General features: G+C 65.2%; 59 protein-coding genes (2 of these 59 cut by a window edge). 39 read left to right on the top strand and 20 right to left on the bottom strand.

The genetic code is table 11. From position 1 onward, the window contains the following. Positions 1-701: the 5' portion of an alpha/beta fold hydrolase gene (locus tag BMW75_RS12105; RefSeq protein ID WP_092579532.1), read on the bottom strand. 193 nt of this gene lie to the left of the window's left edge; only the first 701 of its 894 coding nucleotides appear in the window; it begins with the start codon at positions 699-701; the stop codon falls past the left edge of the window. A gap of 159 nt (positions 702-860) precedes the next feature. Between BMW75_RS12105 and BMW75_RS12100 the strand changes: the two genes are divergently transcribed. Further along, positions 861-1,835 (top strand): AraC-like ligand-binding domain-containing protein, encoded by a 975-nt coding sequence (locus tag BMW75_RS12100; protein ID WP_076518333.1) that lies wholly within the window; start codon positions 861-863, stop codon positions 1,833-1,835. Between the two features lie 92 nt (positions 1,836-1,927). On the opposite strand, the gene BMW75_RS12095 is transcribed toward BMW75_RS12100, so the two are convergent. Further along, positions 1,928-3,355: an NAD-dependent succinate-semialdehyde dehydrogenase gene (locus BMW75_RS12095; protein ID WP_076518334.1), complete on the bottom strand. Its 1,428-nt coding sequence runs from the start codon at positions 3,353-3,355 to the stop codon at positions 1,928-1,930. Between the two features lie 185 nt (positions 3,356-3,540). On the opposite strand from BMW75_RS12095, the gene BMW75_RS12090 reads away from it, so the two are divergent. From BMW75_RS12090 to rplQ, 19 genes are all read left to right on the top strand, one after another. After that, entirely contained in the window at positions 3,541-4,329 is a 789-nt protein-coding gene (locus tag BMW75_RS12090) for an aspartyl/asparaginyl beta-hydroxylase domain-containing protein (protein WP_254791995.1), read from the top strand. A 340-nt stretch (positions 4,330-4,669) separates the two neighbouring features. Then, positions 4,670-5,038 (top strand): 50S ribosomal protein L14, encoded by a 369-nt coding sequence (gene rplN / locus BMW75_RS12085; RefSeq protein WP_006216531.1) that lies wholly within the window; start codon positions 4,670-4,672, stop codon positions 5,036-5,038. An 11-nt stretch (positions 5,039-5,049) separates the two neighbouring features. Next, positions 5,050-5,370, top strand: a complete 321-nt coding sequence (rplX, locus tag BMW75_RS12080; protein ID WP_008168975.1) for a 50S ribosomal protein L24 — start codon at positions 5,050-5,052, stop codon at positions 5,368-5,370. 12 nt (positions 5,371-5,382) lie between these two features. Continuing rightward, complete coding sequence (gene rplE, locus BMW75_RS12075; RefSeq protein ID WP_006216529.1) at positions 5,383-5,922, top strand: 50S ribosomal protein L5; 540 nt, start codon at positions 5,383-5,385, stop codon at positions 5,920-5,922. A 12-nt stretch (positions 5,923-5,934) separates the two neighbouring features. Then, positions 5,935-6,240 (top strand): 30S ribosomal protein S14, encoded by a 306-nt coding sequence (gene rpsN, locus BMW75_RS12070; RefSeq protein WP_006216527.1) that lies wholly within the window; start codon positions 5,935-5,937, stop codon positions 6,238-6,240. Positions 6,241-6,250: 10 nt separating this feature from the next. Then, positions 6,251-6,646 carry a 30S ribosomal protein S8 gene (gene rpsH, locus BMW75_RS12065; RefSeq protein ID WP_006216525.1) on the top strand — a complete coding sequence of 132 codons (396 nt, stop codon included), beginning with the start codon at positions 6,251-6,253 and terminating at the stop codon, positions 6,644-6,646. Positions 6,647-6,658: 12 nt separating this feature from the next. Continuing rightward, positions 6,659-7,192, top strand: a complete 534-nt coding sequence (rplF, locus tag BMW75_RS12060) for a 50S ribosomal protein L6 (protein WP_076518335.1) — start codon at positions 6,659-6,661, stop codon at positions 7,190-7,192. A 21-nt stretch (positions 7,193-7,213) separates the two neighbouring features. Beyond that, complete coding sequence (rplR, locus tag BMW75_RS12055; protein ID WP_008168985.1) at positions 7,214-7,579, top strand: 50S ribosomal protein L18; 366 nt, start codon at positions 7,214-7,216, stop codon at positions 7,577-7,579. A gap of 15 nt (positions 7,580-7,594) precedes the next feature. After that, complete coding sequence (gene rpsE / locus BMW75_RS12050) at positions 7,595-8,116, top strand: 30S ribosomal protein S5 (protein ID WP_008168987.1); 522 nt, start codon at positions 7,595-7,597, stop codon at positions 8,114-8,116. A 3-nt stretch (positions 8,117-8,119) separates the two neighbouring features. Then, on the top strand, positions 8,120-8,305 hold the full coding sequence (gene rpmD / locus BMW75_RS12045; RefSeq protein ID WP_006216520.1) for a 50S ribosomal protein L30: 186 nt from the start codon (positions 8,120-8,122) through the stop codon (positions 8,303-8,305). 9 nt (positions 8,306-8,314) lie between these two features. Continuing rightward, a complete protein-coding gene (gene rplO / locus BMW75_RS12040; protein ID WP_056327061.1) occupies positions 8,315-8,755 on the top strand; it encodes a 50S ribosomal protein L15 in 441 nt (146 codons plus the stop codon). A 13-nt stretch (positions 8,756-8,768) separates the two neighbouring features. Next, entirely contained in the window at positions 8,769-10,094 is a 1,326-nt protein-coding gene (gene secY / locus BMW75_RS12035) for a preprotein translocase subunit SecY (protein WP_043519460.1), read from the top strand. Between the two features lie 8 nt (positions 10,095-10,102). Further along, positions 10,103-10,321, top strand: a complete 219-nt coding sequence (infA, locus tag BMW75_RS12030) for a translation initiation factor IF-1 (RefSeq protein ID WP_003806927.1) — start codon at positions 10,103-10,105, stop codon at positions 10,319-10,321. 34 nt (positions 10,322-10,355) lie between these two features. Further along, positions 10,356-10,469, top strand: a complete 114-nt coding sequence (gene rpmJ / locus BMW75_RS12025) for a 50S ribosomal protein L36 (RefSeq protein WP_003806928.1) — start codon at positions 10,356-10,358, stop codon at positions 10,467-10,469. 43 nt (positions 10,470-10,512) lie between these two features. Next, entirely contained in the window at positions 10,513-10,878 is a 366-nt protein-coding gene (rpsM, locus tag BMW75_RS12020) for a 30S ribosomal protein S13 (RefSeq protein WP_008168996.1), read from the top strand. 15 nt (positions 10,879-10,893) lie between these two features. Next, complete coding sequence (gene rpsK, locus BMW75_RS12015; RefSeq protein ID WP_006216516.1) at positions 10,894-11,295, top strand: 30S ribosomal protein S11; 402 nt, start codon at positions 10,894-10,896, stop codon at positions 11,293-11,295. A gap of 11 nt (positions 11,296-11,306) precedes the next feature. After that, positions 11,307-11,930 carry a 30S ribosomal protein S4 gene (rpsD, locus tag BMW75_RS12010; RefSeq protein WP_006389633.1) on the top strand — a complete coding sequence of 208 codons (624 nt, stop codon included), beginning with the start codon at positions 11,307-11,309 and terminating at the stop codon, positions 11,928-11,930. Positions 11,931-12,156: 226 nt separating this feature from the next. Further along, positions 12,157-13,143, top strand: coding sequence for a DNA-directed RNA polymerase subunit alpha (gene rpoA, locus BMW75_RS12005; protein WP_008169002.1), 987 nt, complete (start codon positions 12,157-12,159; stop codon positions 13,141-13,143). A 186-nt stretch (positions 13,144-13,329) separates the two neighbouring features. Further along, positions 13,330-13,722 carry a 50S ribosomal protein L17 gene (rplQ, locus tag BMW75_RS12000; protein ID WP_006389635.1) on the top strand — a complete coding sequence of 131 codons (393 nt, stop codon included), beginning with the start codon at positions 13,330-13,332 and terminating at the stop codon, positions 13,720-13,722. Positions 13,723-13,813: 91 nt separating this feature from the next. Here the strand turns inward: rplQ and BMW75_RS11995 are convergent, their stop codons facing one another. Beyond that, a complete protein-coding gene (locus BMW75_RS11995) occupies positions 13,814-14,266 on the bottom strand; it encodes an HIT family protein (protein WP_092579528.1) in 453 nt (150 codons plus the stop codon). A 121-nt stretch (positions 14,267-14,387) separates the two neighbouring features. On the opposite strand from BMW75_RS11995, the gene cutA reads away from it, so the two are divergent. From cutA to BMW75_RS11980, 3 genes are all read left to right on the top strand, one after another. Further along, on the top strand, positions 14,388-14,735 hold the full coding sequence (gene cutA, locus BMW75_RS11990; RefSeq protein WP_092579526.1) for a divalent-cation tolerance protein CutA: 348 nt from the start codon (positions 14,388-14,390) through the stop codon (positions 14,733-14,735). Beyond that, on the top strand, positions 14,735-16,624 hold the full coding sequence (dsbD, locus tag BMW75_RS11985) for a protein-disulfide reductase DsbD (protein WP_092579524.1): 1,890 nt from the start codon (positions 14,735-14,737) through the stop codon (positions 16,622-16,624). The genes cutA and dsbD overlap by 1 nt, the downstream gene beginning before the upstream one ends. Positions 16,625-16,837: 213 nt before the next feature. Beyond that, complete coding sequence (locus tag BMW75_RS11980) at positions 16,838-17,719, top strand: DMT family transporter (RefSeq protein WP_092579571.1); 882 nt, start codon at positions 16,838-16,840, stop codon at positions 17,717-17,719. Positions 17,720-17,737: 18 nt separating this feature from the next. Here BMW75_RS11980 and hemB read toward each other — a convergent pair whose 3' ends face one another. Together hemB and yihA are read right to left on the bottom strand one after the other, a co-directional pair. Further along, positions 17,738-18,754: a porphobilinogen synthase gene (gene hemB / locus BMW75_RS11975; RefSeq protein WP_076518339.1), complete on the bottom strand. Its 1,017-nt coding sequence runs from the start codon at positions 18,752-18,754 to the stop codon at positions 17,738-17,740. Next, positions 18,751-19,374, bottom strand: a complete 624-nt coding sequence (yihA, locus tag BMW75_RS11970; RefSeq protein ID WP_092579522.1) for a ribosome biogenesis GTP-binding protein YihA/YsxC — start codon at positions 19,372-19,374, stop codon at positions 18,751-18,753. The genes hemB and yihA overlap by 4 nt, the downstream gene beginning before the upstream one ends. A gap of 264 nt (positions 19,375-19,638) precedes the next feature. Between yihA and BMW75_RS11965 the strand changes: the two genes are divergently transcribed. From BMW75_RS11965 to ccsB, 3 genes are all read left to right on the top strand, one after another. After that, positions 19,639-20,340 carry a c-type cytochrome gene (locus tag BMW75_RS11965; protein ID WP_092579569.1) on the top strand — a complete coding sequence of 234 codons (702 nt, stop codon included), beginning with the start codon at positions 19,639-19,641 and terminating at the stop codon, positions 20,338-20,340. Between the two features lie 119 nt (positions 20,341-20,459). Beyond that, positions 20,460-22,541, top strand: coding sequence for a cytochrome c biogenesis protein ResB (locus tag BMW75_RS11960; protein ID WP_175493152.1), 2,082 nt, complete (start codon positions 20,460-20,462; stop codon positions 22,539-22,541). Positions 22,542-22,549: 8 nt separating this feature from the next. Then, positions 22,550-23,896, top strand: a complete 1,347-nt coding sequence (gene ccsB, locus BMW75_RS11955; protein WP_092579518.1) for a c-type cytochrome biogenesis protein CcsB — start codon at positions 22,550-22,552, stop codon at positions 23,894-23,896. Positions 23,897-23,966: 70 nt separating this feature from the next. On the opposite strand, the gene lysA is transcribed toward ccsB, so the two are convergent. After that, complete coding sequence (gene lysA / locus BMW75_RS11950) at positions 23,967-25,259, bottom strand: diaminopimelate decarboxylase (protein ID WP_092579516.1); 1,293 nt, start codon at positions 25,257-25,259, stop codon at positions 23,967-23,969. Then, a complete protein-coding gene (locus BMW75_RS11945; protein WP_256381721.1) occupies positions 25,256-25,420 on the bottom strand; it encodes an LPS translocon maturation chaperone LptM in 165 nt (54 codons plus the stop codon). The genes lysA and BMW75_RS11945 overlap by 4 nt, the downstream gene beginning before the upstream one ends. Before the next feature lie 55 nt (positions 25,421-25,475). Between BMW75_RS11945 and cyaY the strand changes: the two genes are divergently transcribed. Next, complete coding sequence (gene cyaY / locus BMW75_RS11940; RefSeq protein ID WP_076518344.1) at positions 25,476-25,805, top strand: iron donor protein CyaY; 330 nt, start codon at positions 25,476-25,478, stop codon at positions 25,803-25,805. 37 nt (positions 25,806-25,842) lie between these two features. Here the strand turns inward: cyaY and BMW75_RS11935 are convergent, their stop codons facing one another. Further along, entirely contained in the window at positions 25,843-28,290 is a 2,448-nt protein-coding gene (locus tag BMW75_RS11935) for a penicillin-binding protein 1A (RefSeq protein WP_092579513.1), read from the bottom strand. A 114-nt stretch (positions 28,291-28,404) separates the two neighbouring features. Here BMW75_RS11935 and BMW75_RS11930 point away from each other — a divergent pair, with 114 nt between their 5' ends. From BMW75_RS11930 to BMW75_RS11920, 3 genes are read left to right on the top strand one after another with little or no spacing between them, the layout of a single operon-like run. After that, positions 28,405-29,046, top strand: a complete 642-nt coding sequence (locus BMW75_RS11930) for a shikimate kinase (RefSeq protein ID WP_092579512.1) — start codon at positions 28,405-28,407, stop codon at positions 29,044-29,046. Continuing rightward, the gene (aroB, locus tag BMW75_RS11925; protein WP_076518347.1) at positions 29,043-30,119 is read left to right on the top strand and encodes a 3-dehydroquinate synthase; all 1,077 of its coding nucleotides are present in this window, start codon (positions 29,043-29,045) and stop codon (positions 30,117-30,119) included. Before BMW75_RS11930 ends, aroB begins: the two co-directional genes overlap by 4 nt. A 24-nt stretch (positions 30,120-30,143) precedes the next feature. Further along, positions 30,144-31,271, top strand: coding sequence for a deoxyguanosinetriphosphate triphosphohydrolase (locus tag BMW75_RS11920; protein ID WP_076521888.1), 1,128 nt, complete (start codon positions 30,144-30,146; stop codon positions 31,269-31,271). 19 nt (positions 31,272-31,290) lie between these two features. Here the strand turns inward: BMW75_RS11920 and BMW75_RS11915 are convergent, their stop codons facing one another. Then, complete coding sequence (locus BMW75_RS11915) at positions 31,291-31,953, bottom strand: glutathione S-transferase family protein (protein WP_092579511.1); 663 nt, start codon at positions 31,951-31,953, stop codon at positions 31,291-31,293. Between the two features lie 32 nt (positions 31,954-31,985). Beyond that, positions 31,986-34,841, bottom strand: coding sequence for an excinuclease ABC subunit UvrA (gene uvrA, locus BMW75_RS11910; RefSeq protein ID WP_092579509.1), 2,856 nt, complete (start codon positions 34,839-34,841; stop codon positions 31,986-31,988). 241 nt (positions 34,842-35,082) lie between these two features. On the opposite strand from uvrA, the gene BMW75_RS11905 reads away from it, so the two are divergent. After that, positions 35,083-36,267 (top strand): MFS transporter, encoded by a 1,185-nt coding sequence (locus tag BMW75_RS11905; RefSeq protein WP_092579507.1) that lies wholly within the window; start codon positions 35,083-35,085, stop codon positions 36,265-36,267. 291 nt (positions 36,268-36,558) lie between these two features. Continuing rightward, positions 36,559-37,074 (top strand): single-stranded DNA-binding protein, encoded by a 516-nt coding sequence (gene ssb, locus BMW75_RS11900; RefSeq protein WP_076518351.1) that lies wholly within the window; start codon positions 36,559-36,561, stop codon positions 37,072-37,074. A 137-nt stretch (positions 37,075-37,211) separates the two neighbouring features. On the opposite strand, the gene BMW75_RS11895 is transcribed toward ssb, so the two are convergent. Continuing rightward, positions 37,212-38,141: a LysR family transcriptional regulator gene (locus BMW75_RS11895; RefSeq protein WP_092579505.1), complete on the bottom strand. Its 930-nt coding sequence runs from the start codon at positions 38,139-38,141 to the stop codon at positions 37,212-37,214. A gap of 116 nt (positions 38,142-38,257) precedes the next feature. Between BMW75_RS11895 and BMW75_RS11890 the strand changes: the two genes are divergently transcribed. After that, entirely contained in the window at positions 38,258-39,424 is a 1,167-nt protein-coding gene (locus BMW75_RS11890) for a mandelate racemase/muconate lactonizing enzyme family protein (RefSeq protein ID WP_092579502.1), read from the top strand. A 15-nt stretch (positions 39,425-39,439) separates the two neighbouring features. Here BMW75_RS11890 and BMW75_RS11885 read toward each other — a convergent pair whose 3' ends face one another. After that, the gene (locus BMW75_RS11885) at positions 39,440-41,641 is read right to left on the bottom strand and encodes a TonB-dependent siderophore receptor (RefSeq protein WP_092579500.1); all 2,202 of its coding nucleotides are present in this window, start codon (positions 41,639-41,641) and stop codon (positions 39,440-39,442) included. A 142-nt stretch (positions 41,642-41,783) separates the two neighbouring features. Here BMW75_RS11885 and BMW75_RS11880 point away from each other — a divergent pair, with 142 nt between their 5' ends. The 4 genes from BMW75_RS11880 to BMW75_RS11865 all read left to right on the top strand — a co-directional run bounded on the left by BMW75_RS11880 (position 41,784) and on the right by BMW75_RS11865 (position 44,448). Continuing rightward, complete coding sequence (locus BMW75_RS11880; RefSeq protein ID WP_092579498.1) at positions 41,784-42,761, top strand: helix-turn-helix transcriptional regulator; 978 nt, start codon at positions 41,784-41,786, stop codon at positions 42,759-42,761. 243 nt (positions 42,762-43,004) lie between these two features. Next, positions 43,005-43,310, top strand: coding sequence for a DUF4148 domain-containing protein (locus BMW75_RS11875; RefSeq protein WP_076518356.1), 306 nt, complete (start codon positions 43,005-43,007; stop codon positions 43,308-43,310). Positions 43,311-43,394: 84 nt separating this feature from the next. Beyond that, entirely contained in the window at positions 43,395-43,700 is a 306-nt protein-coding gene (locus BMW75_RS11870) for a DUF4148 domain-containing protein (RefSeq protein ID WP_092579496.1), read from the top strand. 151 nt (positions 43,701-43,851) lie between these two features. After that, positions 43,852-44,448, top strand: a complete 597-nt coding sequence (locus tag BMW75_RS11865) for a TetR/AcrR family transcriptional regulator (protein WP_092579494.1) — start codon at positions 43,852-43,854, stop codon at positions 44,446-44,448. Between the two features lie 91 nt (positions 44,449-44,539). Here the strand turns inward: BMW75_RS11865 and BMW75_RS11860 are convergent, their stop codons facing one another. The 3 genes from BMW75_RS11860 to BMW75_RS11850 form a co-directional block, all read right to left on the bottom strand. Continuing rightward, entirely contained in the window at positions 44,540-45,394 is an 855-nt protein-coding gene (locus BMW75_RS11860) for a cysteine hydrolase family protein (RefSeq protein ID WP_092579492.1), read from the bottom strand. A gap of 323 nt (positions 45,395-45,717) precedes the next feature. Next, a complete protein-coding gene (locus BMW75_RS11855; RefSeq protein WP_092579490.1) occupies positions 45,718-46,335 on the bottom strand; it encodes a TetR/AcrR family transcriptional regulator in 618 nt (205 codons plus the stop codon). A gap of 137 nt (positions 46,336-46,472) precedes the next feature. Then, on the bottom strand, positions 46,473-48,647 hold the full coding sequence (locus BMW75_RS11850; protein WP_092579567.1) for a malate synthase G: 2,175 nt from the start codon (positions 48,645-48,647) through the stop codon (positions 46,473-46,475). 237 nt (positions 48,648-48,884) lie between these two features. Between BMW75_RS11850 and glcC the strand changes: the two genes are divergently transcribed. Next, entirely contained in the window at positions 48,885-49,649 is a 765-nt protein-coding gene (gene glcC / locus BMW75_RS11845; protein WP_076518361.1) for a transcriptional regulator GlcC, read from the top strand. Between the two features lie 30 nt (positions 49,650-49,679). On the opposite strand, the gene BMW75_RS11840 is transcribed toward glcC, so the two are convergent. The 5 genes from BMW75_RS11840 to BMW75_RS11820 form a co-directional block, all read right to left on the bottom strand. Next, positions 49,680-50,798: a saccharopine dehydrogenase family protein gene (locus BMW75_RS11840; protein WP_092579488.1), complete on the bottom strand. Its 1,119-nt coding sequence runs from the start codon at positions 50,796-50,798 to the stop codon at positions 49,680-49,682. A 201-nt stretch (positions 50,799-50,999) separates the two neighbouring features. Beyond that, entirely contained in the window at positions 51,000-51,395 is a 396-nt protein-coding gene (locus BMW75_RS11835; protein WP_092579486.1) for a DUF4148 domain-containing protein, read from the bottom strand. Between the two features lie 266 nt (positions 51,396-51,661). After that, the gene (locus BMW75_RS11830; protein ID WP_092579484.1) at positions 51,662-52,066 is read right to left on the bottom strand and encodes a DUF1090 domain-containing protein; all 405 of its coding nucleotides are present in this window, start codon (positions 52,064-52,066) and stop codon (positions 51,662-51,664) included. Between the two features lie 69 nt (positions 52,067-52,135). Continuing rightward, positions 52,136-53,062 (bottom strand): 4-hydroxybenzoate octaprenyltransferase, encoded by a 927-nt coding sequence (gene ubiA, locus BMW75_RS11825; RefSeq protein ID WP_076521890.1) that lies wholly within the window; start codon positions 53,060-53,062, stop codon positions 52,136-52,138. A 114-nt stretch (positions 53,063-53,176) separates the two neighbouring features. Next, on the bottom strand, positions 53,177-54,373 hold the full coding sequence (locus BMW75_RS11820) for an aminotransferase-like domain-containing protein (RefSeq protein WP_092579482.1): 1,197 nt from the start codon (positions 54,371-54,373) through the stop codon (positions 53,177-53,179). A 144-nt stretch (positions 54,374-54,517) separates the two neighbouring features. On the opposite strand from BMW75_RS11820, the gene BMW75_RS11815 reads away from it, so the two are divergent. Continuing rightward, on the top strand, positions 54,518-54,613 hold the start of the coding sequence (locus tag BMW75_RS11815; RefSeq protein WP_092579480.1) for a GAF domain-containing protein. It continues 390 nt past the right edge of the window; the window shows 96 of its 486 coding nt (coding positions 1-96); its start codon is at positions 54,518-54,520; its stop codon lies beyond the right edge, outside the window.

Genomic DNA, 54,613 nt, shown 5'->3' with positions numbered 1-54,613 from the left:
AGCACAGGCATGCGCAGCGAGTCGTATCCCGCCCAACGGTCGTAGTCGCGGGGATGATGGCTGAACTGGCCGACGATGGCGGGGTCGTAATGCGTCGTCACCTGGCCGTCGGGCAACCGGCGCACCGACGTTTCCGCCATCCGGCGCCACTGCTCATCGCTTTGCCAGCCGTAGGGCTTGTAGGCTGCGCGCAACCACGTCTCGAGTTCGGTCACGGTGTCGAAGGCTGGCGGATTGCCGGCATAGGCAAGAATGCGCTCGATGGCCGGTTGCGGCAGCTCCGGTCCGATGTCATTGACCACGAGGTGCGAGATGCGGTCGCGCAGCGTGGTGGCGGCGGCGTGCATGCCGGTCGCCCCGCCCATGGAAGTTCCCACCCAGCGCACGCGCTGGAGCGCCAGGCCGTCCAGGAAAGCCCGCGCGAGCGTGGCGTAGAAGTCCAGCCGGTATTCCGCGACCGGATCGGGGCTCCATTGGGACAGGCCGCGCCCGATCGCATCGGGACAGAGGATGCGGTAGTCGCCCGCCAGGGCCTGCGCCAGCTCGTCGAAGTCGCGGCCGGTGCGAGCCAGGCCATGCCACATGACGATGGGGGGCGCGTCGGCCGGGCCCCACTCGGTGTAGTGCAGCTCGCGCCCCGCGCAGCGCAGGTAGCGCGAGACGGGCGTTGGGCGGGCGGCTGCCGCGCTTGCCTGTGCCATGTGTCTCCTCCCGGGTTGTCCAGGTTGTGTGCTTATCGGGCTGAATATAGACTTGCGGCAGGCGCGCCCACAATGCGCCCGCCACCCCAGAGCAGGGTGAGTCAAGAATATGTAGACGCAAGATCAATTTGCGCACCCCGTGCACCAGGAGACCGTGCGATGCCAGATACGGAATTCGCCATTTCGGCCGGCGCCGGCGCCGACCGGCGCGATCAGTGGCGCGCGGCGCTTTCCGATGCGTTCGGGCCGTTCGAGGTGCATGGCGGAAAGCCCGGCAACTTTGCGGGACACGTGCGTTACGCGCGGCGCGCCAGCCTGCAGTTCAACGACCTGCACTATCAGGGCCAGCGCCTGGAGCGCACCACGGGAAACGTGTCTCGGCTCGACCAGGAGTTCTATACCTTCGGCCTGCCACTGGCCGGTCCGCTGGCGGTGCGCCAGCAGGGCCGGGAATTCCAGGTGGAGCCCGGCTGCGTCTATCTGATGAACCAGAGTCTGCCGTACCAGGCGACGGCGCAGGGGGCATCGGGGTATCGCAGCTTGAGTGTGTCGTTTCCGCGCAGCGCCTTGTCGCAGCGTGATTCGCGCGTCGGCGCCTTCTACAAGCTGCGCATCGATGACGGATCGCCCCGCGGCGCGCTGCTGGCCGGCTACATGGATCACCTCTTCAAGGGGATGGCCACGTGGTCCGACACCGAGGCGGCGGAACTGGGCGAACGTCTCATCGACCTCATCGTCCTGTTCCTGGTGCAGCCGGGGCAGGGGCAGGTGTCGGAAGCGGACAGCAGCGTCACGGTGGCGCACCGGGCGCGCGTGCTCGCCTACATCCGCCAGCATCTCGCCGATCCGGACCTGTCACCCCTGCGGGTGGCGCAGGGCTGCGGCGTGTCGGTGGCTTACCTGCACCGCATTCTGCGCGCGGGCGGTGTGTCGCCGGAGGCGTTCATCTTCGAGCAGCGGCTGGACCGGTGCCGCGAACTGCTGCTGGACGCGCGGCATCATCATCGCAGCATCGCCGAACTGGCCTACCAGGTCGGCTTTGCCCATCCCTCGCATTTCAGCCGGCTGTTCAAGCAGCGCTTCGGCATGACCCCGCGGGATATGCGCGCGGCCGGGGCGGGGCCGCGGGCCTGAGCGGGCGGCCCCGGGCGCGGCCGGAGCGCCAAAGCAGAACGGCCCGCCGTTCAGCGGCTGGAAGCGCGCCTTGAGCGGGCCGGCGGTTCGGGTCAGATGTGCGTGATGAACTTCGTGACCAGATAGCCTTCGAACGTCTCCGTACCGCCTTCGCTGCCGATGCCGCTGTCCTTGATGCCGCCGAACGGCGTCTCGGCCAGGGCGCTGCCGAAGTGGTTGATGTTGACCATGCCGGCCTCCAGGCCGTTGGACACCTTGGTCGCGGTCTTCAGCGAATTCGTGAACACATACGACGAAAGGCCGAACGGCAGGCTGTTGGCCCGGCGCAGCACTTCGTCGGTATCGCTGAAGCGGACCACGGGCGCCACCGGGCCAAACGGCTCCTCGGTCATCAGCATGGCGTTGTCGGGCAGTTCCGTCACGACCGTGGGCGCAAAGAAGAATCCCTTGCGGTCCAGCGGGCCGCCGCCAACCACGACTTTGCCGCCATGCTTCTTGGCGTCGTCGATGAAGGCGCTCATGGCGGGCACGCGGCGTTCATGCGCGAGCGGTCCCATGTCGGTGCCGGCTTCCAGGCCGTCGCCGACCTTGATGTTCTTCAGCACATCCGAGAAGCGCGCCAGGAACTGTTCATATGCGCCGTCCTGCACGTAGAAGCGGGTGGGCGACACGCAGACCTGGCCGGCGTTGCGCACCTTGAACTTGGCCAGCATTTCGGCGGCGCGGTCGATGTCCGCGTCGTCGAACACCAGCACGGGCGAGTGGCCGCCCAATTCCATGGTCACGCGCTTCATGTGCGCGCCGGCCAGCGCGGCAAGCTGCTTGCCGACCGGGACCGAACCCGTGAAGGACACCTTGCGCACGATCGGCGAACGGATCAGGTAATCGGAAATCTTGGCGGGCTCGCCCCAGACGATGTTCAGGCAGCCCTTGGGCAGGCCGGCGTCATGGAACATGCGCGCAATCGCCATGACCGCGCTGGGTGAATCCTCGGGGCCCTTGAGCACGACCGTGCAGCCGGCGCCGATCGCGGCGGCGATCTTGCGGATGGCCTGGTTGTACGGGAAATTCCAGGGCGTGAAGGCGGCGCAGACGCCGATGGGTTCGCGCACCACGATCTGGCGCACGTCCGGGTTGCGCGGCTGGATCACGCGGCCGTAGATGCGGCGGCATTCCTCGGCGTGCCAGTCGGCATGCTCGGCGCAGGACGTCACTTCGCCCACGGCCTCGGCCAGCGGCTTGCCCTGGTCCAGCGTCATGTTGCGGCCGATTTCCTTGGCGCGTTCGCGCGACAGCGTGGCGACCTTGCGCAGGATGGCGGAGCGATCCATGGGCGAGGATTTCTTCCACGATTCGAAGGCGCGCTGGGCGGCGGCCAGGGCGCGGTCCAGGTCTGCTTCCGTGGCGTGGGGCAGCTGGCCGAGCACTTCGAGGGTGGCCGGGTTGATGACGTCCTGGGTGCGCCTGCCCTCGCCAGCGACGAATTCGCCGTCGATATACAGCGCCAACTGTTCATACATGCCTGTCGTTCCTTCGAAATGGGAGGGGTAGCGACCGCTGTCGCCACGGCAGTCTAAACCAGCTTCCTCCCAGCGGAGGGAGCCAATCCCGGTGGCGGGCTTGGGGCCATTCGCGTGCGGGGCGCGTGCACGGCGTTTGTATGGCGCTTGCATGGCGCTTGCGCGCGCGCGCCGCCGTCGACAAAATGAGGGATCTTCGGCTGTCCCCCCATCTATCTATCGTGCAACCTGTCGATGCGCGCCCGGCCGCCAAGCCCAGTCTCTATTCCCGGGTTTTCTTCCGCTTCATCGACTGGCTCCGCCAGCGCATCGCCCAGGCGTCGCTCGTGGGAGACAAGCCCATCTTTCAAAACAGCCAGTTTCCGTGGCTCGCCACGCTGGAAGCGCAGGCGCCCGCCATCCGCGCCGAACTGACCGGCCTGCTGGCCGAGCGCAGCAAACTGCCCGCTTTCCACGAGATATCCCCCGATGTGGGCATGATCACGTCAGACGACCAATGGAAGACCTTCGTCTTCATGGGCTACGGCCTGCGCTCCGACCGTAACCTCGCGCGCTGTCCGGCCACCGCTCAGGCGTTGCAGGGCATTCCCGGGATACGCACCGCGTTCTTTTCCATCCTGGAAGCCGGCAAGCGCATTCCGCTGCACACGGGTCCCTACAACGGCGTGCTGCGTCTGCACCTGGGCCTGGTCATCCCCGATCCGCCCGAGCGATGCTGGATCGAAGTGGGCGGCGAACGCTACAGCTGGCGGGAAGGAAAGGCGGTGGTGTTCGATGACCTCTATCCCCACCAGGTGCACAACGACACCGACGGGCTGCGCGCGGTGCTGTTCGTCGATTTCGAGCGACCCTGCCGCGCTCCTGTAAAATGGCTGAATCGCCTGGTGCTCATGGCCGCGCCGTTCACGGACGAAATCCGTCGCGGCAAGGTCAATCACGATGCCTGGGAGAAGGGCTACTACCGCCAAAAATAGGGGGCAGAGCCCGCCAAACCACTCCCTTGACAGGGGGGCGTGGTCTTTTGTGCGCGATCCCAACAAAGTGCTTGCGCTCAAATTTTAACCACGTTAGAATGATCAGCTTTCCCAGATTGTCGATTCATCTAACCGAACGTTGGATGAGCGCGTCGGGGGGAATACCCGCAGGATTTCAACCCAGGGTCGTTGCGTTGCCAACCGGTTGCTGGTCCAGAAGTTATGGACTTGCCGACACCAAAGCAGGGCGGCTGACCTGACGGGACCAAAACTGGCAGGAATTGCAGTGTTCCCTTGTTGGGAAAACCGTATTTCCAGTTAAGTTGGAACAGGAAAAATCATGATCCAAATGCAGACCACGCTGGACGTGGCCGATAACACTGGTGCGCGTCATGTCATGTGCATTAAGGTGCTCGGTGGCTCCAAGCGCCGTTATGCCGGTATCGGCGACATCATCAAGGTGAGCGTCAAAGATGCGGCTCCGCGCGGACGCGTCAAGAAAGGCGAAATTTACAATGCCGTGGTGGTTCGTACCGCCAAGGGCGTGCGCCGTAAAGACGGTTCGCTGATTCGTTTCGGTGGCAATGCCGCCGTATTGCTCAACGCCAAGCTGGAGCCCATCGGCACCCGCATCTTCGGACCCGTTACGCGTGAACTGCGTACCGAGAAGTTCATGAAGATCGTGTCGCTGGCCCCGGAAGTGCTGTAAGGAGCCCTACGATGAACAACATTCGTAAAGGCGACGAAGTCATCGTCCTGACCGGCCGCGACAAGAAGCGTCGCGGCACCGTGCTGGCTCGCGTTGGCGCCGACCACGTCCTGGTCGAAGGCGTCAATGTTGCCAAGAAGCACGTGAAAGCCAACCCGATGGCTAACAACCCGGGCGGGATTGTCGAAAAGACCATGCCGATCCACATCTCGAATGTGGCGCTCTTCAACCCCGCAACCGGTCGTGGCGACCGCGTGGGCGTTCAAGAAGTCGAAGGTCGCAAGGTCCGCGTGTTCCGTTCCAATGGTGCCGTTGTCGGCGCCAAGGCGTAAGGGGCGATAGACATGTCTCGTTTGCAAGATTTCTACAAGAGCAAGGTCGCTGGCGACCTGCAGGCCAAGTTTGGCTACAAGAGCGTAATGGAAGTGCCGCGCATCACCAAGATCACCCTGAACATGGGTGTCTCGGAAGCGGTCTCCGACAAGAAAGTCATCGAACACGCTGTGTCGGATCTGACCAAGATCGCCGGCCAAAAGCCTGTCGTGACGAAGACCAAGAAGGCTATCGCCGGTTTCAAGATCCGCGAAAACTACCCGATTGGTTGCATGGTCACGCTGCGTGGTCAACGCATGTACGAATTCCTGGATCGCCTGGTGGCGGTTGCGCTGCCTCGCGTGCGCGACTTCCGCGGCATCTCGGGTCGTGCGTTCGACGGCCGTGGCAACTACAACATCGGGGTGAAAGAGCAGATCATTTTCCCCGAAATCGAGTACGACAAGATCGACGCGCTGCGTGGGCTGAACATCAGCATCACCACCTCCGCGAAGACCGACGAAGAAGCCAAGGCGCTGTTGACGGCCTTCAGCTTCCCGTTCCGTAACTAAGGGGCTGATGACGTGGCTAAACTTTCCCTCATCAATCGCGACATCAAGCGCGCCAAGCTGGCTGACAAGTTCGCCGCCAAGCGCGCCGAATTGAAGGCGATCATCGACGACCAGTCGAAGACCGACGAAGAACGTTACCAAGCTCGGCTCAAGCTGCAACAGCTGCCGCGCAATGCCAACCCGACGCGTCAACGCAATCGTTGCGTGGTCACCGGTCGTCCTCGCGGCGTGTTCCGCAAGTTCGGCCTGACGCGCCACAAACTGCGTGAAATGGCGATGAAGGGTGAAATCCCCGGCATCACCAAGGCCAGCTGGTAGGAGAAACAATATGAGCATGAGCGATCCCATCGCCGATATGCTGACCCGCATTCGCAATGCGCAGCAAGTGGACAAAGTTACGGTGAGCATGCCCTCCTCGAAGCTGAAGGCGGCCATTGCCGCTGTGCTGAAGGACGAAGGCTACATCGACAGCTTTGAAATCAAGGGCACCCAGGCCAAGCCTGAGCTCGAGATCACCCTGAAGTACTACGCTGGTCGTCCGGTCATCGAGCGCATCGAACGCGTCTCGCGCCCTGGTCTGCGTATCTACAAGGGCCGTACCAGCATTCCTCAGGTCATGAACGGCCTGGGCGTGGCTATCGTTTCGACCTCGCGCGGCGTCATGACCGACCGTAAGGCTCGCGCCAACGGCGTCGGCGGCGAAGTGCTGTGCTACGTGGCCTAAGGAGAAATTCGAATGTCACGTATCGCTAAGTATCCGGTCGAACTGCCCAAGGGTGTCGAAGCTGACATCAAGCAGGATCAGATCACCGTCAAGGGCCCGCTGGGCTCCCTGACTCAAGCCCTGACTGGCGACGTCACGATTTCGCTGGACGGCAGCAAGCTCACGTTTGTCGCCGCCAACGATTCGCGTCACGCGAACGCCATGTCGGGTACCGTGCGCGCGCTGGTGGCCAACATGGTCAACGGTGTGAGCAAGGGATTCGAGCGCAAGCTGAATCTGGTTGGCGTGGGTTACCGCGCCTCGATTCAAGGCGACGCCGTTAAGCTGCAGCTCGGTTTCTCGCACGACGTTTTGCATCAGTTGCCGGCCGGTATCAAGGCCGAATGCCCCACCCAGACGGAAATCGTCATCAAGGGCTCCAACAAGCAAGTCGTCGGCCAGGTGGCCGCTGAAATCCGCGCGTACCGCGAACCCGAACCCTATAAGGGCAAGGGTGTGCGTTACTCGGACGAACGCGTCGTCATCAAAGAAACCAAGAAGAAATAACGGCGCACGCAAGGACGAATCATGGACAAAAAAGTTTCCCGTTTGCGTCGTGCGGTTCCGACCCGCCGGAAGATCAACGAGCTGCGCGTTCATCGCCTCTCGATTTTCCGCTCGAACCAGCACATCTACGCCAACATCATTTCGCCGGAAGGCGATCGCGTTCTGGTCAGCGCCTCGACGGTGGAAGCCGAAGTGCGTGCGCAACTGGCCGGCCAAACCGGCCAGGGCGGCAACAAAGCCGCTGCTACGCTGGTCGGCAAGCGCGTGGCCGAAAAGGCCAAGGCTGCCGGTATCGAACTGGTCGCTTTCGATCGCTCGGGCTTTCGTTACCATGGCCGCGTGAAAGCGCTGGCCGATGCCGCGCGTGAAGCCGGCCTGAAGTTCTAAGCGAGGATCTGTCAAATGGCTAAAGTACAAGGCAAGAACGCCGCGGAAAAAGAGAACGATGACGGCCTCCGCGAAAAGATGATCGCGGTCAACCGCGTGAGCAAAGTGGTCAAGGGTGGTCGCACCATGAGCTTTGCCGCGCTGACCGTGGTTGGCGATGGCGATGGCCGCATCGGCATGGGCAAGGGCAAGGCGCGTGAAGTGCCGGTGTCCGTTCAGAAGGCCATGGAACAAGCCCGTCGCGGCATGTTCAAGGTCGCGCTGAAGAACGGCACGCTGCACCACACCGTGGTTGGCAAGCATGGCGCCGCTACCGTGCTGATCTCGCCCGCTGCTGAAGGTACCGGCGTCATCGCCGGCGGCCCGATGCGCGCAATTTTCGAAGTGATGGGTGTGCGTAACGTGGTTGCCAAGAGCCTGGGCTCGAGCAACCCCTACAACATGGTTCGCGCCACGTTGAATGGCCTGCGCGCCTCCCTGACCCCGGCCGATGTTGCTGCCAAGCGCGGCAAGACGGTCGAAGAAATCCTGGGGTAAATCATGGCTCAGAAGCAGATCAAAGTGACCCTCGTGCGCTCGGTGATCGGTACCAAGCAATCGCACCGTGATACGGTTCGCGGTTTGGGCTTGGGTCGCATCAACAGCAGCCGCGTGCTGGTCGATACGCCCGAGGTGCGTGGGATGATCCGTAAGGTGGATTATCTCGTTTCCGTCTCGGAAGCCTAAGGAATCACCATGTCGGATATGCAACTTAATACGCTGAAGCCCGCCGAGGGCAGCAAGCACGCCAAGCGCCGCGTCGGCCGTGGCATCGGTTCGGGTCTGGGTAAGACCGCCGGCCGTGGTCACAAGGGTCAGAAGTCGCGCTCGGGCGGTTTCCACAAGGTTGGCTTCGAAGGCGGTCAAATGCCGCTGCAACGTCGCCTGCCCAAGCGTGGTTTCACCCCGCTGGGTCAACACCTGTATGCCCAAGTTCTGTTGTCGGACCTCGAAGCCCTGCCCATCGACGAAATCGATGTGCAAGCGCTGAAGGCGGCCGGCGTGATTGGCCAGGCGGTTCGTTACGCCAAGGTCATCAAGTCTGGTGAACTCTCGCGCAAGGTCGTGCTCAAGGGCATTACCGCGACGGCTGGCGCTCGCGCCGCCATCGAAGCCGCGGGCGGCTCGCTTGCTTGATCAGAGGTGACGAGTGGCTAACGCGCAGGCATTGGGCAAATCCGGAGCACGATACGGCGATCTGAAGCGCCGTCTGGTGTTCCTGGTGCTCGCCCTGGTGGTTTACCGTTTGGGTACACACATCCCGGTTCCGGGTATCAACCCGGACGCGCTGGCGGACTTGTTCCGTCAGAACCAGGGCGGGATCCTGGGCCTGTTCAACATGTTCTCGGGCGGGGCGCTCTCGCGTTTCTCGATTTTTGCCCTGGGGATCATGCCGTACATTTCGGCATCCATCATCATGCAGTTGATGTCGGTGGTGGTGCCGTCGCTGGAAGCGCTCAAGAAAGAGGGCGAGGCCGGCCGTCGGAAGATTACCCAATACACCCGCTACGGCACGGTCGTGCTGGCGCTGGTGCAGGCTGTGGGCATTTCGGTGGCGCTGGAGTCCCAGCAGGGACTGGTGATCGATCCGGGCATGCTGTTCCGCTTCACGACCGTCGTGACCTTGGTCACCGGCACCATGTTCGTCATGTGGCTGGGTGAGCAGATCACGGAGCGCGGTCTGGGCAACGGGATTTCCATCCTGATCTTCGCAGGTATCGTTGCGGGTCTGCCCGCGGCGCTGGCTGCACTGCTGGACCTGGTCCGCACCAACGCGATGTCTGTGCTTTCGGCGCTGTTCATCGTGGCTCTGGTGGTGCTGGTGACCGCTTTTGTGGTGTTCGTGGAACGCGGACAGCGCAAGATCACGGTCAACTACGCCAAGCGTCAGGTCGGCAACAAGGTCTACGGTGGTCAAAGCTCGCATTTGCCGCTGAAGCTGAACATGGCAGGGGTGATTCCGCCGATCTTCGCATCGTCGATCATTCTGTTCCCGGCCACGATCACGAGCTGGTTCTCCAGCAGCGAGAACATGCGCTGGCTTAGCGACCTGGCTGCGGCCCTGTCGCCTCGTCAACCGCTCTACATCACGCTGTACTCGGTCGCGATTATTTTCTTCTGCTTTTTCTACACGGCTCTGGTTTTCAACAGCCGCGAAACGGCGGACAACCTGAAGAAGAGTGGTGCGTTTGTTCCGGGCATCCGTCCGGGCGAACAAACGGCGCGCTACATCGACAAGATCCTGATGCGTCTGACGCTCGCAGGTGCCATCTACATCACGTTGGTGTGCCTGTTGCCGGAATTCTTGGTGATGCGCTGGAACGTTCCCTTCTACTTCGGTGGTACGTCTCTGTTGATCATTGTGGTGGTGACGATGGATTTCATGGCGCAGGTTCAGGCCTACATGATGTCTCACCAGTACGACTCGTTGCTCAAGAAGGCGAACTTCAAGGGCGCGGGTTTGCCGATGCGGTAAGCAAAAGAATGTCCAAGGACGACGTCATTCAGATGCAAGGTGAGGTTCTTGAGAACCTCCCGAACGCGACATTTCGCGTCAAGCTCGAAAACGGCCACGTGGTGTTGGGCCATATTTCCGGCAAGATGCGTATGCATTACATCCGGATCCTGCCGGGTGACAAGGTCACAGTGGAGCTCACGCCCTATGATCTGACGCGAGCCAGGATAGTTTTCCGCTCCAAATGAGCGGAACCGGATTACGGAAAATTAGGAGTCAACCATGAAAGTAATGGCATCGGTTAAGCGGATCTGCCGCAACTGCAAAGTTATCAAACGTCACGGCGTGGTGCGCGTTATCTGCACCGACCCGCGTCACAAGCAGCGTCAAGGCTAACTCGGGTTAGCGACTACGCAACGGATTTATTCAAGGAACAGTCATGGCCCGTATTGCTGGCATTAACATTCCGCCGCAACAGCACGCCGAGATCGGCCTGACCGCCATTTTTGGCATCGGTCGTACGCGCGCTCGCAAGATTTGCGAAGCGGCAAACGTACCCTTTGACAAAAAGGTCAAGGATCTGAGCGACGCTGAATTGGAACGCGTCCGCGAACATGTTGGTTTGTTCACGGTTGAAGGCGACCTGCGTCGTGAAGTACAGCTCTCGATCAAGCGTTTGATCGACCTGGGAACCTACCGCGGTATGCGTCACAAGCGCGGTTTGCCCGTGCGCGGCCAGCGCACTCGCACCAACGCCCGGACCCGCAAGGGCCCGCGTCGTGCTGCTGCGTCCCTGAAGAAATAATCGAGGAACAGGATTATGGCGAAAGCTTCCACCAGCGGCGCTTCGCGCGTGCGCAAAAAGGTCAAGAAGAACGTCTCGGACGGCATCGCGCACGTTCACGCTTCGTTCAACAACACCATCATCACCATCACCGACCGTCAGGGCAACGCACTGTCGTGGGCCACGTCGGGCGGTGCTGGCTTCAAGGGTTCGCGCAAGTCGACCCCGTTTGCCGCGCAGGTTGCCGCTGAAACGGCTGGCCGCGTTGCGCTCGAGTACGGCATCAAGACGCTGGAAGTCCGCATCAAGGGCCCCGGTCCTGGCCGCGAGTCGTCGGTTCGCGCCTTGAACGCGCTGGGCATCAAGATCTCGTCCATCGCCGACATCACGCCCGTTCCGCACAACGGCTGCCGTCCGCCGAAGCGTCGTCGTATCTAAAGGGAATCCACATGGCACGTTATATTGGACCCAAATGCAAGCTCTCGCGCCGCGAGGGTACTGACCTGTTCCTGAAGAGCGCCCGTCGCTCGCTGGATTCCAAGTGCAAGCTGGATTCCAAGCCTGGCCAACACGGCCGCACTTCGGGTGCCCGCACTTCCGACTACGGCCTGCAGCTGCGCGAAAAGCAAAAGCTCAAGCGCATGTACGGCGTGCTGGAAAAGCAATTCCGCAAGTACTTCGCTGAAGCCGAGCGTCGCCGTGGCAACACCGGCGAAACGCTGATCCAGCTGCTGGAATCGCGCCTGGACAACGTCGTCTACCGCATGGGCTTCGGCTCGACGCGCGCCGAAGCTCGCCAGCTGGTGAGCCACCGCGCCATCGAACTGAACGGCCACACGGCTGACATCGCTTCGATGCTGGTCAAGGCTGGCGACGTCATCTCGATCCGCGAAAAGGCCAAGAAGCAAGGCCGCATCAAGGAATCGCTCGACCTGGCCACCAGCATCGGCATCCCCCAGTGGGTGGAAGTCGACACGACCAAGCTGACCGGTACGTTCAAGTCGGCCCCCGATCGCGCTGACGTCGCTCGCGACATCAACGAATCGATGGTCGTCGAACTGTACTCGCGTTAATCACGCCTGCCGGCGCGTCTCCTTCGCGGAAGCGCTGGCAAGCTGGTCCCGCGATCCGTTTGCACGTCCCGCAGCAGCCCGCTTTCCGCCGTTTGGTGGAGCGGGCTTTGCGGTAAGTATCGGGCGGCGTTTTTTCGCGCTGTCCGTGCATCAAGCATCAAGTTTCAACCTGTCCATCAGCCTTATCGGTGTAACGAGCCGAGGGTATTGAAAAGGAACACAGTAAATGTCCACTCAAGGTTTCCTGAAGCCGCGCTCCATTGAAGTCGAACCGGTCGGCACGCACCATGCCAAGATCGTGATGGAGCCGTTCGAGCGTGGCTACGGTCACACGCTGGGCAACGCCCTGCGCCGCATCCTGCTGTCTTCGATGACCGGCTACGCGCCGACCGAAGTGCAAATGACGGGCGTGGTGCACGAATACTCGACCATCCCCGGCGTTCGCGAAGATGTCGTCGACATCCTGCTGAACCTGAAGGGCGTGGTCTTCAAGCTGCACAACCGTGACGAAGTCACCCTGGTCCTGCGCAAGTCCGGCGCCGGCACCGTGCTGGCCAGCGACATCGAGCTGCCGCACGACGTCGAGATCATCAACCCCGGCCACGCCATCTGCAACCTGACGGAAGCGGGCAAGCTGGAAATGCAGATCAAGGTCGAAAAGGGCCGTGGCTACGTGCCGGGCAACGTGCGCGCGCTGTCGGAAGACCGCACCCACACCATCGGCCGCATCGTCCTGGACGCCTCGTTCAGCCCGGTCCGCCGCGTGAGCTACGCCGTTGAAAGCGCCCGTGTGGAACAACGTACCGACCTGGACAAGCTGGTCCTGGACATCGAAACCAACGGCGTCATCTCGCCCGAGGAAGCGGTGCGCCAGTCGGCCCGCATCCTGATGGACCAGATCTCGGTGTTCGCCGCCCTGGAAGGCGCTGGCGATTCGTACGAAGCCCCGGTCCGCGGCACGCCGCAGATCGATCCGGTGCTGCTGCGCCCGGTCGACGACCTGGAGCTGACGGTGCGTTCGGCCAACTGCCTGAAGGCCGAAAACATCTACTACATTGGCGACCTGATCCAGCGTACCGAAAACGAGCTGCTCAAGACCCCGAACCTGGGTCGCAAGTCGCTCAACGAGATCAAGGAAGTGCTGGCTGCACGTGGCCTGACCCTCGGTATGAAGCTCGAGAACTGGCCGCCCCTGGGCCTGGAGCGTCCCTAAGTCTTGAAAGGGTGCCGCCCCGGATCAGGGGCGTCTCCCGCAGCGCCCGGCTTCACCGCCGGGCGATTTGCGAAACCGTCGTAAAATGCCCCGTTTTCTACCGGACCGCGGCCTGATTGCAGGTCGATAGAAGAGCCGGCAACCCGATGGCGGAAACGCCGTCTTTAGATTCAAAGGAAACTTATCATGCGTCACGGTAATGGCTTGCGTAAGCTCAACCGCACCAGCAGTCACCGTCTTGCCATGTTCCGCAACATGGCTGTTTCGCTGATCACTCACGAAGCAATCAAGACCACGCTGCCGAAGGCGAAAGAATTGCGCCGCGTCATCGAACCCCTGATCACGCTGGGCAAGGAGCCCACGCTCGCGAACAAGCGTCTGGCTTTCGCCCGTCTGCGCGATCGCGATGCGGTCGTGAAGCTGTTTGCCGAAATCGGCCCGCGCTACGCGGCCCGTAACGGCGGCTACACCCGCGTGCTGAAGATGGGCTTCCGTCAAGGCGACAACGCTCCCATGGCTTTCATGGAACTGGTTGACCGTCCGGAAGTCGATGAAGCCGCTGAGGACAGCGCCGAGTAAATTCGGCAGCTCGATAAGCGACAAGGGCGGGTCTTCGGACCCGCCCTTGTTTTTTTTGGGGCGCGCCGCCGGTGGCCTCGCGGCCGCCCGCTCAGGCTGCGCGCTCGGGCCCCCCCCGCAACTGCGCGCGCAACTCGGACGCGGTGGTCGCCAGCGCTTCCTGCGCCGGCTGGGCGGGCATTTTGAAGGTCAGGTCCTGCTGCTCGATGTACTGCGTGGACGTCAGGTCCTGCGGGTGGTGCATCGGGATGACATGGGCGTGCGCATGGGTCACGTGGATGCCGGTGAACGCAAAACCCACGCGCTCGACGCCGTACAGACGCTTCATGTGGCGGCCCAGCCGCTGGCCGAGATTGACGATGCTCGCCGCCAGGTCGGCGGGCATGTCTTCGTAGTAGGGGTAGTGCTGCTTGGGAATGATGAGCGTGTGCCCGGGGCGCACCGGCTGGATGTCCAGGAAGGCCAGCAGGCGGTCATCTTCGTGGATGACGTGCGCGGGGATCTCGTGACGGGCGATGCGGCAGAACAGGCAGTTGTCGGACATGCTTGCCTCGGCGTAGAAGATGACGGCGCGGCGGCGGGCGCCCGGCTGTTCCGGGGAGTTGGCCGCAATACCGATAAAATACCCCGAGTTACATCCCACGCGGGTATCCCAAGGAGCTTCCATGTTGCGCGATGACGACGTCGTGCTGGTCATCAGCAATGCACCGGACCTGTTGCTGGCCAAGCGCATTGCGCACGTGCTGGTCGAGGACGGGTTGGCCGCGTGCGTGAACCTCGGCGCTCCCGGACTGTCCATCTATATGTGGAACGGCGAGGTCGAAGGCGCGGAAGAAATCCCCATCCACATCAAGACCACCCACGCCCGGCACGCCGACGTCGTGCAGGTCCTGGCGCAGATGCATCCCTACGACGTTCCCGAGATCATCGTGCTGCCGGTCATTGGCGGCGCGGCGCCCTACCTGGACTGGGTGCGAGAGCAGACGGCCCCTACGCAGAACAAGAGAAACTGATGTTGCAACTTGCCGGTACGGTTGGCGCGCCCGCGCGCGCCGAGAGCGCGATCTCCCGCCTTTTCAGGCACTGCCTGATGCTGCTGGCGATGGCTGTCCTGCTGCTGGGATGGCAGGCGGCGCGCGCCGAGACCGAGTTCCTCGAGCCTGAAAAGGCCTTCCTATTCAGCGCCCAGATGGCGTCCGCGGACACGCTGGAGCTGCACTACAAGGTCGCGCCCGGCTACTACATGTACCGCGAGCGCTTCGCGATCGCCGTCAGCCCGCCCGACGCCACTACGCTCGGCGAGCCCGTCTATCCCAAGGGCGAGGTCAAGTACGACCCGACCTTCGAAAAGGACATGGAGGTCTTCCACAAGGACGTGACGATCCGCGTGCCGGTGGGCGCGGGCGGACAGCCATTCACGCTGACGTTGACAGGTCAGGGCTGTGCGGACGCCGGGCTGTGCTATCCGCCGATGGACAGCATCGTGAAGCTCACGCCCGTGGCAGACGGCTATTCAGTGGCCGGCACGGGGCTCGGGTCCGGCTCTCCGACGCAAGCAGCTTCCGGCGGGTTGTCTGCCTTGGTCAACGCCGGCGACACAGGCCTGGCGGATGCCCTGGGCGGCCTCGGATGGGCCAAGACGGCGGGTGTTTTCCTGGTGTTGGGACTGCTGCTGGCCTTCACGCCGTGCGTCCTGCCGATGATCCCCATCCTGTCGTCCATCGTACTGGGCGGGGCGCAGCAGCAGCGGCCCAGCCGGGGGCGCGGACTGGCGCTGGCGGCCACCTATGTGCTGGGCATGTCGGTGGTGTATACCGCCCTGGGCGTGGCCGCGGGCCTGAGCGGCGCGGGCCTTGCCGCCTGGCTGCAGACGCCGTGGATCCTGACCCTCTTCGCCATTCTGCTGGCCGTGCTGGCGCTGGCCATGTTCGACGTGTTCACGTTCCAGATGCCCTCGGGCGTCCAGGCCATGCTGTCCGAGCGCTCGTCGCGCGTGCCGGGCGGGCGCTATACCGGCGCGCTGGTGATGGGCGCGCTGTCGGCCCTGATCGTCGGTCCCTGCGTGGCCGCGCCGCTGGCCGGCGCCTTGCTGTATATCTCGCAGACCGGCGACGTGTTGCTGGGCGGGGCGGCGTTGTTCGCAATGGCCTGGGGCATGGGCGTGCCGCTGCTGATCGTTGGCGCGTCGTCCTCGGCCCTGCTGCCCAAGGCCGGACCCTGGATGGACGGCATGAAGCGGTTGTTCGGCATGCTCTTGCTTGCCACCGCCTGGTGGATGCTGATCCCCGTGGTGCCCACGTGGGTCCAGATGACGGGCTGGGCGTTCCTGGCCGTCGTCTCGGCCGTGATGCTGCGGGCCTTCGACGCCTTGCCACCGGGCGCCGGCGCCGGTCGCATGTTCGGCAAGGGCCTGGGATTGCTGCTCGCGCTGGCGGCCGCGGCGTGGCTCGTGGGCGCCGCCAGCGGCGGGCGCGATGTCCTGCAGCCGCTGTCGCACCTGGCCGCGCGTGGCGAGACGCCGGTCGCTGGGACAGCCGAGGGCGAGATCAAATTCACCCGCGTGCGCACCAACGCCGAGCTGGACGCGGTGCTGGCGCAGAGCACCCGGCCGGTGATGCTGGATTTCTATGCGGACTGGTGCGTGTCGTGCCGCGAGATGGAGCGCTTCACGTTCACGGATGCCGGCGTCGCGCAGCGGATGGCGGGGATGGTGCTGGTGCAGGCGGACGTGACCGCGAACAATGCCGACGACCGCGCGCTGCTCAAGCGTTTTCGCCTGTTCGGCCCGCCCGGCATCATGTTCTTCGAACCCGGCGGCAAGGAAATCGCCGACGCGCGCGTCGTGGGCTTTCAGGATGCGAAGCGCTTTGCCGCGTCGCTGGATCGCGTCCTGATGCGCTGAGCGCGACGTGGGGGCCTAGACGGGCGGCGAGGCGCACGCCATCGTCTGATGCGCGCAACGCGGCCTCACGCAGATTGAATCGAGGGAAGGGGCGATATACCATGGTCGCTTCGCCGCCCGCGCGGCGCATCCCACTCCCTCCAGGCCGACGCCGTGACGTCCCCCCCAATTGATGCAAGCCAGGACCGGCACGGTCTGATCTATCTTCAATTGATGTTCGTCATGGCCACGTGGGGCCTGAACATCGTCTCCATCAAGTACCTGACGCAGCACATGGACATCCAGGCGCTGGCCGCCGTGCGGATCCTGATTGCGTTCATCACGGTCACTCTCATCATCAAGGCGCGCGGCGGACGCATTCCCAAACTGGGCGGCGCGCAGTTGGGCTGGGTGGCGCTGGCGGGGTTCCTGGTGGTGTATGCGCATCAGGTGGCGCTGGTGTCGGGCCTGCGATTCTCGTCGGCGGCCAACGGCACGCTCATCATGGCCACCAGTCCCTTGCTGTCCGCCTTCCTGGCCGCCATTTTCTACCGAGAAAGGCTCACCACGACCCGTATCGCGGGCGCGCTGCTCGGCCTCGTGGGCGTGGGCATGGTGGTGGTGGGCGGCGGCGCGCAGCTCGGGCTGACCGGCTGGGGCGACGCGGTGGTGTTCGTGGCGGTGCTCGTGTTCGTGTTCGGCGGCCTGGTCATCCAGCGGATGTCGCGAATGATGGATCCGCTGGGGATGCTCTGGTACATGTACCTGGCCGGCGGGTTGATGCTGGTGGGCCACGCCGCGCTGACGCCGAGTTCCTACCAGGCCGGCACGTGGCAGATGGCGTGGTGGCCATGGGCCGTGCTGATGTTCTCGGCGGTCATCGCGTCGGGCGTCAGCAACATCGTGTGGAATGCGGGCATCGCCCGCCTGGGCATCAGCCGCGCGGCGCTCTTCGTGAACTGGCTGCCGATCTTCGGCCTGCTGTTCGCGGCCCTGTTCCTGGACGAGCACGTCACGCTGACGCACGTGGTCGGCCTGGGCTGCGTGCTGGGCGGCACGTGGCTGGGCCTGCGTCGCGGCGCGCAGCCGGGGCGTGCCGCGGCCGCGAAGGCGTGACCGGTCCGGGCGGGGAGCCTAGCGCTGGTTCTTGAGCAGCTTGGCCGCTTCGATGGCGAAGTACGTCAGGATGCCGTCGGCGCCGGCCCGCTTGAAGGCCAGCAGCGCCTCCATCATGACCTTGTCGTGGTCGAGCCAGCCATTGGCGGCGGCGGCCTTGATCATGGCGTATTCGCCGCTCACCTGGTAGGCGAAGGTCGGCACGCGGAAGGTGTCCTTGACCCGGCGCAGCACGTCCAGATACGGCATGCCCGGCTTGACCATGACCATGTCGGCGCCTTCCTGCAGGTCGCCGGCCACTTCGCGCAGGGCCTCGTCGAGGTTGCCCGGGTCCATCTGGTAGGCCATTTTGTTGGACTTGCCCAGATTGGTGGCCGAGCCCACGGCGTCGCGGAACGGGCCGTAGAAGGCGCTGGCGTACTTGGCCGAGTACGCCATGATCCGCGTGTGGATGTGGCCATTGGCCTCCAGCGCGCGGCGCACGGCGCCGATGCGGCCGTCCATCATGTCGCTGGGCGCGACCATGTCGACGCCGGCTTCGGCCTGCGTCAGCGCCTGCTTGACCAGGATTTCGACCGTGGGTTCGTTGACCACGTAGCCGTCTGCGTCGATGACGCCGTCCTGGCCGTGGCTGGTGTAAGGGTCCAGCGCCACATCGCACAGCACACCCAGTTCCGGGAAGCGCGACTTCAGTTCGCGCACCACGCGCGGAATCAGGCCGTCGGGATTGGTGGCTTCGATGCCGTCCGGCGTCTTGAGGGCCGGGTCGATGGCCGGGAAGAGGGACAGCACCGGGATGCCCAGCGCCACGCATTCCTCTGCCACGGGCAGCAGGGTATCCAGGGAATAGCGCACAACGCCGGGCAGGGACGCCACGGCTTGACGCAGGCCGGAACCCTCGGCCACAAAGACCGGGTAGATCAGGTCGTTGACCGTCAGGGCGTTCTCACGCACCAGGCGGCGGGTAAAGTCGTCGCGGCGCAGGCGGCGGGGGCGGGAAACCGGAAACTCAGGGGTGATGATCTGCGGGTTCATGGTACGACCTTGGGGGAAATCCAATTTTCAATGTGGGCGCCGGCCTCTTCCAGGCCGATGCGCTCGGGCGCCGAGAAGGGAATCGTGTGCAGCGCGCCGATGTCGGCCAGGTCCTTGCGGACCGAGAAGACGGTGCGCATGCGCTGGCCGTAGGGCAGCTTGTCGGCCTTGGTCAGCAGCGCCAGCACCGGGCGTCCGGTGGGGGCGATGAAGTTGGCCAGGCGCCGGTCCAGTTCGGTGACGCCGCGTCGGATGTCGATGAGCAGCACGATGCCGGCCAGCGATTCACGGTCGCGCAGGTAGCCGCCCAGGATGTCCGCCCATTTTTCTTTTTCGTTGCGGGCCACCGAGGCATAGCCGTAGCCGGGCAGGTCGACCAGATAGCCGATGTGCGCTTCCGGATCCAGCGGGTCCGGCAGTCCGAACATGTTGATCAGGCGTGTGCGGCCCGGCGTCTTGCTGGAGAACGCAAGACGGCGCTGGTTGCACAGCACGTTGATGGCCGTGGATTTGCCGGCGTTGGAGCGGCCGACAAAGCAAACCTCGGGAGCGCCGGCGGCCGGCAACTGGTCGAGGCGAGCCGCGGAGGTGAGGAAAGAGGCGCGATGTAGGAGGGACACGGATGGCTTTGGATACGGTTGGTTTCGAGCCCTATTGTATAATCCGGCGTTTGCTACAGTGGTCCCCGTGCGCGGAGCCGTCTTTTTTGCTTACTGTTTAGTTGCCGTCCAGCCGTTTTGAGCCCCCCTCTTGGGCAGGTTGCCGCAGCGTCGCAGCAAGATCGCAAGCAGGACAAGCAAAACAGGTTCGTTACGGTTTACTGCGAGTGCGGGCAGGCGTGGGCGCCTTTTTGCGCCTTGATCGATGTGATCGTCGAGGTCTTCATGAAGCGTGTGCTGTCCCGGATGTTGGTCGCGAGCGGGCTGTTGCTCGGCGCCTCCGCCTTCTCTGCTACGAGTTTCGCCGCCGACGGCGCTGCGGGCCCGGCCAAACCAGATGCCGCGAAGGGCGGCCAGCTGTTTGACCAGGGCGACGCGTCCCGAGGCATCATTGCCTGTGCCTCCTGTCACGGCGCGGCGGGTAACAGCACCATTCCGGTGAACCCGAACCTGGCCGCGCAACCGCACGAATACCTGGCCAAGCAGCTTGCCGACTTCAAGGTGAAGGAAGGCGCCAAAACGCCCGTGCGCAATGGCCCGGAGGGCAACCCCAGTCCCATGACGGCGATGGTGCAGAACCTGACGCCGGCCGACATGCAGAACATCGCGCTGTACCTGGCGACCCAGCCGCTCAAGGAGCCTGCCACGGCCGGCCATGAGAATCTGGTTGAGCTGGGTCAAAAGATCTGGCGCGGCGGTTTGCCCGAACGCAACGTGCCCGCGTGCGCGGCGTGCCATTCTGCCAATGGCGCCGGGATTCCCGGCCAGTACCCCCGCCTGTCGGGGCAGTTCCCCGTGTACATCGAAGAGCAGCTGAAGCTTTTCCGCAGCGGCGACCGCAAGAATGACGTCATGCACGCCATTGCGGACCGCATGTCGGATGCCGACATCAAGGCGGTGTCGGATTACGCGGCTGGACTACGGTAAGCGATTGGCCGCAACGTGCGCGGCTGGTCCGCGTTGACGCAACTTGAGCGCGATGGAACCTCGTTCCGCCGCGCACTGTCTATGAGGGGGGTAGCCGATCGCGCGGCCCCCCTTTTTTCATGAATTCGACCCGAACCCACTCCCGCCCCTCTCTGCGCAGCCTGCCAGGCGATCTCTTTGAACTTCTGGGTTCGATGCGTTTTGCCGTCAGCCTGCTGATGTTCATCTGCGTGGCCAGCCTGGTGGGGACGGTGCTCCAGCAGAACCGCTCGTCCAACAATTACATCGACCAGTTCGGTCCGTTCTGGTTCGAGGTGTTCGACAAGTTTTCCATCTGGCACGTCTACAACAGCTGGTGGTTCCTGCTGATCATGGGCTTTCTGGTCGTGTCCACGTCCGTCTGCCTGATCCGCAATGCGCCCAAGATGCTGCGCGACGCGCGGTCATTCCGCGAGCACGTGCGCGAAGGCAGCCTGCGCGCGTTCCCGCACCGCGTCGAAACCGAAGCGACCACCGACGTGCCGCAGACCGCGGCCGGCCTGAAGGCCTTGCTCGGACGGCTCGGGTATGCGGTGCGCGTGCGTCAGGACCAGGACGGGGTTTTGCTGGCGGCCAAGAAGGGCAGCGCGAACCGCCTGGGCTATGTGTTCGCCCACGCGGCCATGGTCATCATCTGCATCGGCGGCCTGCTGGACAGCGAGCTGCCGGTGCGCCTGCAGGTCATGTTCGGCGGCAAGCAGCCCATCGTGGATAACATGCTGATCTCCGAGGTGCCCGAGAGCGGCCGCCTGTCGGTCAACAACCCGAGCTTTCGCGCCAGCGTGCTCGTGCCCGAGGGCGGCCAGGCCAGCACCGCCGTCGTGATGGTTGGAGACGGCGCGCTCGTGCAGCCCATGCCGTTCACGCTGAAGCTGAAGAAGTTCGTCGTCGATTACTACTCCACCGGCATGCCCAGCCGCTTCGCCAGCGAAGTCGAGGTGACGGACCCGGACACGGGCAAGACCTTCGATTCGACCATCGAGGTGAACGAGCCGCTGCGCTTCAAGGGCATGACGGTCTACCAATCCAGCTTCGACGATGGCGGCAGCACGGTCGTGCTCAAAGGCTATCCGCTGGTGGGCGCCAACGATGCCACGTTCTCCGTCGATGGCACGGTGGGCAAGACCAGCGAGCTCACCGCCCAGACCGCCAAGGGCCCGCGCAGCATGGGGATCGAGATCACGGCGATGCGGCCGATCAACGTCGAGGACCTGACGCGCGGCGATCCCAAAGGCGCGGACCAGAGCTTTGCCGAGCACGTCGCTTCGGTCGCCGGCAGCGCGGCGGGCAAGAAGAACGAAAACCTGCGCAACGTGGGGCCCAGCGTCGAATACAAGCTGATCGACGACGCCGGCCAGGCGCATGAATTCCAGAACTACATGCTGCCCGTCGAACTGGATGGCGCGGCCGTGTTCCTGGCCGGCGTGCGCAACAACGCCGCCGAGCCCTTCCGCTATCTGCGCATCCCGGCCGATGACGACAGCTCGATCGCCGAGTTCATGCGTCTGCGCGCCACCCTGGCCGACCCGGCCGCGCGCAAGGAAGCCGCGCGGCGCTTCGCCGAACGCAACAGCCCCTCCGGCGCTGACCGCCAGCCGCTGCAGACCGCGGCCGAACGTGCATTGGACACCTTCGCTTCCGGCGGGCTGCAAGCCGTTGCCGCGTTCCTGCAGGCCAATACCCCCGCCGCGGACCTGGAGCGCGCGGCCGACGTCGTGATCCGCCTGATCGGCGCCAGCATGAATGAACTGCGCGCCATCGCCCGCGAACGCGCCGGGCAGGCTCCCGTCGCGATCGAGGGCCCCGAAGGCGAGCGCGCGGCGGTGTGGTCGCGCCTGGCGGTGGCGGCGCTGTCCGACCTGACCGTCTATCCGGCGCCCGTTTTCCTGTCGCTGGCCGACTTCAAGCATGTGCAGGCGAGCGTGTTCCAGGTCAGCCGCACGCCCGGCAAGAACACCGTCTACCTGGGCAGCCTGCTGCTGGTGCTGGGCGTGTTTTCCATGTTCTACATCCGTGATCGCCGCATCTGGATCTGGGTCAAGCCGCAGGGCGGCGGCAGCAGCATCCTGGCGGCCATGACGTCACAGAAGCGTACACTTGACTTCAACCAAGAGTTCGAACGCTTCAAGCAGGCGCTGCTGCGCCAGAAAAAAGGGTCCTAAGGTTTTTTATGTCCACTACGACCACCACGCAACCCCCGTCGCCTGAATCGCTCTGGCAGGATGCCCTGTCCGAAACGGGCGACAGCCGCGCGCAACGCGGCAAGCCGGATTGGACCGATGTCGTCTTCTTTCTGTTGCTGGCGGTGGGGGCGGGATTCGCGCTGACCCGCTACGGTCACGCAATGGATTCCTACGAAAAGATCATCCTGTGCGGCACGGTGCCCGCGCTGGCCTGGCTGGGCTGGCTGTGGCGCCCGTTGCGACGCCTGATGATTGCCTGTGCGATCTCCTCGGGCCTGGCGCTGATGCTCTACGGCACCGACCTGGCCCGCGCCGAGCAGGTGTTCTTCCTGAAGTATCTCTTTTCCTCGCAGTCCGCGATTCTGTGGATGAGCGCGATGTTTGCGCTGGCGATGGTGTGCTACTGGATCGGCGTTTTCAGCCCGACGGCCGCATGGCTGGGCACGGCGCTGACCTGGGGCGCGGTGTTCGCCGGCGTCACCGGCCTGCTCGTGCGTTGGCGCGAGGGCCATCTGATGGGGCCTGACCTGGGCCATATCCCGGTCAGCAACCTGTATGAAGTCTTCGTCCTGTTTTGCCTGATCACGGCGCTTTTCTACCTTTACTACGAGCGCAAGTACGCCACGCGCGCGCTGGGCGGCTTCGTGCTGCTGGTGGTGACCTCGGCCGTCGTGTTCCTGCTGTGGTATTCGTTCACGCGCGACGCGGGGCAGATCCAGCCGCTGGTGCCCGCGCTCAAGAGCTGGTGGATGAAACTGCACGTGCCCGCCAACTTCATCGGCTACGGCACGTTCTCGCTGGCGGCGATGGTGGGCTTTGCGTATCTGATCAAGCAGCACGGGCAGACGACCTCCTGGGCCAAGCTTGCGCCGCTGTTCATCCTGGGCGTGCTGCTGTGCGCCGAGCCGATGGTGTTCCGCACCGATGGCCTGTCGGCGACGTGGATGCTGTACTTCGGCGTGGGGGCGGTGATCGTCGGCGCCATCCTGCTGGGCCGGCGCCGCATCGCCGACGCGCTGCCGTCGCTGGAAGTGCTGGACGACATCATGTATCGCGCCATCGCGATCGGCTTCGCCTTCTTCACGGTGGCCACCATCCTGGGGGCCTTGTGGGCGGCGGACGCCTGGGGCGCGTACTGGCAGTGGGATCCCAAGGAGACCTGGGCGCTGATCGTCTGGCTGAACTACGCGGCCTGGCTGCACATGCGCCTCATCAAGGGCCTGCGCGGCGCGATGGCGGCCTATTGGGCGCTGATGGGGCTGTTGATCACCGGCTTTGCCTTCCTGGGCGTGAACATGTTCCTGTCGGGCTTGCACTCGTACGGCCAGCTCTGAGCCGTCGCGACCCGCCAGATGGACGAAGGCCCCTGCATGCAGGGGCCTTTGCTTTTTGCGGCGCGCCGGTTCAAGGCAGCAGCGACTCGCCCCGTATCTGGTCCGCGAAGGTTTCGCGCTGACGCACCACGTAGTACTTATCGCCGTCGACCATGACCTCGGCCGGACGCGGGCGCGAGTTGTAGTTGCTGGCCATGGTCATGCCGTAGGCGCCGGCCGATTCCACGGCGAGCACGTCGCCCTGGCGGATGGCCAGCGCGCGCTGCCGGGCCAGCCAGTCGGCGCTTTCGCACACCGGGCCGACGATGTCGTATTCGGCGGCGTCGCCCGCCCGCGGGCGCAGGGGCTGCACGCCGTGAAAGGCGTCATAGAGCGCCGGGCGCAGCAGGTCGTTCATGGCCGCGTCGACGATGGCGAAGTTGCGGGCTTCGGAATGCTTGATGTATTGGACGGTCGTGAGCAGGACGCCGGCATTGCCCACGAGCGAGCGACCGGGCTCGAGCACGAGCTGCAGGTGGCCCTGTCCGCGCGCGTCCAGGCGCTCGAAGACGCGGTCCAGCAAGGTGCGGGGCGACGGGGGCGTCTCGTCCGCGTAGCGGATGCCCAGGCCGCCGCCCAGGTCCAGGTGCTCGATGCGGATGCCAGCCCGGTCCAGGCCTTCGATGAGGTTCAGCAGTTTTTCCAGCGCGTCGAAATAAGGGCTGATGTCGGTGAGCTGCGAGCCGATGTGGCAATCGACGCCCACGATCCGGATGCCGGGCAGCGACTGGGCGGTGCGGTAGGCATCCAGCGCGTCGCCGATGGCGATGCCGAACTTGTTTTCCTTCAGGCCCGTCGAGATGTAGGGGTGCGTGCGGGCGTCGACGTCGGGATTCACGCGCAGCGACACGGGGGCGCGCAGGCCCACGGCGTCGGCGACGTCCGACAGGCGGTGCAGTTCGTCCAGAGACTCGACGTTGAAGCACTTCACGCCGGCCTGCAGCGCGTCGCGCATTTCCCATTCCTGCTTGCCGACGCCCGAGAACACGATCCGGGAAGGATCTGCGCCCGCCACGAGCGCGCGCTTGAGTTCGCCGCCGGACACGATGTCGAACCCCGCGCCCAGCCGCGCGAATTCCGCGAGGACGGCGAGATTCGAATTGGCCTTCATGCCGTAGCAGACCAGCACGGGACGCGGCCCGATGGCGCTGGCGTAGGATTGCCACGCGGCCTTGAGGGCCGCGCGGGAGTAGACGTAAAGCGGAGTTCCCAACCGTTCGGCCAGATGGTCAAGCGGCACGTCTTCGGCGTACAACGCATTATTGCGGTACTGGAAGTACGGGTGGCCGGCCAGCGCTGGGGGCGTCGGGAACGCGGGCGTCATGGGATGGCCGGCGCGGGGGGGATCACCGGCTTCGGCTGGCTTTGCGGCGTGCGGGCCGGCGCCTGGCCTTCAGGGGGCGGAGGCATGTACAAAGGCCCCTTGTACCCGCAGGCCGCCATCATGCCGGTCGCCATCAGCGTGGCTACAATGCGAAGAGCCATGCGGCTGTATGCCAATTGGAACACTGGGAACTCCGTAATTCTTGCAGGCTCGATTATGACCGAAACCGAATTTCTTGCGTTGATCGACCAGGTGCTGGAGAGCATCGAAAGCCAGGCCGATGACTGGGCGGCTTCGCTCGACGTCGACGTCGAAACCAGCCGCAGCGGCAATGTGCTGACCCTGGTTTTCGAGGACGACACCCACGTCGTGGTGAACAGCCAGGCCGCCATGCAGGAGCTGTGGGTGGCTGCGCGCAGCGGCGGCTTTCACTACCGCTACGATGGCCAGCACTGGAACGATACCCGAGGCGGACCGCAGTTGCCGGATGCCTTGTCCCAGATCTGCTCCGCCGCGGCCGGCGTCCCCGTGACGATCAGGCTGTAAACAAAATGGCCGGCCTGTCAGGCCGGCCATTTTTTCGTCAGAAGGGAATCTTCTGCGACCAGGGCGTGTTGGTCTGCGTTCCCACGCCTGGCGCGACCTTGATCCGGGTGTCCTCGCCCGAACTGCTGGTCAGGCCATTCAGGAACTCACCCAGCGTGTCGGCCTCTGGCAGCCCAAGGCGGGCCACGGCCTGTCCGGGCGGGAATTCCGAGAAATAGAACTCGCCGCCTTCGACGAGCAGGCCCTCGGGACGCGGACGCGGCTTTTCTTCCGGCACGCCCTTCAAGACTTCCTGCATGTAGTCCACCCAGATCGGCATGGCCACGCCGCCGCCGGTCTCGCGCGAGCCCAGCGACTTGGGCTGGTCAAAGCCCAGCCAGGCGGTGGCCACGAGGCTGGGGGTGTAGCCGGAGAACCACGCATCCACGGATTCGTTGGTCGTGCCGGTCTTGCCGGCGATGTCGCTGCGCTTGAGCAGGACCCGGGCGCGCGCCGCCGTGCCGTAGGTGGCCACGCCGCGCAGGATGTCATCCATGACCCAGGCGGTGCGCGGGTCGATGGCGCGGGCGGCCGCGTCGCCGGCGACGACCGGCTTGGACTGCATGATGACCTTGCCGCTGCTGTCGGTGACGCGATCGATCAGGAAGGGCGTGACGCGGTAGCCGCCATTGGCGAACACCGAGAACGCGCCGGCCAGTTGCAGCGGCGTGACCGAGCCCGCGCCGAGCGCCAGCGGCAGCACCGCGGGCTGGCGGGCCTTGTCGAAGCCGAAGCGGGTGAGGTAGTCCTGCGCATACTGCGGGCCGATGGCCTGCAGGATGCGGATCGACACCATGTTCTTGGACTTGTACAGGCCCTGGCGCAGCGTCAGCATGGGCTCGTACTGGTTGCCGTAGTTCTTCGGGTTCCAGGCCTTGGAGCCGGTCTGCGCGGCGGTCAGTTCGAACGGCTGGTCCGAAATCTGCGTGCCCGGCGTAAGCCCGCGTTCAAGCGAGGCGGCGTAGATGAAGGGCTTGATGTTCGAGCCCGGCTGGCGCCATGCCTGCGTCACGCGGTTGAAGTTGCCCCGATAGAAATCGAACCCGCCCACCATGGCGCGGATGGCGCCGTCCTGCGGCGACAGCGACACGAAGGCCGCCTGCACCGAAGGCAGGTTGATGATTTCCCAGTTGTCGCCGAACTTGCGGATGTAGACGACCGAGCCGCGCTTGATGCGCTGCTCCGGCTTGGCCTTGTCGTTGAGCGCGCGGGCCACCACGCCCAGCACCTTCTTGTCGGTGACGGTGATGATCTCGCGCGAGCTGCGCGCCAGCTTCACTTCCGTGGGGCTGGCCGACAGCACCACGGCGGTCAGGAGGTCGCCGCTGTCGGAAAACTTGTCGAACACGCCGTCCAGGAACTCGTCCAGCGCGGCGGGGTTGTTCTCGGTGCCCGGGGGCAGGTCGAGCTGTTCTTCCGGACCGGGGTAGGGCGCGCGGCGCGTGTATTCCAGCACGCCTTCGCGCACGGCGCGGTAGGCCGCTTCCTGGTCCTTGGACTGCACGGTCGTGTAGATGTTCAGGCCGCGCGAATACACGTTGTCCTGGTACACGTTGTAGAGGAGCTGGCGCGCCAGCTCGGCCACGTATTCGCCATGGATGGAGTAGCCGCCGGCCGGCGTGCCTTCGGCGGACTTCATGACGATCGGCTGCGCCATCGCCTGCTTGTATTCCGGCTCGGTCAGGTAGCCCAGCGAGTGCATGCGGCCCAGCACGTATCGCTGGCGCAGTTCGGCGCGGGGACGGTTGGCGATGGGGTTGAAGCGCGAAGGGGCCTTGGGAATGCCGGCCAGCATGGCGGCTTCGGCCGGCGTGACTTCCGCGAGCGGCTTGCCGAAGTACGTGCGCGAGGCGGCCGCGAAACCGTAGGCGCGATGGCCCAGGTAGATCTGGTTCATGTAGAGCTCAAGGATCTGGTCCTTGGTGAGCTCGGATTCAATCTTGAAGGTCAGCAGCAGTTCATAGAACTTGCGCGAGTAGGTCTTTTCGGAGGACAGGTAGAAGTTGCGCGCGACCTGCATCGTGATCGTGCTGGCGCCCTGCGTCTTGGACATGCTGACCAGGTTGGCCAGGCCCGCGCGCACCACGCCCATCCAGTCGATGCCGCCGTGCTGGTAGAAGCGGTCGTCTTCGGCGGCCAGCACCGCGGACTTCATGACGTCCGGGATTTCGTTGAAGCGCAGCACGTTGCGGCGTTCTTCGCCGAATTCGCCGATGAGGACGCGGTCCGCCGTGTAAACACGCAGCGGGACCCGCGGCCGATAGTCCGTCATGGCGTTCAGATCGGGCAGATTGGGCCAGGCAAGCGCCAGCGCCATTCCCGCGAGCAGTACGCCGCACAGGAACAGGCCGGCGAAAAGGATGCCGGTTTTAATGAAGAACCGCAGTATCGGGGAGCCGCTGCTGGCGGGCTTGTCTTTTTTGGAGGAATTCTGGGGCTTGCTCATCGCGGCGATTTTACGGGTATCTCCGGGCCCGCCTTATCGCGGGGGATCGGTTTCTGTAACAAAATAGTTCAGTGTGGTGCGCGGGCAACTGGCGGCAAATGTGATAATGCCGGCATGAACTTTGCCGCTAACTCATGTCCGGAGGCTGCCCCGGACCCGGCGCGCGCCGACGCAGCGCCCGAAAGCCCGCCTTGCGCCGTCGAGTGCGCAGGCAAGACCGTGTCGTTGCCGCACGACCTGCCGGTATTTTTGGTCGGGATGATGGGGGCCGGCAAGACGACCATAGGCCGTAGCCTGGCGCGGGCGCTGGGGCGCGACTTTATGGATCTGGATCATGAGCTCGAGGCGCGTTGCGGCGTGCGGGTGCCGGTAATCTTCGAAATCGAGGGCGAAGCCGGTTTTCGTCGCCGAGAGTCCGCCGCCTTGGAAGAGTGTACCCAACGGCGCAACATAATTCTTGCCACCGGCGGCGGCGCCATCCTGGCCGCCGAAAACCGGCAGCTTCTGCGCGAACGCGGCATTGTGGTCTATTTAAGGGCCAGCGTGGACGAATTGTTCCGCCGGACCTGCCGCGACCGCAATCGGCCCCTGCTGGCCACCGCCGATCCCCGCGGCACCCTGCGCGACCTGATGACCCAGCGCGAACCGCTCTACAAGGAAGTGGCCGATCTGGTGGTGGAAACGGGGTCGATGCCCATCCACACCCTGGTCAAGGCGCTGCTGCCGCAATTACAAGCTTTCGAGAAGCACCTATGAACGTTGTCGACGTCGAAACCCCGGGCGGAAGCTATCCGATCCACATCGGTCCCGGCCGCCTGGACGCCCTGGATCAATGCATCCCCGCGGACGCGACCGCGATCGCGGTGGTGACCAACCCGACGGTGGCCGCGCTGTACGCCGAGCGCGCCGAAGCCGCGCTGGCGCGCACGGGCAAGCGCGTGCTGCGTATCGAACTGCCTGACGGCGAAGCCTACAAGGACTGGCAGTCGCTGAACCTGATCTTCGATGCGCTGCTGGGCAACCGGCTGGACCGCCGCTGCGTCCTGGTCGCGTTGGGCGGGGGCGTCATCGGCGATATGACGGGTTTTGCCGCGGCGGTGTACATGCGCGGCGTGCGCTTTCTGCAGGTGCCCACGACGCTGCTGGCGCAGGTGGACTCCTCGGTGGGCGGCAAGACCGCCGTGAACCATCCGCTCGGCAAGAACATGATCGGCGCGTTCTACCAGCCGATCGCGGTCGAGATCGACACCGACGTGCTGGGCACCCTGCCAGCGCGCGAAGTGTCGGCGGGCCTGGCCGAAGTCATCAAGTACGGCCTCATCCTGGACCCCGAGTTCTGGCGCTGGTGCGAGGACAACGCGCAGAAGCTGCGCGCCCTGGACCGCGAGGCCGTCGCGTATGCGATCCGCCGCTCCTGCGAGCTGAAGGCGCAGGTGGTGGGCAAGGACGAACGCGAGTCCGGCCTGCGCGCCATCCTGAATCTGGGGCACACGTTCGGCCACGCGATCGAATCGGGCCTGGGCTATGGCGCCTGGCTGCATGGCGAGGCGGTGGGCTGCGGCATGGTGCAGGCGGCCGAGCTGTCGGCGGACGTGGCCGGATTTGATCGCGGCGACGTGGAGCGCGTGCGCGCGCTGGTGCAGGCTATCGGCTGCCCGGCCGTGGCGCCCGACCTGGGCGCCGACCGCTGGCTCGATCTGATGCAGGTGGACAAGAAGACCGAAGGCGGCTCGATCCGCTACGTGCTCATGACGCGCATCGGCGAGGCCGTGACCCGGCCGGCGCCCGACGACGCGGTGCGCGCCGTGCTGGCGCGAACCACCCGGTAAACGCAGTGACGGACGGTGTTGCAGATGAATGAACTGGCTTCCTATGCTTCCCACCCGTCCCGATCGCGCGGCCGGGCCCACGCCGAGCCGCCGCCGGAAAACCGCACCGAATTCCAGCGCGACCGTGATCGCATCGTCCACTCGGGCGCGTTCCGGCGGCTGGAGTACAAGACGCAGGTCTTCGTCAACCACGAAGGCGACCTCTTTCGCACGCGTCTGACGCACAGTCTGGAAGTGGCGCAGATCGCGCGCACGCTGGCGCGCAGCATGGGGCTGTCCGAAGACCTGACCGAAGCCATTTCGCTTGCGCACGACCTGGGCCATACGCCCTTCGGCCACGCCGGCCAGGACGAACTGAACGCCTGCATGCGCGAGCTGGCGCCCGAGGCCGGGGGCTTCGAGCACAATCTGCAGAGCCTGCGCGTGGTGGATGAGCTGGAAGAGCGTTACGCGGACTTCAACGGCCTGAACCTGTGCTTCGAGACGCGCGAGGGCATACTCAAGCATTGCTCCGTCGCCCATGCCCGGATGCTGGGGGACGTGGGCGAACGGTTCCTGAACCGCACGCAGCCGTCACTGGAGGCGCAGCTGGCCAACCTGGCCGATGAAATCGCCTACAACAACCACGACGTCGACGACGGCCTGCGCTCGGGGCTCATCACGCTGGAACAGTTGAAGGACGTGTCGATCTTCGAGCGCCATCACGCCTATGTGCTGGATCGCTATCCCGGCCTGGCGCCGCGCCGCGCGGTGTCCGAGACGATACGCCGCATGATCAATACGCTGATCGTCGATCTCACGCGGACGTCGCTTGCGCGCATCCGCGATGCGGCGCCGGCCAGCGCGGACGATGTGCGGCGCTCGCCGCCGCTTGCTGGGTTCTCCGACGAGATCCGCCGCGAAGCCGACACGCTGAAGAAATTCCTGTTCGACAACCTGTACCGGCACTATCGCGTGCTGCGCATGACCCGCAAGGCCCGGCGCATCGTGCGCGATCTGTTTGCGGCGTTCCTGGACGATCCGCGGCTGCTGCCGCCCGATTACCGACGCGCCCACTTCAATGAACAGGCCCGGGCCATCGCCGACTACATCGCGGGCATGACCGACCGCTACGCCATCCGCGAACACAAGCGTCTGTTCGACATGGCGTAGCAGGCGCGCTGGCTGGCGTTCAGCGGTGCTTGCGGTAGGGCTCGTCCGCCTCGACGAAGGTGGCCTCGGCGAGCGCGTCGCGCGTCCATTCCTGCATCGCCGGCAGCGCCAGCACGGCATCCATGTATTCGCGCACCGGCCCCGACGCGGCGATGCCGTAGGTGGTAAAGCGCGAGACCACCGGCGCGAAGAAAGCATCGGCAATCGAGAACGCGCCAAACAGGAACGGGCCGCCCTGGCCGAACTGCGCACGCGTTTCCTGCCAGATGGCCTGTACCCGCGCGACGTCGGCAAGCGCCGCCTCGGGGAAATCGATGCCGGGCAGGCTGGCCTCGACATTCATGGGCATGGCCTGGCGCAGGGCGCCGAAACCGCTGTGCATCTGCGCGGCAAGCGACCGCGCCCGCGCACGGGCTTTTGCATCCTTGGGCCACAAGCCCACCTCGGGATGGCGCTCGGCGGCGTATTCGCAGATGGCCAGCGTATCCCAGACCGCGAAATCGCCGTCCAGCAGCACGGGCACCAGGCCGGCGGGCGACACCGCGCCCACGCGTTGCGAGAACTCGTCGGTGAAGAGTCCCACCTTCTGCTCCGTGAACGGGATGCCCGCCTGGCGCAACGCGATCCAGGGACGCATGGACCAGGAAGAGTAGTTCTTGTTGCCGATGATCAAGGTGTACATGCTGGTGCTTTCCAAGAAGGGAAGGTTGGTGATCAGTCGCCCGGCTTGCGGCGCAGGAGCTTGCCCAGGTACTGGCCGGTGTGGCTGGCCGTTGCGGCCGCGACCGTCTCCGGCGTGCCTTGCGCCACGACGCGGCCGCCGCCGTCGCCGCCCTCGGGACCCATGTCGACCACCCAGTCGGCCGTCTTGATGACGTCCAGGTTGTGCTCGATGATGAGCACGGTGTTGCCGGCGTCGACCAGTTGGTTGAGAACCTGCAGCAGCAGTTCGATATCGCGGAAATGCAGGCCGGTGGTGGGCTCGTCCAGGATGTACAGCGTGCGGCCGGTGCTGCGGCGCGACAGCTCCTGCGACAGCTTCACGCGCTGCGCCTCGCCGCCCGACAGCGTGGTCGCGCTCTGGCCCAGGCGGATGTACGACAGACCCACGTCGATAAGCGTGTGCAGCTTGCGCGAGATGGCCGGCACCGATTCGAAATATTCGAGCGCCTGCTCCACGGTCAGGTCCAGCACTTCGCTGATGTTGCGGCCGCGGTAGCGGATCTCGAGCGTTTCGCGGTTGTAGCGCTTGCCATGGCAGACGTCGCAGGGCACGTACATGTCGGGCAGGAAGTGCATCTCGACCTTGACCACGCCATCGCCCTGGCAGGCTTCGCAGCGACCGCCCTTGACGTTGAAGCTGAACCGGCCGGGATCGTAGCCGCGCGTGCGCGCTTCCGGCACGCCGGCGAAAAGCTCGCGGATCGGCGTGAACAGGCCCGTATAAGTGGCCGGGTTGCTGCGCGGCGTGCGGCCGATGGGGCTTTGGTCGACGCTGATGATCTTGTCGAAATGCTCCAGGCCCTGCATCGACACATAAGGCGCGGGCTCGCTTTGCGCGTGATGGAGCTGGCGCGACACGGCCACCGCCAGCGTATCGTTGATGAGCGTGGATTTGCCCGAACCGGACACGCCCGTCACGCAGACCAGGCGCCCCGCGGGCACGCGCAGCTCCACGTCCTTCAGGTTGTTGCCGCTGGCGCCGGTGAGCGTCAGCCAGGGCAGTTCGTCATCGACCGGCCGGCGCTTCGGGATGGCGATGGCGCGGGCGCCGCTCAGGTACTGGCCCGTCAGCGAATTGGGATCGCGCTGCACGGTGTCGGGGTCGCCCTGGGCGACGACCTCGCCGCCGTGTTCGCCGGCGCCGGGGCCCATGTCCACGACCCAGTCCGCCATGCGGATCATGTCTTCGTCGTGCTCGACGACGATGACGCTGTTGCCGAGGTCGCGCAGGTGCTGCAGGGTGCCGATCAGGCGGTCGTTGTCGCGCTGGTGCAGGCCGATGGAGGGCTCGTCCAGCACGTACATCACGCCGGTCAGGCCCGAGCCGATCTGGCTGGCCAGCCGGATGCGCTGCGCCTCGCCGCCGGAGATCGTGTCCGCGCTGCGGTCCAGCGACAGGTAGTTCAGGCCGACGTTGTTCAGGAAGCTCAGGCGCGCCTCGATCTCGCGCACGATGCGTTGCGCGATCTCCTGCTTGGCGCCGGTCAGGCTCAGGTTGCGGAACCAGTCCAGGCAGCTCGACAACGGCATGGCCTCGACTTCGTAGATGGCCTGGCCGTGGCGCTCGCCGCCGCGCGGGTCATGGCCGATCAGCACGTTGCGCGCTTCGGGACGCAGGCGCGAGCCGGCGCAGTCCGGGCAGGTCTTGATGTTGCGGTATTTGCCCAGTTCTTCGCGCACGGTCGCCGAGTCCGTTTCGCGCCAGCGGCGCTCCAGGTTCGGGATCACGCCTTCGAAGGTGTGGCGCTTGACCGTGCTGCGGCCTTTCTCGTTCAGGTAGAGGAACGAAATCTCTTCATCGCCGGAACCGTACAGCACCTTGTCGCGCAGCGCTTCGGGCAGGTCCTCGAAGGGCGCCTCGATGTCGAATTCGTAGTGGGCCGCAAGACTGGTCAGCAGCGAGTGCGTGAACGCGTTGCGACGGTCCCAACCGCGGATCGCGCCGGCCGCCAGGCTCAGTTCCGGAAAGGCGACGACCCGCTTGGGATCGAAGAAGCCGACCTGGCCGATGCCGTCGCAACTGGGGCAGGCGCCCATGGGATTGTTGAAGCTGAAGAGGCGCGGCTCCAGCTCGGGCAGGCTGTGGCTGCACACCGGGCAGGCATAGCGGCTGGAGAAGACCTGTTCGCGTTCGCTGTCCATGTCCAGCGCCAGCGCGCGGCCTTCGGCAAGCTGTAGCGCGGTCTCGAAGCTTTCGGCCAGGCGCTGCTTGCCTTCGGGCCGGATGCGCAGCCGGTCGATCACGACGTCGATGTCGTGCTTCTCGGTCTTCTTGAGCGGCGCCATGCCGTCGATTTCCATCATCTGGCCGTCGACGCGCAGGCGCACGTAGCCTTGCGCCTGCAGGCTGGCGCATTCGTCCTCGAAGCTGCCTTTCTTGCCGCGCGCGATGGGGGCCAGCACGGCCAGCCGCGTCTCGGGCGTCCAGCCCAGCACCGCGTCCACCATCTGGCTGACGCTCTGGGCCTGCAGCGGCAGGCCGTGGTCGGGGCAGTAGGGCGTGCCGACCCGGGCGTAAAGGAGGCGCAGGTAATCGTGGATTTCCGTGATGGTGCCGACGGTGGAGCGGGGATTGTGCCCCGCGGCCTTCTGCTCGATCGAGATGGCCGGGGACAGGCCTTCGATGAGATCCACGTCCGGTTTGTCCATCAGTTGCAGGAACTGGCGGGCGTAGGCGGAAAGGCTTTCCACGTAGCGCCGCTGGCCCTCCGCATACAGCGTGTCGAACGCCAGCGAGGATTTGCCCGACCCGGACAGGCCCGTGACGACCACCAGCTTGTGGCGCGGCAGGTCCAGGGAGACGTTCTTGAGATTGTGGGTGCGGGCACCCCGGATGCGTATGGTCACGTCGGTATTGGTTAACGTCCAGTTGCGTCGTCGATGGCGCCTTTGAGCCCGTGCGCCTTTTGGGCGGATTTCAGCGGATTCAAAGGCCAACTTGGTACTATAGCGCGCCGAATCCTCTGGCGTTCAAGGTCGTCCGCATGGTTGGACTGAGCCGAGGCCGGCGCCGCACCGCAAGAATCAGACCGTGAGCGTATGACATGAGACGCATGCGCGCCGCCCTAGTCATTGTTGAAATTTCCGCATGCCGGCAGATAAAAAACTGAAATTGACCCCTTCCGAGCGCCGCGCCAGCGTGGCCCTGGCCGGCCTGTTCGCCGCGCGGATGCTGGGACTGTTCCTGTTGCTGCCCGTGTTCGCCGTTGCCGCAAGCGGCATGCCGGGCGGCGATGATCCGGCCCGGGTCGGCCTGGCGCTGGGCATGTACGGCCTGACCCAGGCCTTCATGCAGATCCCCTTCGGCCTTGCGTCCGACCGCTGGGGGCGCCGCCCCGTCGTGCTGTTCGGCCTGCTGCTCTTCGTGGCGGGCAGCGTCGTCTGTGCGCAGGCCACGGACGTCTTCTGGATCACGATAGGCCGCGCCATCCAGGGCGCCGGCGCCATATCGGCCGCCGTCACCGCCTGGCTGGCCGACGCCACCCGCGACGAGGTGCGCACGCGCGCGATGGCCATGGTGGGCGCGTCGATCGGCCTGTCTTTTGCCGTATCGCTGGTGCTCTCGCCTGTGCTGGTGGGGTGGTGGGGGCTGTCGGGCCTGTTCTGGACCATCGCCTGCCTGGGCGTCATCTGCCTGGCCGTGGCGCGCTGGGTGGTGCCGGTGGTGCCCCGCACGCAGGCCCGCACCATGCAGGCCGCCAAGCCCCGGGAAGTCCTGACCCATCGCGACCTGCTGCGCCTGAATTTCGGTGTCTTCGTGCTGCACCTGATCCAGGTGTCGCTGTTCGTCGTGGTGCCCGCGCTGCTGGCGAAAGTGGGCGGGCTGGACGCGCGCGACCTGTGGAAGGTCTACTTGCCGGTCATCCTGGTGTCCTTCGTGCTGATGGTGCCCGTGGTGTTTGTCGCGGAAAAGCGCCGGGCGCATCGCGGCGCCTTGCGCGCGTCGGTAGCCGGCCTGGTGCTGGTATGCGCGCTGCTGCCGGCTGCCAGCCACGGTTTTTACTCACTGGCCGTGGCGCTGACGGGCTTTTTCGTGGCCTTCAACGTGCTGGAGGCCCTGCAGCCCTCGTTGGTCTCGCGCGTGGCGCCGCAGGCCTACAAGGGGCTGGCGCTGGGCTTCTACAACACCGCGCAGGCCGCGGGCCTGTTCACGGGCGGCGCCCTGGGCGGTTGGCTGGCGGCGAACTCGGGTTCCAGCGCGGTGTTCGTCGCCGCGGCGGTCCTGTCGGCGATCTGGCTGGCGGTCACCTGGGCGCTGCGGCCGCTGGCCTGATGGCTGGGGCTTTCCCGCGGTCAGGGAAAGTCGCCGATCTGGCCGCGAACGGCGTCCAACAGCGGCGAATTCGTTTGCCAGGGGTGAGCGTTTTGTCACGGATCCCGTTTGGCGCGGGGCGCGCTTTCGTCGATAATACGGATCAACACGGGCTTCACCTGGCATCGCCGGTCATCGCTATGATGACCGGCGAGTTTCATGAAGCCGTCTTCAACATCGCTTTTTATGTTGTTGCCGGCGCGCTCGCGGCAACGCACAGGCGCAGGCTGTCAACAACAGAGGGACATCGGCATGGCATCGGTTAACAAAGTCATACTCGTGGGCAATCTGGGTCGCGACCCGGAAGTCCGCTACAGCCCCGACGGGGCGGCAATCTGCAATATGTCGATCGCCACGACCTCCTCCTGGAAGGACAAGGCCAGCGGCGAGAAGCGCGAAGAAACCGAATGGCACCGCGTCGTCATGTACAACCGCCTGGCGGAAATCGCCGGCGAATACCTGAAGAAGGGCCGCTCGGTGTACATCGAAGGCCGTCTCAAGACGCGCAAGTGGCAAGACAAGGACACCGGCGCTGACCGCTACAGCACCGAAATCGTCGCCGACCAGATGCAGATGCTGGGCGGCCGCGAAGACGGCGGCGGCGGTGGTGGCGGCAGCTACGGCGGTGGCGGCTACGACGACGCGCCGCGCCAGCAGCGCGCCGCCCCGGCGCAGCGTCCTGCGCCCCAGCAGCGTCCGGCACCCGCGGCGGCCCCGGCCAGCAGCGGCGCCAATCTTGCGGATATGGACGACGACATTCCGTTCTGACCGTCTAATCGTCTCACCGTCCTGCCTTCGCGCCGCGAAGCAGGGCATGCGACCCCCGGCTTTCCTCCTGGAAATACCGGGGGTTTTCATTTGGCGGTTCGGATCGTGCCGGGGGCGGTTCGGCGCTCCCGGGTCTGTTACGGCCCCGGCCTGCCCGCCACGGCGCCCGTTGCGCCCGGCTGGAACGCCTCGACCAGAAAATCGATGAACGCGCGCGTCCTCGCCGTCTGGTTGCGGCGTTGCGGGTAGTAGACGAACAGGTCGGCCGAGGGCAGCGTGAAGTCCGGCAGCACCACCCGCAGCCTGCCGCTTTCCAGGTACTTGGCCAGATCCCATTCCGATCGGATGAGGATGCCGTGTCCATCCAGCGCCCAGCCCAGCACGATGTCGCCGTCGTTGCTGGACAGGCCGCCTTCGACTTTCACCACTTCGACGCGGCCCTTGTGCGTGAAGCGCCAGACGCCGTGCGCCTCGTCGTTCTGCCGGTGGAGGATGCAGTGGTGATGCGCTAGGTCGGCCAAGGCGGCCGGCGTGCCGTGGGTTTGAAGGTAGCGCGGCGAGGCGCACAGGAAGCGGCGGTTGGTCATGATGCGCCGGGCGGCGAGGCGTTTGTCGGGCAGCGTTCCGAAGCGGATGGCCAGGTCGAAGCCGCCTTCCACCAGGTCGACGGGCCTGTCCGTCACGTCCAGCTCGACCTGGACCTGCGGAAAGCGTTTCGCGAACTCGGACACCAGCGGCGCGATGGTCGTGCGGCCAAAGCCCAGCGTGGCATTGACGCGGATGAGGCCGCGCGGTTGGGCGCTGCTGCGGGAAACCACGTCTTCCATTTCGCGCAGGTCGGCCAGGATCCGCGTGGCGTAGGCGAGATAGGTCTCGCCTTCGTTGGTCAGGCTGATGCTGCGCGTGGTCCGGTTGACCAGCCGCACGCCCAGGCGCTTTTCCATCAGCGCCAGTCGCTTGGTGGCTGCAGGCGGCGTCAGGTCCAACTGCCGCGCCGCGGCCGACAGACTGCCCTGCCGGGCGATCAGCACGAAGAACTGCAGCTCGGAGGCCAGGTCGGCTTTCACTGAAAGTTAATAATCAAATGAATATGAGTGAATTCTAGGCCAGGCTGGCGCCTCTAACCTATCGATTCCCCCGGCCGCCCCTGACGGAGGCCAGCCCTGAGAATCGGAGACAAGCCATGAGAATCGTCGACATCCGCGAGCAGACCCTGCCCATCAGTTCGCCCATCCGCAACGCCTATATCGACTTCAGCAAGATGACGCTGAGCCTGGTGGCCGTGATCACCGACGTGATCCGCGACGGCAAGCCGGTGGTCGGCTACGGCTTCAATTCGAACGGCCGCTACGGGCAGGGCAAGCTGATGCGCGAGCGGTTCATTCCGCGCGTGCTGGAGGCAGACCCGGATTCGCTGGTCGACGCCACCGGACGCAACCTGGATCCGCACAAGGTCTGGGACGCCATGTTCAAGAACGAGAAGCCCGGCGGCCACGGCGAGCGTTCGGTCGCGATCGGCACCATCGACATGGCGGTGTGGGACGCGGTCGCGAAGATCGAAGGCAAGCCGCTGTTCCAGTTGCTGGCCGAGCGCTATGGCAATGGCCAGCCGGATCGCCGGGTGTTTGTGTACGCCGCGGGCGGGTATTACCACCCGGGGCAGGACCACGCCAAGCTCAAGGACGAGATGCGCAGCTACCTTGATCGCGGCTATACGGTGGTGAAAAAGAAGATCGGCGGCGCGTCGCTGGACGAGGACCTGCGCCGCATCGATTCGGTGCTGAGCGTGTTGCAGGATGGGCAGAAACTGGCCGTCGACGCGAATGGCCGCTTCGACCTGGACACCGCCATCGCCTACGCCAAGGCGCTGTCGCAGTACGACCTCTTCTGGTATGAAGAGGCGGGCGATCCGCTGGATTTCGAGCTGCAGGCGACGCTGCGCAATTACTACGACAAGCCGATGGCCACGGGCGAAAACCTGTTCTCGATGCAGGACGCGCGCAACCTGATCCGTTATGGCGGCATGCGCCCCGACCGCGATTACCTCCAGTTCGACTGCGCGCTCAGCTATGGCCTGGTGGAGTACCTGCGCACGCTGGCGATGCTGCGCCAGCATGGCTGGTCGGCCAGCCGGTGCGTGCCGCATGGCGGGCACCAGATGTCGCTGAACATCGCGGCGGGCCTGGGCCTGGGCGGCAACGAGAGCTATCCCGACCTGTTCCAGCCGTTCGGCGGCTTCCCGGATGGCGTCAAGGTGGAAGGCGGCTACGTGACGATGCCCGATCTGCCGGGCATCGGCTTCGAGGGCAAGGCGGATCTCTATGCCGTCATGCGGGAGCTCTCGTCGTGAGTCCGGGCCCGGGCATCACCAGCGATACCGCAAGGTCGCCATGACCGTGCGTTCCGCGCCCCAGTAGCAGCTCACGGCCGTACCCAGGCAGTTGGCGACGTAGCGTTTGTCGAACAGATTGGAGACGTTCAAGGCCACCTGCGCGCCAGCGAGCGCAGGGCTGGCGCGGCCCAGGTCGTAGCGGATGGCGGCATCGACCAGGGTGACGGCCGGAATGGCGTAGTTGTTGTTCAGGTCGCCGTAAAAGCCGCCCCGGTACGTCACGCCCGCGCCCAGGCCGACCCCCTGCAACGGACCGTCGCGCAGGGTGTAGTCGGCCCATAGCGCCGCCTGGTGGCGCGGCACGAAGTTCAGTTGATTGCCGCGTTGCGCGGCAACGTTGCTCTGGGTGATCTCGCTGTCGCTGAGCGCATAGGACAGGGTCAGGTCCAGGCCGTTGTCGAAACTGGCCTTGCCTTCCAGCTCGATGCCTTGCACCTGAACCTGGCCGGTCTGCACGACAAAGCTGGTGTTGACCGGGTCCGGCGTGCTGACGTTGTTCTGGTTGATCTGAAACGCCGACAGCGTCACGAAGCTGGCGTAGCCGTTGGGCTGGAATTTCACGCCGGCCTCATATTGTTCGCCGGTCGTGGGCTTGAGGGGCGAGCCGTCGCGCATGACGCCCGTCACGGGCTGGAACGACGTGGAGTAGCTCAGGTAGGGCGCCAGGCCGTTGTCAAAGCGATACGTGACGCCGAGACGGCCGGTGAAACGGTTGGCATCGGCATCCCGGGAGGACCAGTTCCATTGGCCGGCGCTGCCGCGCGCGCCGGTGTCGGTCGTGCCGTCGGTCCAGTCGTAGCGGCCGGCGAGCGTAAGCAGCAGCCGGTCGAGTTCGATCTGGTCTTGCGCGTAGACGCCGATCTGGCTGCGTGTCATGTTGATCTTGGTGGCCGTGGGTGGGCGCGTCACCGACGCTCCGTAGACGGGGTCGAAGACGTCGAACAGCGGATAGGCCGGGGGCATCATCAGGCCCAGGCTGCTTTCGTTGTAGCGCGATTTTTCCCGCAGATAATCCAGGCCCATCGTGAGGTCGTGGCGCGTCGGGCCGGCCGTGAATTTGGCATTCACCTGGTTGTCGATCTGGAACGCATGCGACGTCTCGGGGAAGGCCCAGGCGTAGCGGATGGCCTGCGTCTCCGACACCATGGCGCCGATCTGCACCCGGCGCGTGTTGGTGTCGACGTTGGTGTAGCGCGCGCTTTGCCGCAGGCTCCATGTGTCGTTCACGCGGTGGTCCAGCGTATAGCCGACCATGGTCTGTTCATTGGTGAAAATGTCGTAGCCAGGTTCGCCGACGAAGCGGTCGCGGGGAATGTAGCCGGCGCTGCTTTTCTCCAGTGTCCCGATGACCGGCAGCACGGGCGCGCCGCCGCCGCCGTGGCTGGTGATCTTCTGGTATTGCGCACTGATGTTCAGGCTGGTGTCGGACGATGGGCGCCAGGTGAAGCTGGGGGCGATGAATTGGCGGTCGTCGTCGACGTGCTGGTACTGCGTGTCGCTGTCGCGCAATGTGCCGGTCAGGCGGTACAGCAACTGGCCCGCCTCGTCGGCCGGGCCCGAGAAATCGAACGACCCTTGATACCGGTTGAAGCTGCCGGCCTGCAGGACCACTTCATTGAACGGTTCGGCGGTGGGGCGTTTGCTGGTCATGTTCACCAGGCCGCCCGGAGCGCTTTGGCCATACAGGCCGGACGAAGGCCCCTTCAGGATCTCTATCCGTTCCAGTCCATAGGTGTCGATGCGCGGCTGGGCATAGCCGCGTGCGCCGAAAGGCAGCAGCAGGCCGTCCAGATAGCGCGACGGGGTGAACCCGCGGATCGTCAGCCAGTCGTAGCGCACGTCGTTGTCGCCGTACTGGGCGAAAACCCCTGGCGTGTAGCGGACGGCCTGCGCGAGGGAAGTAACGCCGCGCTGGTCCATTTCCGTCCGGGTGATGACATTGATGGTCTGGGGCGTGTCGATCAACGCGGCATCCGACTTGGTGCCGGATCGGCTGCGCGTGGCGACGTAATCGCCGCCGGACGTCGCCGAGGCGTCGGTCGTGCCCTGCACCAGGACCGGGGCCAGCGTGGAGACGCCCGCCGAGGCAGAGGGAGCCGTTTGCGCGGCAACCGGCGCGGACGCGACCAGGGCTGCGAGCAATGCCAACGGGGGCGGCTTGACGGTAAAGGACACGTTGATACCTCTTGATCAATTTATAATTAACAAGAATCATTCCTGTGCGACGGCATGATTCCAGAAGAGCCGCCGCGTGTCTGACGATTTCCCGGCGCCGATTGACGGTTTTGCTGCACTTGGCGCGAAGCGCCTGTAATCCATGCCCGCCCGCGTCCCTGCGTCCTTGCCCGTCGTGCCTCTGCTCGATCCGTACACCGCGCCTGCCAAGCCCCACGAGTGGTGGCGCGGCACACTCCCGACGGTGCCTCAGACCGACGACTGGGAAAACGTCATCCAGTGCGTGCATCGCGTCGAGGAAGGCGTCAGCGTCGTGGTGCTGGATGGCTGCCCCTCGGGGGCGCTGACCCTGCCGGCGCCCGGCGCGCCGGTGTTCGGCATGCAGGTGTGGTTGGAGGGCGGCGCGATCCTGGCGCTGGACGGAGGCAAGCCGTTGAACCTGTCGGGCGGCGCGGCCTTGCTGTTCAACCACGAGCAGGCGGTGGGCTGGACCACGCATCTGTTTGCGAAGCAGCGGGTGCGAATGGTGGATATCCGCTTTACTCCAGACGCGTTGGCGCGGGCGGGCGATACGGCGCCCATCGCCCTGTTGCGGCAGCGGTTTTCCCACGATGTGAGTGTGCCGGCGCACGGTTCGCTGGTGGCCACGCTGGACGCGCCCGCCAGCCTGCTGGCGTTGGCTGGCGCAGTCTCCCGCGATGCGCCGTCGGCGCCCGAAGCACGTCGGCTCTGGTATCGCGCCAAGTCATTGGAAATGCTGGCGGCCTTCGTGCAACTGTTGTCCGTGCCCGAATTGCCGAAGAGCCTGGCCGGGCTGGAACATCGGCGGTTGCATGAAGCTTGTCTGCTGTTGCGCGAACGCTGTACGGAGCAATGGCCGCCTGGCCGCCTGGCGCGGATGGTGGGGTTGTCGGAAAAGCGCCTGCAGCAATTGATGCGGGAAACCGTGGGCCGATCGGTGCACGCTTACCTGAGCGACGTGCGGCTGGCGAGAGCCGCCGAATTGCTGCGCGGCGGCATGAGCGTGACGCAGGCGGCCGGGGATCTGGGGTATTCGAGCCTCAGCCACTTCAGCAAGATCTTCAAGGCGCGGTACGGCGCTTCTCCGCGGTCTTGGTGAGGGGACGGCAAGGTCCGATCCGTGGCATTTCCGAATCAGACATAAATTGTTTCACTTTACCGGCTTGTGCTGTCTATCTAGTAGTAGGTAAGATTCATCCATCGACGCAGCGCACCCAACCAAAACCGCCCGGCGCCGAAACCAGAAATACAGTAGGACCGCTTTTTTATTTCTCTTTTCATCTACCTACAAGTAGATAGCTAACTGAAACGCACACTGCAACTTTCAACTCGGAGATTGACCATGAAGACCCTCGTATCCGCCCTGATTCTTTCCGCTTCCTTCATCGGCGCCGCCCAAGCCGGCGAACTGGACTATCCGCCCGCCCTGGACACGCACAGCACGGTCACCCGTGCCCAAGTGCAGCAGGAACTGGCTGAAGCCCGCGCCAACGGTGAACTGGTGTTCGGTGAAGAAGGCTACGCCGCCGCCCCGATCGCTCAGGCTGGCGACAAGACCCGCGCCCAGATCAAGCAAGAACTGGCCGCCGCGCGCGCCCAGGGCCTGACCGAAGGTGGCGAACTGGACTACCCGCCCGTCCAAGGCTGATTTTCTTCGACCTCGTATCTATCTATATATAGATAGCTTTAATCCGACCACGACGCATCACCCCACACTTTCTGGAGAATCCTCATGAAGACCCTCGTTTCCGCCCTGATCCTTTCCGCTTCCTTCATCGGCGCCGCCCAGGCTGGCGAGCTGGACTATCCGCCCGCCGTGAACACCCAAAGCACGGTCACCCGCGCCCAGGTGCAGCAGGAACTGGCTGAGGCCCGCGCCAACGGCGAACTGGTGTTCGGCGAAGAAGGTTATGCCGCGACCGCGTTTGCCTACGCCGGCGACAAGACCCGTGCCCAGGTCAAGCAGGAACTGGCCGCTGCCCGCGCCCAAGGCCTGACCGACGCCGGCGAACTGGACTACCCGCCCGTGCAAGGCTGAGCCAGATGGCAATCGATGCGGACCCCGGGGGCGGGCTCGATCCCGGCCGGGGTCCGCAGGCAGTGTCGGGCGCCTTGAGCGGCCCTCTCGGCCAGGCCGATAAGGGACCGTCCCAATGACGAACCGATCTATTAGTAGGTAATATGCAGCCATGGATACCCCGACTTCCAACACCACTCGCGAACTGCTTCTGGCGCACGCCGAGAAGCTGATCCGCATGCGCGGATGCAACGGCTTCAGCTATCGCGACCTGGCTGAACATGTGGGCGTCAAGACGTCCAGCATCCACTACTATTTTCCCGGCAAGGACGACCTGCTGTATGAAGCGGTCGAGGCCTACAGCACGCGCGCGCTCGGCGCGGTGCGCGCCATCGATACGTCATTGCCGGCGCAGGCGCAGCTTGATAAATATCTGTCGATGATGGAATCGGCCGCGTGCGGTTCCGGTGAACTCTGTCTGGGCGGCATGCTGGCTGCCGACGTGATGAGCCTGTCCGAACGGGTCCGCGGCGCGCTGCAGGGGTTCTTTCGCGCGCACGAAGCCTGGCTGGCCCGCGTATTGGCCGAAGGCGCCGCGCAAGGCACCTTGAAGTTTTCTGGCACGCCCGACGCTGCGGGGCGGGCCGTGTTCGCGACGATCCAGGGCTGCCTGCTGGTGTCGCGCCTGTTCCAGCAGCCGCCCGCGTTGTGCGAGGCGATCGGCGCGCTTTACGTCGAATGCGACGGCAAGGCCGGGCACGAGGCCTGAACGCCAACCGCTGCATTTCGCACGCTCCTTCACGGCCGCCTTGCCCACGCAGGCGGCCGTTGTCATTGGGCGCGCGCCGCGCGGGACGGCGTTACGCCAGCGCGCGCGCCATGTCGGTGCTGGTGCGCTCCTGCACGCCCAGGTCCCGCATGCGTTGCAGGAACGTCGCCTGCGCCTGGGCAAAGCCCGCGACGGGACTCATGCAGTCGGTCAGCAACACGATGCGCGACAGGTTGCCGCCGGGCAGGTGCTCGGCCAGGTGCTCGACCGTGGCCTTGACGCAGTGGCTGCCCGCTTCTCCCGCGACCAGGATCAGGTCGGCGCGGTCCAGCGAATCGAGCAGGCCGCGATTGAGCTGGCTGCGCGGGTCGTCGGCGTCGGGCACTTCGGCCATGAGCGCGCTGTAGTGTTCGGTCCAGGGATTGGCGCCCTTGGGCACCTTGCGCACGATGAACTGGCGCGCTTCTTCCCAGCGGCCGTAGGCGGCGCGCACGTCGGCATGCACGTTGTGCCCCCATGTGCCGATCTCGCAGTGGACCGGCCACGCCATCAGCGTGTAGCGCCCGCGGGCCTCGAGTTCGTCCAGGTACGCAAGCGTGCGCGGCAGATCGTCGTCGTGGCGCGGCACGAATTCGCCGGCGCGCAACTGGGCGGCCGTGATGGGGGTAAACGGCGCGACCGGGTCGCCATTGCCCGCGCGCCAGAAGGTCGGGTGCGCGATGTCCAGCCGATGGTGCGAATCCAGCGTGACCGTGATCGAGGTGAGCGCGTGCGCCGTCGCATCGATAAAGCGCGCCAGCCGTTGCATGTCGGCGTGCGCGCCCGCGACCGGAAGCGCGGGCCGGTGGGCAAGGCCGGTGAGCGGATCCGTGGGCAGATACGTTTCGGGCAGGTCGCAGAAATCGTTCTGCGGGTCGACGATCAGCAGGTGTATGGAGCGCGGCATGGCATGACGGGAGGGTGAAGACCGGACTATAGAACGAGATCCCCGACCTTAGAACACTTGGAACAGTTCGTCAGAACCGCAGGTCAGCACATCAGGTCAGAACATCAGGTCAGAACATCAGGTCAGAACAGCACGAGATGCTCTGCGCGGTCGGGAAGCTGGCGCAGCAGGGAGCGCCAGCGGCGCCAGATGACGGCGGCAACGCCGATTGCGCCCAGGGGAATAAGAATCCACATGCCTTGCTCCTGTCAAGATTCGCACGATCGTGCGAAATTAAGGGAAAGAAAGGCCGGCGACCTGCCGGCGCCGGCGGGGACCAGGGGCTACTCGATGATCTTGAAGCTGCGATACGTGGAAATCAGCCGCTCGTAGGCGGCCTTGACGCGCTCCGGCGCCTTGGGGTCCCGGAGGAAGCGGGCGTCATGCATCAATCCGATCATCAGGCTGTAGATCTCGAATACGAGCTGCTGCGGATCGGTGTCCGGGCGCAGATGCCCGGCCTCCAGCGCCTGGTCCACGGTGCGCACCATCGCCACGCGCCAGCGCCTCAGGTTGTGTTCCAGCACCGAGCGCAGCGGGGAGTCGACGTCGTCGTACTCGAAGGCGCCGGCGACATAGATGCAGCCCGTCAGCGTCTCGACGTTGCTGGCGCGTTCGATCCACAGCGACACCAGGGCATTGAGGCGAGGCAGGCCGCGCGGATAGGCCATGGCGGGCGTGAAGACCGCCGCGACGAAACGCCGGTCGTATTCGTCCAGGACTGCCTGTTGCAAGGCCTCAAGGGAGCCGACGCGGGAGAACACGCCGCTCTTGCTGATGCCCAGCCGCTTGGCGACCTGGCCCAGCGAAAGGCTTTCCATGCCTTGCGCGGCCGCCATGTCCAGGGCCGTGTCCACGATGGCCGCGAAGGTCAGTTCGCTTTTTTCGGTTTTCGCTGTCATGCGGGGAATTTAGCACGACCGTGCGAAAATGCCCGGGTTTTTAAATCGGGCCGCAACATCGGGCCGCAACATCGGGCCAAAGAAAAAGCCGGACAGCATCGCTGTCCGGCTTGGCAGATCCCAATACGGGAGGGAAATCAGGCGCGCGCGGCCTTGTATTCCAGGCGGTACTTGTGCAGGAGGGGCTCGGTGTAGCCGTTGGGCTGCGTCAGCCCTTCAAAGACCAGCGCGCATGCGGCCTTGAATGCCAGCGACGTATCGAAGTTGCCCGCCATCGGCTGGTAGAGCGGGTCGCCCGCGTTCTGGCCGTCTACCACCTTGGCCATGCGCTGGAAGGTTTCCATGACCTGGTCGCGGTGGGTGATGCCGTGGCGCAGCCAGTTGGCGATGTGCTGGCTGGAAATCCGCAGCGTGGCGCGGTCTTCCATCAGTCCCACGTTGTGGATGTCGGGCACCTTGGAGCAGCCCACGCCCTGGTCGATCCAGCGCACCACGTAGCCCAGGATGCCTTGCGCGTTGTTGTCCAGCTCTTGCTGGATGTCGGCGGCCGACCACTTGGAGGGATCGCCGACCGGGACCGAGAGCAGGCCCTCCAGGAGTTCGTCGCGCACGCTGTCCAGCCGGGTGCGTTCAAGTTCCTGCTGGACCGCCTGCACGTCGATCTGGTGGTAATGCAGCGCGTGCAGCGTGGCGGCCGTGGGCGACGGCACCCAGGCGGTGTTGGCGCCGGCTTTGGGATGCGCGATCTTCTGCTCGAGCATCGCCGCCATCAGGTCGGGCATGGCCCACATGCCCTTGCCGATCTGGGCGCGGCCGCGCAGGCCCGAGTCCAGGCCCACCAGCACGTTGTTGCGTTCGTAGGCGGCGATCCAGGCGCTGGACTTCATGTCGCCCTTGCGCAGCATGGGGCCGGCTTCCATGCCCGAGTGCATTTCATCGCCGGTGCGGTCCAGAAAGCCCGTGTTGATGAAGGCCACGCGCGACGCCGCGGCCTGGATGCAGGCCTTGAGGTTGACGCTGGTGCGGCGCTCTTCGTCCATGATGCCCATTTTCAGGGTGTGGCGCGGCACCTTGATCAGGTCCTCGACGCGGTCGAAGAGTTCGTTGGCGAACGCGGCCTCGGCGGGGCCGTGCATCTTGGGCTTCACGATGTACACGGAACCCGTGCGCGAATTGAGCTTGTTGTGGCGGTCATGCAGCGCGGCCAGGCTGGTGACGACGGCGTCCAGGATGCCTTCGGGAATCTCCTGGCCGTCGCGGTCCAGCACGGCCGGGTTGGTCATCAGGTGTCCCACGTTGCGCACGAACATGAGCGAGCGGCCATGCAGCTTCAGGGGCGAGCCGTCCGGACGGGTGTAGCGGCGGTCGGCATTGAGCTTGCGGGTGAAGGTCTTGCCGCCCTTGGTGACTTCTTCGGTGAGGTCGCCCTTCATCAGGCCGAGCCAGTTGCGGTAGATCTGCACCTTGTCGTCGGCATCGACGGCGGCGACGGAGTCTTCGCAGTCCATAATGGTGGTGAGCGCGGCTTCGACCACCACGTCCTTCACGCCCGCCGCGTCCGTGCTGCCGATGGGGCTGGCCGGGTCGATCTGGATTTCGAAGTGCAGGCCGTTGTTCTTGAGGAGGATTGCGGTGGGGGCGGAGGCGTCGCCCTGGTAGCCGACGAACTGCGCGCCGGACTTCAGGCCGGTGGCGCCGCTGGCGAGCGCCACGCGCAATTGGCCGTCTTCGACGGTGTAGCCGCGGGCATCGGCGTGCGAGCCCTGCGCCAGCGGCGCGGCGGTGTCCAGGAAGCTGCGCGCGCGGGCGATGACGGCTGCGCCGCGTTCGGGGTTGTAGCCCTTGCCGGTGTCGCCGGGCGTGGCCGGAATGGCATCGGTGCCGTAGAGGGCGTCATACAGGCTGCCCCAGCGCGCATTGGCGGCGTTCAGCGCGTAGCGCGGATTGGACATCGGCACGACGAGCTGCGGGCCCGCTTGTTGCGAGATCTCGGTATCGACGTTGTCGGTGGTGGCGCGGACGGACTCGGGCTGCGGCAGCAGGTAGCCGATGCCCTCCAGGAACTTGCGATAGGCGGCGGCGTCCGTGATGGGACCGGGATGGGCGCGGTGCCAGGCGTCGAGCTCGGCCTGCAGCCGGTCGCGTTCGGCGAGCAGGGCGCGGTTCTTCGGCGCCAGATCGTGCACCAGGGCGGCGAAGCCTTGCCAGAAGCCGTCGGCATCCAGGCCGGTGCCGGGCAGGGCTTCCTGTTCGATGAATTGACTGAGATCGGCCGCCACTTGCAGGCCGTGGTGCTGGGTGCGTTGAGTCATGCGGGTCTCTGGCGATGAATAGGGATGGACAGCGCGGCGCGCCGGTCCAGGCGTGCTGACATCATCGTTCGCGTGCGCGTCGATGTCCATACGAAAACCCGCTGGTCATACCAGTTTATTCGCCCGCTGCCGGGCAAAGGTCCGCTTTTTATGGTTTGATATCAGCCACTTACAGAGGCATGACCATGTCCCGCGAGCGCGGGCCCCGCATGGTCATACCACTGGTCCGGAGATCGCATGCACGCGGAAACTGAAGAAAGGCCCCGCCAGGTGGCGGATGAAGTGGCTGAACGCATCGAGCGCCTGATTCTGGACGGCGTGCTCAAGGCCGGCCAGGCCCTGCCGTCCGAACGGCGCCTGACAGAAAAGCTGGGTGTTTCGCGCACGGCGCTGCGCGAGGGCCTGAAGCTGCTGCGCGCGCGCGAGATCATCCATACGGCGCAGGGCAAGGGTTCGTTCGTCGCGCGCATCTCGAAGGTCGACGCGGGGCCGTTGATGCACCTGTTCAATTCGCAGCCGCGAACCCTGTACGACCTGCTGGAAGTGCGGTCGCTGCTCGAGGCCGAATCGGCGCGGCTGGCGGCCATCCGCGGCACGGAAGCGGACTTCATCATGATCCGGCGCCGCTATGACGAGATGGTGTCGGCGCAGGGCGCGGCCACCGACACCGCCACGCACGCGCATCTGGACCATGCCTTCCACCTGGCCATCTGCGAAGCCTCGCACAATCCGGTTCTGGTGCACACGCTGCAATCGCTGACGGACCTGCTGCTGGGCTCGGTGTTTGCGTGCGTGAACAACCTGTACCACCGCGAACCCGAAAAGCGGCAGATCGACCGCCAGCACACGCGGCTGTTCAACGCGGTGATCGGACGCCAGCCCGAGCAGGCGCGCAAGGCCGCGGCCGATCACGTGGACAGCGTGCGCCAGAGCCTGTCCGATATCGAACAGGAAGAGCAGCGCCTGGTGCGCGCGACGCTGCGCCTGGAAGGCTGGACGTAGCATCGCGCGGCGCGCAGCGCCTGGACGCGGTCAGCGGTCGGCGACCGCGCAACCGGCCAGCGCCAGCGGCTTGCCCGCGTAGATGCGGCCAAAGCGGTTGCTCAACAGCGCGTCCAGGCCGATGGCTTCCTGGCCCACGAACCCCTGCTGCGGCAGCACGCCCATGGCCACCAGATCCAGCGCCGCGCAGATGCCCGCGGCGGTCGAGAGCTGGATGGCGCTGAGGCGATGGCCATCGACTTCCGCGCCGAACACGCGGATCGGGTAGGACTCTTCTTCCAGGCGGCCGCGGCGATAGCCGGAGGCCGACGCCTGGATGACGATCACGTCCTGTTCGGTGGTGGGAATGGCCGACTCGAAGATGTCCTTGAGGAGGTCGCGACGGTCGCGCAGCCGCAGGTCATTGAGGAGCAGCTTCATGATGCTGCAGTGGCCGGGATAGCGCACCGACTTGTAATCCACATTGCGCGCGCGGCCCAGCAGCGTCGCGGGCAGGGTGCCCAGGCCGCCGGAGGTGTTGAAGGCCTCGTATTCCACGCCGTCCAGCGCGAAGGTTTCGTAGCCTTCCAGGGCGGGGACGCTGGTGAGTTGACCGTCGACGATGGCTTCGCACGGGTTGCAGTATTCGTTGATCAGCCCTTCGGTGCTCCACGTCAGGTTGTAGCGCAGGCTGTTGGAGGGATAACGCGGCAGGGCGCCCACGCGCATGCGCAGGTCCAGCAGGGTGTCGAAACGGCGCGCCAGCGCGTTGCCGACGATGCCGATGAAGCCCGGCGCCAGGCCGCATTGAGGCATGAGCACCGTGCTGACGCCTTTGGCCAGCGCCTGGATGGCATGGGTGCTGGCCACGTCCTCGGTCAGGTCGAAATAATGCACGCCGGCCTTCGCGCATAGGCCCGCCACCGCAATGGCGCGGTGAAACGGCAGCGCATTGACCACGGCGTAGGCGCCTTCGATGCACCGCGCCACGCTGGCGTCGTCGCCGATCTGGCGCGTTTCGCATCCCAGCTCGGCCAGCACCGCGAGGCGCCCGGCGTCCTGGTCGGCGACCAGGACGGTGTAATCGCCGCTGCGTTCCAGCATCAGGGCGATGGCAAAGCCGATCTTGCCGGCGCCCAGCAGGACGATGGATTTGGTGTGCGTGGACATGGTGCTGCTCCTGCAATGTGGGGGAGGGAAGTGGCCTCATCCTATGCGGGAGCGCTGTCGATTTGTAGCTGCAAAAGTGTCGTAATGGCCTAAGTTGCAGGCGTTATGACCAAATCGAACGTCGAAACGTCAATGACAAAGCCCTCCGGCTTGTGGCCGGAGGGCTTTGAGAGGCAAATCGCGCCCGAGCGGGCGATGCGATCAGCTGCCCATTTGGGGCGGGTAGTCCATGTTGCCGAAGGTCACCAGGCCTTCCGCCTTGGCCTGGGCCAGTTGCGATTCGACCTGGGCGCGAGTCAGCGACGTGGCGGTTGCCGACGCGGCGACGGGCGGGTAGTCCAGGTTGCCGAAGGTGACTTGGCCAGCGTTCTTGGCCTGGGCCAGGTCAGCTTGGACTTGTTGCGAGGACAGGCTGGACTTCTGCACGATCGGGGCGGGGTAGCCTTCTTCGCCGAAGGTGTATTGGCCCGAGGCCTTGGCTTGTTGCAGTTCGGCCTGGACCTGGGCGCGGGTGGGGCCCTGGTCGGCTTCGGCGGCTTGGGCGCCAGCGGCCAGAACGGACATGGACAACATCAATGCGGTAGCAAGGGTTTTCATGGCAGACCTCCGATGTCTTGTGAGCTTGGGATCCGAGCCGCTGGCCTAATTGCCTGGGGCTCGCTTGCTGTGTCCCGATGAGAGGCATTCTGTGCCTAAACAACCCTGGGATAAACCCTTATTCTCAGAAAACATCTTTCCAAAATCATGGCTAATCGATTTGAATTAACCATGTTGGCACCATGGATGGCGATATTTCCACCGGGTGACAGGTCATGTTCCTGGCCGACGCGGGCCGGCCAGGCGGCGGCGCGTATCGCGCCTTTTCAGCGGTTCAGCTCGGCCAGTGCGGCGTCGTAGTCGGCCTGCGCCTCTTGCAGCTTGCGCTGCGCCTTGTCGATCTTGTCCTGCTTGCCCTTGGCGCGCGCTTCCTTCAGTTCCTCCTGCCGCTCGGCGACGTCGGCTTGCTTTTCGCGCACCTCGGCTTCGCGCTGCGATTGCAGGCGGCTGTCGGTGCAGTTGGCCTTGGCTTCGGCCAGCGCCTTGCGCAGGCCCGCCTCGCGGCGCGAATTGTTCTGCGCCTGGGCGGCGGCGATGTCGTTTTCGATGTGGCAGAACTTGGCCGCGCAACCGCGCAGCGCGGCGCAGTCGGAGGCGGCCTGTGCGGGCAGCGCGCCAAGAAGGGCGCACGCGGCGGCGGCGGCAGTCAGGGATTTGATCGTTGCGGGCATGCGGTGTCTCCGTGACGGTGGGGCGGAAGCACCATCATCCCCCGAGCGCGGCAGGCCCGCAAATGCGCGTCAGCGGATCAGCGCGCCCGCCAGCGCGGCCACGACCAGCAGGGCGCCCAGCCACAGATTGGCGCGAAACAGCATGAAATTGCGGTCCGGGCGCTGGATGTCGAAGACCTTCAGTTGCCAGGCGAGGTGCGCGGCCACGGCCGCCATCCCCACCTGATAGGCCCACGACAAGCCCATGGCATGACCGCCCCAGGCCCACAGCAGCACGGTGCCCAGATAGAACCCGCCGATCCACAGCTTGCCCTGGTCGCCAAACCGCATGGCGGTCGAGTGCAGGCCCAGGCTGCGGTCGTCGCGCACGTCCACGTAGGCGTAGATGCTGTCGTACCCCACCTGCCACAGCACCGCGCCCAGCCACATGGCGATGGCGGCCAGCGGGACGTGGTTCTGCGTGTCGGACCAGGCCATCAGCATGCCCCAGTTGAAGCAGATGCCCAGCACCACCTGTGGCCAGTACGTGACGCGCTTGCACAGGGGATAGATGAAGACGAACGGCAGCACGGCGACGGCCAGCCAGCGGCTCATGTCGTTCAGGAAGAAGAGCAGCGACCCGCAGACCAGCAACTGGCCGAGCAGGAACCAGACGGCGTTCTTCATCGTCAACTGGCCGCTCGTCAACGGACGGAAGCGCGTGCGTTCCACATGCTTGTCGAAGTTGCGGTCGCACATGTCGTTGACGGTGCAGCCAATGCCGCGCATCAGCAGCGCGCCCAGCGAGAACACGATGAGCCGCTTGAGGTCGGGCAGCCCGCCCGCCGCCTGCACCAGCGCGGCGATGGCCGGCAGCAGGGTCAGCCAGGTGCCGATGGGCCGGTCCAGCCGGCACAGGCGGGCATAGGGCCGCCACGACTTGGGCAGCCAGCGTTCGACCCAGTCGGTGAAGACGATGTCGCTGAGATCGGTAGGGGATTGTTGCGAAGCGCTCACTGTCACGGTCAGGAATCGGTCGGGAAAGCCGACAGCATAAAACAACGGCCGGGCATTGCGCCCGGCCGGTATGTGGTCAGGCGCCGCCGAAGCGGGCCTGCCTGGGCGGGAGCCTTACTCGGCCTTCAACAGCTTGCCGAGGATGGCGATGCCGGTGCGGATCTTGTCTTCCGGCACGGTGGCAAAGCTCAGGCGCAGCGTGTTGCGCTTGCCTTCGCCGCTGTAGAACGGCGCGCCGGGCACGAACGCGACGTTCTGGGCGATGGCCTTTTCCAGCAGCTTGGTGCTGTCGATGTGCTCGGGCAAGGTCAGCCAGATGAACATGCCGCCTTCGGGCTTGGTCCAGGTGACGGTGGACGGGAATTCCTGCTGGATGGCGTCCAGCATGCATTTGCCCTGGGCGCGATAGATCTCGCGCACGTTGGGCAGGTGCTCGGCCAGGAAGCCGTCCTTGACGATCTCGTACACGGCCATCTGGGTCAGCGTGGGCGTGTGCAGGTCGGTGGCCTGCTTGGCTTGCACCAGCTTGTTGATGAGGGCGCGGCCGGCGGCGATATAGCCCAGGCGCAGGCCGGGGGCCAGCACCTTGGAGAACGTGCCCAGGCGCACGACGTTGGCGCCGTATTCCTTGGCCAGCGTGATCAGGCCGGGCTGCGGCTCGCCGGCGTAGCGCAGTTCGCCGTAGGGATCGTCCTCGACGATGGTCAGGCCCAGTTCGGCGGCGCGCTTGACCAGCGCGATGCGGCGCTCGAGGTTGAGGGTGCGGCCGGTGGGGTTCTGGAAATTGGGCAGGGCGTACAGGAAGCGGGCGCCGTCGGCCAGTTCGGGGGTGATGGCTTCGGGGATCAGGCCGCCTTCGTCGGTGGGCACCGGCACGAACTTGGGCTGGTACAGGCTGAACGATTGCAGCGCCCCCAGGTAGCTGGGGTCTTCGACCAGCACCTTGCTGTCCTTGTCGATCAGCACCTTGCCCAGCAGGTCCAGCGCCTGCTGCGAGCCGGACACGATCAGGACCTGGTCGGGGGCGACGTCGGCGCCGGCGGCGGTCAGGTCATCGGCGACCCACTTGCGCAGCGGCGCGTAGCCTTCGGTCGGGCCGTATTGCAGGGCCGCGCGGCCGTTGGTGGACAGGACCTTGTCGAATGCTGCTCGTACCACCTCTACCGGAAAGCCGCCCGGCGCAGGCAGGCCGCCCGCGAACGAAATGACTTCAGGACGCTCGGTTACCTTGAGGATCTCGCGGATGGCGGAGCTGGTGAGTTGCAGGGCGCGTTCCGAAAAGGAAAACGCAGGTTCGATAGGCTTGTCCATGGAGTGCTTCTTGATCAAGAAGGGTGGGTCGGTTGATGCGTTTGACAACAAAGTATTGTCCCACACGGTAACAGCCCGGCCCCTTTAACGGGTGGAACCCCTAAAATCACCTGCATCGATAACCGCCTGTACAGTTACATTTCCATGTTCGAAGCCGCTCCCATCGTCGCCGATTCCAAGGCTGCCCTGTACGCCGAACTCGCCGTCCAGGCGCGCGCCCTGCTGCAAGGCGAGCCCGAC

The sequence above is a fragment of the Achromobacter sp. NFACC18-2 genome (assembly GCF_900108985.1).
Taxonomy (GTDB): Bacteria; Pseudomonadota; Gammaproteobacteria; order Burkholderiales; family Burkholderiaceae_B; genus Achromobacter.
This window is presented reverse-complemented; position numbering and strand designations above follow the sequence as displayed.

Bases quoted from the DNA above. Each gene is read 5' to 3' on its own strand.
- BMW75_RS11830 (WP_092579484.1), bottom strand. From the start codon at position 52,066: ATGCCCGCAACGATCAAATCCCTGACTGCCGCCGCCGCCGCGTGCGCC.
- BMW75_RS11835 (WP_092579486.1), bottom strand. From the start codon at position 51,395: ATGAAAACCCTTGCTACCGCATTGATGTTGTCCATGTCCGTTCTGGCC.
- BMW75_RS11930 (WP_092579512.1), top strand. From the start codon at position 28,405: ATGAACTTTGCCGCTAACTCATGTCCGGAGGCTGCCCCGGACCCGGCG.
- hemB (WP_076518339.1), bottom strand. From the start codon at position 18,754: ATGAACCCGCAGATCATCACCCCTGAGTTTCCGGTTTCCCGCCCCCGC.
- aroB (WP_076518347.1), top strand. From the start codon at position 29,043: ATGAACGTTGTCGACGTCGAAACCCCGGGCGGAAGCTATCCGATCCAC.
- infA (WP_003806927.1), top strand. From the start codon at position 10,103: ATGTCCAAGGACGACGTCATTCAGATGCAAGGTGAGGTTCTTGAGAAC.
- BMW75_RS11870 (WP_092579496.1), top strand. From the start codon at position 43,395: ATGAAGACCCTCGTTTCCGCCCTGATCCTTTCCGCTTCCTTCATCGGC.
- rpsE (WP_008168987.1), top strand. From the start codon at position 7,595: ATGGCTAAAGTACAAGGCAAGAACGCCGCGGAAAAAGAGAACGATGAC.
- rpsH (WP_006216525.1), top strand. From the start codon at position 6,251: ATGAGCATGAGCGATCCCATCGCCGATATGCTGACCCGCATTCGCAAT.
- ccsB (WP_092579518.1), top strand. From the start codon at position 22,550: ATGTCCACTACGACCACCACGCAACCCCCGTCGCCTGAATCGCTCTGG.
- BMW75_RS11840 (WP_092579488.1), bottom strand. From the start codon at position 50,798: ATGTCCACGCACACCAAATCCATCGTCCTGCTGGGCGCCGGCAAGATC.
- BMW75_RS11890 (WP_092579502.1), top strand. From the start codon at position 38,258: ATGAGAATCGTCGACATCCGCGAGCAGACCCTGCCCATCAGTTCGCCC.
- BMW75_RS11920 (WP_076521888.1), top strand. From the start codon at position 30,144: ATGAATGAACTGGCTTCCTATGCTTCCCACCCGTCCCGATCGCGCGGC.
- BMW75_RS11995 (WP_092579528.1), bottom strand. From the start codon at position 14,266: ATGTCCGACAACTGCCTGTTCTGCCGCATCGCCCGTCACGAGATCCCC.
- BMW75_RS12090 (WP_254791995.1), top strand. From the start codon at position 3,541: ATGAGGGATCTTCGGCTGTCCCCCCATCTATCTATCGTGCAACCTGTC.
- rpsD (WP_006389633.1), top strand. From the start codon at position 11,307: ATGGCACGTTATATTGGACCCAAATGCAAGCTCTCGCGCCGCGAGGGT.
- rplQ (WP_006389635.1), top strand. From the start codon at position 13,330: ATGCGTCACGGTAATGGCTTGCGTAAGCTCAACCGCACCAGCAGTCAC.
- BMW75_RS11875 (WP_076518356.1), top strand. From the start codon at position 43,005: ATGAAGACCCTCGTATCCGCCCTGATTCTTTCCGCTTCCTTCATCGGC.
- rpsM (WP_008168996.1), top strand. From the start codon at position 10,513: ATGGCCCGTATTGCTGGCATTAACATTCCGCCGCAACAGCACGCCGAG.
- rplE (WP_006216529.1), top strand. From the start codon at position 5,383: ATGTCTCGTTTGCAAGATTTCTACAAGAGCAAGGTCGCTGGCGACCTG.
- BMW75_RS11850 (WP_092579567.1), bottom strand. From the start codon at position 48,647: ATGACTCAACGCACCCAGCACCACGGCCTGCAAGTGGCGGCCGATCTC.
- lysA (WP_092579516.1), bottom strand. From the start codon at position 25,259: ATGACGCCCGCGTTCCCGACGCCCCCAGCGCTGGCCGGCCACCCGTAC.
- cyaY (WP_076518344.1), top strand. From the start codon at position 25,476: ATGACCGAAACCGAATTTCTTGCGTTGATCGACCAGGTGCTGGAGAGC.
- BMW75_RS11880 (WP_092579498.1), top strand. From the start codon at position 41,784: ATGCCCGCCCGCGTCCCTGCGTCCTTGCCCGTCGTGCCTCTGCTCGAT.
- BMW75_RS11915 (WP_092579511.1), bottom strand. From the start codon at position 31,953: ATGTACACCTTGATCATCGGCAACAAGAACTACTCTTCCTGGTCCATG.
- rplN (WP_006216531.1), top strand. From the start codon at position 4,670: ATGATCCAAATGCAGACCACGCTGGACGTGGCCGATAACACTGGTGCG.
- BMW75_RS11860 (WP_092579492.1), bottom strand. From the start codon at position 45,394: ATGCCGCGCTCCATACACCTGCTGATCGTCGACCCGCAGAACGATTTC.
- rpmD (WP_006216520.1), top strand. From the start codon at position 8,120: ATGGCTCAGAAGCAGATCAAAGTGACCCTCGTGCGCTCGGTGATCGGT.
- BMW75_RS12095 (WP_076518334.1), bottom strand. From the start codon at position 3,355: ATGTATGAACAGTTGGCGCTGTATATCGACGGCGAATTCGTCGCTGGC.
- dsbD (WP_092579524.1), top strand. From the start codon at position 14,735: ATGTTGCAACTTGCCGGTACGGTTGGCGCGCCCGCGCGCGCCGAGAGC.
- BMW75_RS11905 (WP_092579507.1), top strand. From the start codon at position 35,083: ATGCCGGCAGATAAAAAACTGAAATTGACCCCTTCCGAGCGCCGCGCC.
- rplF (WP_076518335.1), top strand. From the start codon at position 6,659: ATGTCACGTATCGCTAAGTATCCGGTCGAACTGCCCAAGGGTGTCGAA.
- BMW75_RS11945 (WP_256381721.1), bottom strand. From the start codon at position 25,420: ATGGCTCTTCGCATTGTAGCCACGCTGATGGCGACCGGCATGATGGCG.
- BMW75_RS11820 (WP_092579482.1), bottom strand. From the start codon at position 54,373: ATGGACAAGCCTATCGAACCTGCGTTTTCCTTTTCGGAACGCGCCCTG.
- rpmJ (WP_003806928.1), top strand. From the start codon at position 10,356: ATGAAAGTAATGGCATCGGTTAAGCGGATCTGCCGCAACTGCAAAGTT.
- glcC (WP_076518361.1), top strand. From the start codon at position 48,885: ATGCACGCGGAAACTGAAGAAAGGCCCCGCCAGGTGGCGGATGAAGTG.
- BMW75_RS11865 (WP_092579494.1), top strand. From the start codon at position 43,852: ATGGATACCCCGACTTCCAACACCACTCGCGAACTGCTTCTGGCGCAC.
- BMW75_RS11935 (WP_092579513.1), bottom strand. From the start codon at position 28,290: ATGAGCAAGCCCCAGAATTCCTCCAAAAAAGACAAGCCCGCCAGCAGC.
- BMW75_RS12100 (WP_076518333.1), top strand. From the start codon at position 861: ATGCCAGATACGGAATTCGCCATTTCGGCCGGCGCCGGCGCCGACCGG.
- rplX (WP_008168975.1), top strand. From the start codon at position 5,050: ATGAACAACATTCGTAAAGGCGACGAAGTCATCGTCCTGACCGGCCGC.
- BMW75_RS11960 (WP_175493152.1), top strand. From the start codon at position 20,460: ATGAATTCGACCCGAACCCACTCCCGCCCCTCTCTGCGCAGCCTGCCA.
- BMW75_RS11980 (WP_092579571.1), top strand. From the start codon at position 16,838: ATGTTCGTCATGGCCACGTGGGGCCTGAACATCGTCTCCATCAAGTAC.
- rpoA (WP_008169002.1), top strand. From the start codon at position 12,157: ATGTCCACTCAAGGTTTCCTGAAGCCGCGCTCCATTGAAGTCGAACCG.
- rpsK (WP_006216516.1), top strand. From the start codon at position 10,894: ATGGCGAAAGCTTCCACCAGCGGCGCTTCGCGCGTGCGCAAAAAGGTC.
- cutA (WP_092579526.1), top strand. From the start codon at position 14,388: ATGTTGCGCGATGACGACGTCGTGCTGGTCATCAGCAATGCACCGGAC.
- BMW75_RS11855 (WP_092579490.1), bottom strand. From the start codon at position 46,335: ATGACAGCGAAAACCGAAAAAAGCGAACTGACCTTCGCGGCCATCGTG.
- ssb (WP_076518351.1), top strand. From the start codon at position 36,559: ATGGCATCGGTTAACAAAGTCATACTCGTGGGCAATCTGGGTCGCGAC.
- rplR (WP_008168985.1), top strand. From the start codon at position 7,214: ATGGACAAAAAAGTTTCCCGTTTGCGTCGTGCGGTTCCGACCCGCCGG.
- rplO (WP_056327061.1), top strand. From the start codon at position 8,315: ATGTCGGATATGCAACTTAATACGCTGAAGCCCGCCGAGGGCAGCAAG.
- BMW75_RS11965 (WP_092579569.1), top strand. From the start codon at position 19,639: ATGAAGCGTGTGCTGTCCCGGATGTTGGTCGCGAGCGGGCTGTTGCTC.